This is a genomic window from Hylemonella sp. W303a (assembly GCF_046452315.1).
GTDB lineage: Bacteria > Pseudomonadota > Gammaproteobacteria > Burkholderiales > Burkholderiaceae_C > Hylemonella.
This window is the reverse complement of record NZ_JBKFDG010000005.1, coordinates 164,953-221,842: the sequence shown is the minus strand read 5'-3', so window position 1 is coordinate 221,842 and position 56,890 is coordinate 164,953. Positions and strand designations below refer to the sequence as shown.

At 63.4% G+C, this 56,890-nt stretch carries 52 protein-coding genes and 2 tRNA genes (2 of these 54 running past the window's edge); 19 read left to right on the top strand and 35 right to left on the bottom strand.

Translation table 11 applies throughout. The features are described from left to right. The 5 genes from ACLBKS_RS11555 to hrcA all read right to left on the bottom strand — a co-directional run. A protein-coding gene (locus ACLBKS_RS11555) for a PepSY-associated TM helix domain-containing protein (RefSeq protein ID WP_410192949.1) crosses the window boundary here: on the bottom strand, positions 1–787 show its 5' portion. The gene continues 368 nt to the left of window position 1, outside the view; only the first 787 of its 1,155 coding nucleotides appear in the window; the start codon lies at positions 785–787; its stop codon lies beyond the left edge, outside the window. 67 nt (positions 788–854) lie between these two features. Then, complete coding sequence (locus ACLBKS_RS11550; RefSeq protein WP_410192948.1) at positions 855–3,077, bottom strand: TonB-dependent siderophore receptor; 2,223 nt, start codon at positions 3,075–3,077, stop codon at positions 855–857. A 243-nt stretch (positions 3,078–3,320) separates the two neighbouring features. Then, positions 3,321–4,337 (bottom strand): diguanylate cyclase domain-containing protein, encoded by a 1,017-nt coding sequence (locus ACLBKS_RS11545; RefSeq protein WP_410192947.1) that lies wholly within the window; start codon positions 4,335–4,337, stop codon positions 3,321–3,323. A gap of 59 nt (positions 4,338–4,396) precedes the next feature. After that, positions 4,397–4,473: transfer RNA gene (locus ACLBKS_RS11540), tRNA-Ile, on the bottom strand. An 86-nt stretch (positions 4,474–4,559) separates the two neighbouring features. After that, entirely contained in the window at positions 4,560–5,579 is a 1,020-nt protein-coding gene (gene hrcA / locus ACLBKS_RS11535; RefSeq protein WP_410192946.1) for a heat-inducible transcriptional repressor HrcA, read from the bottom strand. A 121-nt stretch (positions 5,580–5,700) separates the two neighbouring features. Between hrcA and ACLBKS_RS11530 the strand changes: the two genes are divergently transcribed. Genes ACLBKS_RS11530 through rapZ form a run of 3 tightly spaced genes read left to right on the top strand, consistent with a single transcriptional unit; the run spans position 5,701 to position 9,321 of the window. Beyond that, the gene (locus ACLBKS_RS11530) at positions 5,701–6,633 is read left to right on the top strand and encodes an NAD kinase (protein WP_410192945.1); all 933 of its coding nucleotides are present in this window, start codon (positions 5,701–5,703) and stop codon (positions 6,631–6,633) included. 23 nt (positions 6,634–6,656) lie between these two features. Continuing rightward, on the top strand, positions 6,657–8,345 hold the full coding sequence (gene recN, locus ACLBKS_RS11525; protein ID WP_410192944.1) for a DNA repair protein RecN: 1,689 nt from the start codon (positions 6,657–6,659) through the stop codon (positions 8,343–8,345). Positions 8,346–8,379: 34 nt separating this feature from the next. After that, entirely contained in the window at positions 8,380–9,321 is a 942-nt protein-coding gene (gene rapZ / locus ACLBKS_RS11520) for an RNase adapter RapZ (RefSeq protein ID WP_410192943.1), read from the top strand. Here rapZ and mutY read toward each other — a convergent pair. Together mutY and mutM are read right to left on the bottom strand one after the other, a co-directional pair. Then, entirely contained in the window at positions 9,318–10,409 is a 1,092-nt protein-coding gene (gene mutY, locus ACLBKS_RS11515) for an A/G-specific adenine glycosylase (protein WP_410192942.1), read from the bottom strand. The genes rapZ and mutY overlap by 4 nt on opposite strands. A gap of 30 nt (positions 10,410–10,439) precedes the next feature. Next, positions 10,440–11,267, bottom strand: coding sequence for a bifunctional DNA-formamidopyrimidine glycosylase/DNA-(apurinic or apyrimidinic site) lyase (gene mutM, locus ACLBKS_RS11510; RefSeq protein ID WP_410192941.1), 828 nt, complete (start codon positions 11,265–11,267; stop codon positions 10,440–10,442). 98 nt (positions 11,268–11,365) lie between these two features. Between mutM and ACLBKS_RS11505 the strand changes: the two genes are divergently transcribed. The 6 genes from ACLBKS_RS11505 (at position 11,366) to pth (ending at position 17,271) form a co-directional block, all read left to right on the top strand. Continuing rightward, positions 11,366–13,309 (top strand): tetratricopeptide repeat protein, encoded by a 1,944-nt coding sequence (locus tag ACLBKS_RS11505; protein WP_410192940.1) that lies wholly within the window; start codon positions 11,366–11,368, stop codon positions 13,307–13,309. Between the two features lie 107 nt (positions 13,310–13,416). After that, a complete protein-coding gene (gene ispE, locus ACLBKS_RS11500) occupies positions 13,417–14,412 on the top strand; it encodes a 4-(cytidine 5'-diphospho)-2-C-methyl-D-erythritol kinase (protein ID WP_410192939.1) in 996 nt (331 codons plus the stop codon). 103 nt (positions 14,413–14,515) lie between these two features. Then, a tRNA-Gln gene (locus ACLBKS_RS11495) sits at positions 14,516–14,592 on the top strand. A gap of 92 nt (positions 14,593–14,684) precedes the next feature. After that, the gene (locus ACLBKS_RS11490; protein ID WP_039852037.1) at positions 14,685–15,662 is read left to right on the top strand and encodes a ribose-phosphate pyrophosphokinase; all 978 of its coding nucleotides are present in this window, start codon (positions 14,685–14,687) and stop codon (positions 15,660–15,662) included. Positions 15,663–15,797: 135 nt separating this feature from the next. Further along, on the top strand, positions 15,798–16,454 hold the full coding sequence (locus ACLBKS_RS11485) for a 50S ribosomal protein L25/general stress protein Ctc (RefSeq protein ID WP_410192938.1): 657 nt from the start codon (positions 15,798–15,800) through the stop codon (positions 16,452–16,454). A gap of 133 nt (positions 16,455–16,587) precedes the next feature. Then, positions 16,588–17,271, top strand: coding sequence for an aminoacyl-tRNA hydrolase (gene pth, locus ACLBKS_RS11480; protein ID WP_410192937.1), 684 nt, complete (start codon positions 16,588–16,590; stop codon positions 17,269–17,271). A 3-nt stretch (positions 17,272–17,274) separates the two neighbouring features. Here the strand turns inward: pth and ACLBKS_RS11475 are convergent, their stop codons facing one another. From ACLBKS_RS11475 to ACLBKS_RS11440, 8 genes are all read right to left on the bottom strand, one after another. Next, the gene (locus ACLBKS_RS11475) at positions 17,275–17,541 is read right to left on the bottom strand and encodes a YfhL family 4Fe-4S dicluster ferredoxin (RefSeq protein ID WP_410192936.1); all 267 of its coding nucleotides are present in this window, start codon (positions 17,539–17,541) and stop codon (positions 17,275–17,277) included. 5 nt (positions 17,542–17,546) lie between these two features. Beyond that, positions 17,547–18,047: a pantetheine-phosphate adenylyltransferase gene (coaD, locus tag ACLBKS_RS11470; RefSeq protein ID WP_410192935.1), complete on the bottom strand. Its 501-nt coding sequence runs from the start codon at positions 18,045–18,047 to the stop codon at positions 17,547–17,549. Between the two features lie 105 nt (positions 18,048–18,152). Next, positions 18,153–19,274 carry a quinolinate synthase NadA gene (gene nadA, locus ACLBKS_RS11465; RefSeq protein WP_410192934.1) on the bottom strand — a complete coding sequence of 374 codons (1,122 nt, stop codon included), beginning with the start codon at positions 19,272–19,274 and terminating at the stop codon, positions 18,153–18,155. Between the two features lie 26 nt (positions 19,275–19,300). Beyond that, on the bottom strand, positions 19,301–20,206 hold the full coding sequence (gene nadC / locus ACLBKS_RS11460) for a carboxylating nicotinate-nucleotide diphosphorylase (RefSeq protein WP_410192933.1): 906 nt from the start codon (positions 20,204–20,206) through the stop codon (positions 19,301–19,303). A gap of 10 nt (positions 20,207–20,216) precedes the next feature. Further along, positions 20,217–21,251, bottom strand: coding sequence for an NAD(P)H-dependent glycerol-3-phosphate dehydrogenase (locus tag ACLBKS_RS11455; RefSeq protein ID WP_410192932.1), 1,035 nt, complete (start codon positions 21,249–21,251; stop codon positions 20,217–20,219). Between the two features lie 21 nt (positions 21,252–21,272). Further along, positions 21,273–21,737, bottom strand: a complete 465-nt coding sequence (secB, locus tag ACLBKS_RS11450) for a protein-export chaperone SecB (RefSeq protein ID WP_410192931.1) — start codon at positions 21,735–21,737, stop codon at positions 21,273–21,275. 98 nt (positions 21,738–21,835) lie between these two features. Next, complete coding sequence (gene grxC, locus ACLBKS_RS11445) at positions 21,836–22,102, bottom strand: glutaredoxin 3 (protein WP_410192930.1); 267 nt, start codon at positions 22,100–22,102, stop codon at positions 21,836–21,838. 3 nt (positions 22,103–22,105) lie between these two features. After that, the gene (locus ACLBKS_RS11440) at positions 22,106–22,540 is read right to left on the bottom strand and encodes a rhodanese-like domain-containing protein (protein WP_410192929.1); all 435 of its coding nucleotides are present in this window, start codon (positions 22,538–22,540) and stop codon (positions 22,106–22,108) included. Between the two features lie 93 nt (positions 22,541–22,633). Between ACLBKS_RS11440 and gpmA the strand changes: the two genes are divergently transcribed. From gpmA to ACLBKS_RS11420, 4 genes are all read left to right on the top strand, one after another. Beyond that, positions 22,634–23,374, top strand: a complete 741-nt coding sequence (gene gpmA / locus ACLBKS_RS11435) for a 2,3-diphosphoglycerate-dependent phosphoglycerate mutase (RefSeq protein WP_410192928.1) — start codon at positions 22,634–22,636, stop codon at positions 23,372–23,374. Between the two features lie 174 nt (positions 23,375–23,548). Beyond that, positions 23,549–24,991: a S41 family peptidase gene (locus ACLBKS_RS11430; RefSeq protein WP_410192927.1), complete on the top strand. Its 1,443-nt coding sequence runs from the start codon at positions 23,549–23,551 to the stop codon at positions 24,989–24,991. A gap of 13 nt (positions 24,992–25,004) precedes the next feature. Further along, complete coding sequence (locus ACLBKS_RS11425; RefSeq protein WP_410192926.1) at positions 25,005–25,796, top strand: HesA/MoeB/ThiF family protein; 792 nt, start codon at positions 25,005–25,007, stop codon at positions 25,794–25,796. Positions 25,797–25,971: 175 nt separating this feature from the next. Continuing rightward, the gene (locus ACLBKS_RS11420; RefSeq protein WP_410192925.1) at positions 25,972–26,865 is read left to right on the top strand and encodes a MinD/ParA family protein; all 894 of its coding nucleotides are present in this window, start codon (positions 25,972–25,974) and stop codon (positions 26,863–26,865) included. Between the two features lie 75 nt (positions 26,866–26,940). On the opposite strand, the gene ACLBKS_RS11415 is transcribed toward ACLBKS_RS11420, so the two are convergent. The 16 genes from ACLBKS_RS11415 to ACLBKS_RS11340 all read right to left on the bottom strand — a co-directional run bounded on the left by ACLBKS_RS11415 (position 26,941) and on the right by ACLBKS_RS11340 (position 47,674). Further along, positions 26,941–28,119, bottom strand: coding sequence for a hypothetical protein (locus tag ACLBKS_RS11415; protein WP_410192924.1), 1,179 nt, complete (start codon positions 28,117–28,119; stop codon positions 26,941–26,943). Positions 28,120–28,148: 29 nt separating this feature from the next. Then, positions 28,149–28,883: a GTP cyclohydrolase I gene (gene folE, locus ACLBKS_RS11410; RefSeq protein WP_410192923.1), complete on the bottom strand. Its 735-nt coding sequence runs from the start codon at positions 28,881–28,883 to the stop codon at positions 28,149–28,151. 20 nt (positions 28,884–28,903) lie between these two features. Next, positions 28,904–30,256, bottom strand: coding sequence for a cardiolipin synthase ClsB (clsB, locus tag ACLBKS_RS11405; protein WP_410192922.1), 1,353 nt, complete (start codon positions 30,254–30,256; stop codon positions 28,904–28,906). Between the two features lie 22 nt (positions 30,257–30,278). Continuing rightward, entirely contained in the window at positions 30,279–31,061 is a 783-nt protein-coding gene (locus ACLBKS_RS11400) for an endonuclease/exonuclease/phosphatase family protein (RefSeq protein WP_410192921.1), read from the bottom strand. Between the two features lie 13 nt (positions 31,062–31,074). Further along, entirely contained in the window at positions 31,075–31,581 is a 507-nt protein-coding gene (nudB, locus tag ACLBKS_RS11395; RefSeq protein ID WP_410193046.1) for a dihydroneopterin triphosphate diphosphatase, read from the bottom strand. Positions 31,582–31,624: 43 nt separating this feature from the next. Further along, a complete protein-coding gene (locus ACLBKS_RS11390; RefSeq protein WP_410192920.1) occupies positions 31,625–34,408 on the bottom strand; it encodes a cache domain-containing protein in 2,784 nt (927 codons plus the stop codon). Between the two features lie 335 nt (positions 34,409–34,743). Next, positions 34,744–36,537, bottom strand: coding sequence for an aspartate--tRNA ligase (aspS, locus tag ACLBKS_RS11385; protein ID WP_410192919.1), 1,794 nt, complete (start codon positions 36,535–36,537; stop codon positions 34,744–34,746). A gap of 74 nt (positions 36,538–36,611) precedes the next feature. Next, positions 36,612–37,241 carry a DUF502 domain-containing protein gene (locus ACLBKS_RS11380; RefSeq protein WP_410192918.1) on the bottom strand — a complete coding sequence of 210 codons (630 nt, stop codon included), beginning with the start codon at positions 37,239–37,241 and terminating at the stop codon, positions 36,612–36,614. Positions 37,242–37,307: 66 nt separating this feature from the next. Continuing rightward, the gene (locus tag ACLBKS_RS11375) at positions 37,308–37,655 is read right to left on the bottom strand and encodes an FmdB family zinc ribbon protein (protein ID WP_410192917.1); all 348 of its coding nucleotides are present in this window, start codon (positions 37,653–37,655) and stop codon (positions 37,308–37,310) included. Between the two features lie 46 nt (positions 37,656–37,701). Further along, positions 37,702–38,835 (bottom strand): polyamine ABC transporter substrate-binding protein, encoded by a 1,134-nt coding sequence (locus tag ACLBKS_RS11370; protein WP_410192916.1) that lies wholly within the window; start codon positions 38,833–38,835, stop codon positions 37,702–37,704. A 100-nt stretch (positions 38,836–38,935) separates the two neighbouring features. Beyond that, on the bottom strand, positions 38,936–40,567 hold the full coding sequence (ubiB, locus tag ACLBKS_RS11365) for a ubiquinone biosynthesis regulatory protein kinase UbiB (RefSeq protein ID WP_410193045.1): 1,632 nt from the start codon (positions 40,565–40,567) through the stop codon (positions 38,936–38,938). Then, positions 40,564–41,190, bottom strand: a complete 627-nt coding sequence (locus ACLBKS_RS11360; protein ID WP_410192915.1) for a hypothetical protein — start codon at positions 41,188–41,190, stop codon at positions 40,564–40,566. Before ACLBKS_RS11360 ends, ubiB begins: the two co-directional genes overlap by 4 nt. Before the next feature lie 226 nt (positions 41,191–41,416). Further along, on the bottom strand, positions 41,417–42,484 hold the full coding sequence (locus tag ACLBKS_RS11355) for a Tim44 domain-containing protein (protein ID WP_410192914.1): 1,068 nt from the start codon (positions 42,482–42,484) through the stop codon (positions 41,417–41,419). Positions 42,485–42,533: 49 nt separating this feature from the next. Next, a complete protein-coding gene (gene ubiE / locus ACLBKS_RS11350; RefSeq protein ID WP_410192913.1) occupies positions 42,534–43,265 on the bottom strand; it encodes a bifunctional demethylmenaquinone methyltransferase/2-methoxy-6-polyprenyl-1,4-benzoquinol methylase UbiE in 732 nt (243 codons plus the stop codon). A gap of 13 nt (positions 43,266–43,278) precedes the next feature. Continuing rightward, positions 43,279–43,710, bottom strand: a complete 432-nt coding sequence (locus tag ACLBKS_RS11345) for a gamma-butyrobetaine hydroxylase-like domain-containing protein (RefSeq protein WP_410192912.1) — start codon at positions 43,708–43,710, stop codon at positions 43,279–43,281. Between the two features lie 25 nt (positions 43,711–43,735). Further along, the gene (locus ACLBKS_RS11340) at positions 43,736–47,674 is read right to left on the bottom strand and encodes a DUF3683 domain-containing protein (RefSeq protein WP_410192911.1); all 3,939 of its coding nucleotides are present in this window, start codon (positions 47,672–47,674) and stop codon (positions 43,736–43,738) included. Between the two features lie 248 nt (positions 47,675–47,922). Between ACLBKS_RS11340 and ugpB the strand changes: the two genes are divergently transcribed. From ugpB to ugpQ, 6 genes are all read left to right on the top strand, one after another. Continuing rightward, a complete protein-coding gene (ugpB, locus tag ACLBKS_RS11335; protein ID WP_410192910.1) occupies positions 47,923–49,275 on the top strand; it encodes a sn-glycerol-3-phosphate ABC transporter substrate-binding protein UgpB in 1,353 nt (450 codons plus the stop codon). Positions 49,276–49,348: 73 nt separating this feature from the next. Beyond that, positions 49,349–50,812 (top strand): cryptochrome/photolyase family protein, encoded by a 1,464-nt coding sequence (locus tag ACLBKS_RS11330; protein WP_410192909.1) that lies wholly within the window; start codon positions 49,349–49,351, stop codon positions 50,810–50,812. Between the two features lie 82 nt (positions 50,813–50,894). Next, on the top strand, positions 50,895–51,776 hold the full coding sequence (gene ugpA, locus ACLBKS_RS11325; RefSeq protein ID WP_410192908.1) for a sn-glycerol-3-phosphate ABC transporter permease UgpA: 882 nt from the start codon (positions 50,895–50,897) through the stop codon (positions 51,774–51,776). A 1-nt stretch (position 51,777) separates the two neighbouring features. Continuing rightward, a complete protein-coding gene (gene ugpE / locus ACLBKS_RS11320) occupies positions 51,778–52,629 on the top strand; it encodes a sn-glycerol-3-phosphate ABC transporter permease UgpE (RefSeq protein WP_410192907.1) in 852 nt (283 codons plus the stop codon). Positions 52,630–52,631: 2 nt separating this feature from the next. Beyond that, the gene (locus tag ACLBKS_RS11315) at positions 52,632–53,660 is read left to right on the top strand and encodes a sn-glycerol-3-phosphate import ATP-binding protein UgpC (protein ID WP_410192906.1); all 1,029 of its coding nucleotides are present in this window, start codon (positions 52,632–52,634) and stop codon (positions 53,658–53,660) included. A gap of 29 nt (positions 53,661–53,689) precedes the next feature. Continuing rightward, on the top strand, positions 53,690–54,493 hold the full coding sequence (gene ugpQ, locus ACLBKS_RS11310) for a glycerophosphodiester phosphodiesterase (protein ID WP_410192905.1): 804 nt from the start codon (positions 53,690–53,692) through the stop codon (positions 54,491–54,493). Between the two features lie 64 nt (positions 54,494–54,557). Here the strand turns inward: ugpQ and ACLBKS_RS11305 are convergent, their stop codons facing one another. From ACLBKS_RS11305 to ACLBKS_RS11290, 4 genes are all read right to left on the bottom strand, one after another. Beyond that, positions 54,558–55,847 carry an RNA polymerase sigma factor gene (locus ACLBKS_RS11305; RefSeq protein ID WP_410192904.1) on the bottom strand — a complete coding sequence of 430 codons (1,290 nt, stop codon included), beginning with the start codon at positions 55,845–55,847 and terminating at the stop codon, positions 54,558–54,560. A 7-nt stretch (positions 55,848–55,854) separates the two neighbouring features. Continuing rightward, entirely contained in the window at positions 55,855–56,271 is a 417-nt protein-coding gene (locus tag ACLBKS_RS11300; protein ID WP_410192903.1) for a VOC family protein, read from the bottom strand. 23 nt (positions 56,272–56,294) lie between these two features. After that, the gene (locus ACLBKS_RS11295; protein WP_410192902.1) at positions 56,295–56,717 is read right to left on the bottom strand and encodes a YciI family protein; all 423 of its coding nucleotides are present in this window, start codon (positions 56,715–56,717) and stop codon (positions 56,295–56,297) included. 85 nt (positions 56,718–56,802) lie between these two features. Then, positions 56,803–56,890 carry the final stretch of an SRPBCC family protein gene (locus tag ACLBKS_RS11290; protein WP_410192901.1) on the bottom strand. The gene runs 467 nt beyond the window's last position, so the window shows 88 of its 555 coding nt (coding positions 468–555); its start codon lies beyond the right edge, outside the window — the gene reads right to left on this strand; it ends in the stop codon at positions 56,803–56,805.

Genomic DNA, 56,890 nt, shown 5'->3' with positions numbered 1-56,890 from the left:
TGCCCGGCACCTGCCGCAAAGCTGCGTCCAGGGAGCCCTGCACCGAGGCGCGCTCGGCCTCGGGCACAGGCGGCTTACCTTGGTAAGGCTGCAAAACGGCGCTGAGCTGGTCGTACTGCCAATACTTGATCAGCGGGTCCGCCAGGGTGTTGATGACACCCGTGGCTCCCACCACGAACAACCAGACCAGGGTCACGATGCCCAGCAGGTTGTGCAAGTCCAGCCATTTAATGCGCGGACTGTTTTCACGACGCACCTCGCCGAACTCCAACTTGCGCATGAAAGGGCTGTAGAGCACCACGCCACTGACGATGGCCACGAGCAGCAGCAAGCCCATGAAGCCCAGGAAGAGCATGCCCGGCAGACCTGCAAACAGGTCCACGTGCAACTTGAACATCACCCACATGAATCCTTCGTCGAACCGAGGCTGCGCCAGCACCGCACCCGTGCGGGCGTCGATGGCCACCGTGCGGAAATCATCCGTCGGTGCGGGGGTAGGCGTCATGGTCGCGAACCAGACGTTCGCGTCGTCCTCGTCGGGGAACAGGAACTGCACCACCCGATCCGGATGCTGCGCCTTCGCCACCGCCATCACCTTGTCCACGCTGACACGCGGCGTGTCTGCAGGCATCTCCGGCGACTCGACTTCGGTCCCCAGCAGATGCCCGATCTCGTGGTGAAAGATCAGCGGCAATCCCGTCAGGCACAGCAGCAGCATGAAGACCGTGCAGATCAAGCTGCTCCATTTGTGCAGCCAGGACCAGGTTTTGATGGTTTTGTTTTGCATGGTGTGAATGGAGAAGACGCCCGGAGGCGTCTTCTGTTTCAGAGAGTCAGTTTTCGTCCAATTTCGATCAGAACTGATGATTCAGAGAAATCTGATAGTTGCGCGGTTCGCCATAGTGACCGCTGTAGCGCAAGGTATTGATGTACTTCTCGTCGGTGAGGTTCTTGACGTTGAAGCGCAAGGTGGTGCTGGACATAATCCGCCATGCGGCGAACGCATTGAGCACCGCATAACTGTCCTGGCGTACGGTGTAGCCATTCGACTCGACGTTGGAAATCTCGCTCTGCCAACGGCCACCAGCACCGAGTGTCACAGCGGTGTAGCTCGGCAAGCGGGTGCTGACGATCAAGTTGGCGGTGCGACGCGGGACCCACGAGTATGTATCGTCACCGTCCTCGCCATCCAACTTCAATGCGGTGTACCCGAAGGTCAGATCGAGAAAGTTGTTGAGCTTACCGACGGCCTCAAACTCGACGCCCGTGGACTCGACGTCAACACCCTTGTAGTAGTACTCGTTGTTGGCGTTGTAGCCCGCACCGGTCGCCAAACCATCCTGCTCCGCCCTGAACAAGGCCACGGTGGTCAGCAAGCGCTTGTCCAGCCAATCCGCTTTCACACCAATTTCATAGTTCACTCCCTTGGTCGGATCCAGGTAGCGGCCGCTTGCGTCAGACTGATCTTGCGGCTGGTAAATGTCCGAATAGCTGACATAGCCCAACAAGCGATCGGTGAAGTCATAGGTCAAGCCGGCATAGGGACTGATACTTGCTTCGGTCTGGTTGAAATCCACCGTATAGCTCACACCCTCACGGTGGTATTCGGTGTAGTTGGCACCAAGCACCGCCTTGAGTCGATCAGCCAACACGACCCGGGTTGCACCATAGGCACGCGTCATGCGCTGCTTGTTGACGCGATAGGTCGAAAGACTACCCCAGATTGGCTCAGGAATGACGTTCCCGGCCCAAGGGAATCCTGGCATCTCGATGTACCCATCGTCATAACCATCGTTGTTGAGGTCTCCAGCGCTGGCATAGGTAGCGGCATACTGGTCGTAGGTTCCCTTGCTCTTGGACAAACTCACGCCGAACATGGCTTCGTGCTGACGGCCGAACAGATCGTAGCGACCGTTGATGGTGACCGCCCCCATGTCCTCGGTCAGCTCGTCCTTACCCCACCAGGGATAACCGTACAAGCCCTCACCGGTGACCGGGTCCATGCCATTGCCTAAGTAGTCGGTTGCGTAGAACAACTTGGAGTCGTTGCTGACGATGCGGCGGTTGTAGGTCAACTTCAACTGCCAGTCCCCGCTCAATTGGTGTGCGTATTCAATGAACGCGTTCTGGGTCTTGGTGTCCCAGTGGGTCCAATCCTGCGTTGTCGATGCGTTGCGCTTCCACTCATTCTGAGTGCCATCGCTGTTCATGAAAGACAGCGCTCCCCACGAGTTACCGGTGCTGTCGGATTGCTGGTGCGAATAACCCAATGTGAGTATGCCGTTGTCACCGATCTGTCCATCAACCACGCCATAGAGGAAGGTTCGCTCCTTTTCATAACTGCGAAGATAAGAGCCGCCCTCCTCGCGCGCTGCGACCACGCGGCCCGCCCAGCGGCCATCTTCGGTGAGCGGCGTCGAATAGTCTGCTTCGATGCGCTTGGTATTCCACGAGCCATAGCTGACGCCCACCGAACCCTGCCGCTCATTGGTGGGGCGCTTGCGTACATAGTTGATGGTTCCCGAAGAATTGCCCACGCCGGTCAACAAGCCGTTCGCACCGCGGATGAGTTCGATCTTTTCATAGCCAAAGGAATCCATCGCGCCGGTCACAATGCCCCAATCATTGGGCATGCCAACCCCGTCAACCTGGGTGTTCTTGACGTCGAAACCGCGCGCGGTGTATTGGGTTCGGTTGGTCTCCGTCTCCTCGACCTGAAGGCCCGTAGTCAGACGCAGCGCATCGTTCAGATTGGTGACGCCGAAATCCTGCATCTGCTCCGCCGTCACCACGCTGATGGACTGCGGCGTTTCCTTGATGTCCAGATTCAGGCCGGTCGCGCCTGTGCTCACGCGTGCTTCACGTTGACTGACGATCGTCACGGCCTCCAAGGTTTTGACGCCGGAGGCATCGGAGACAGCAGTGTCAGACTGCGCCACAGCGGGCATCACACAAGCTGCTCCCAGGAGGACCACCAGGACCGCCCGGGCAACCGGATTTCTGTCAAATCCAAAATCAAAGTTTGTGTTCGCTGCTTGAATTTTTGTGCGTGCTTTTCTCATTTTCTTTTTGCTCATCCAAATCACTGTTCAGGAGGCCAACGCCCGATTGCTCAACTCAAATTCACCTTGAACAAAGCAAAGGCAACTGGCAATGATAATTACTTCTATTAATAAAACAACATTTCCTCGCCCCAACGTGGTGCAAATCCAACAAGAGAACCTCGTTAACGCAGAGGCATCCGTGCGGTCACGGCGATATAGATCTTCAGAATGCAGTAAAAGCGAGCTGCATTAGTGAAGCAGCTACTCACTCTGAAATCAGGGCCCCCGCTGGCCGCGTCTTGCTGCCTTGACCTGGTACATCAGCAGGTCCGCACCCTGAAGCACTTGTTCCGGATCATGCTGACCCGGTTCGACGGCCAACACCCCCACGCTGGCGCCTGGATAGTCCATCCTGATGTCACCTAAATGGATAGGGCCGGTGGTGACGCCTGACACGCGGGCCTGGAGCGCGTGTTTGGCCTCCTCAACTGTGTGGGCGTTGGCAGGCCCCTGCCCCACCACGACGAATTCGTCGCCTCCTAGTCGCGCAGCGAAATCGCCGGCACGCAGTTCGGCCTTCAAGCGGTTTGCGATTTCAACGAGGAAATGGTCCCCCACGCCGTGGCCATGTTGGTCATTGATCGCCTTGAATCCATCGAGATCGATGAAGGCCACCAGCACCCAGAATTTTTGACGCTGTCCTTGAGCCAGTTGCCTTGCCAACTCCTGTAGCAAGGCACGACGGTTGGGCAGGGTCGTCAGCGGGTCCGTGGTGGCATAAGCGGTCAGCCGCGCATTGGCTTGCAGCAATTGGGCCACCAACTGTTCGCGTTCAATCTGGTGGGCGATCAGAGCAGCAAACAATTCCAACAAACGCTGCGCCTGGGGAGGTTGAGCGTGTCGGTCTGCGCTCGCTGCACACAAAGTTCCGTACATCGCCCCATCGCCCAGGTAGACGGGCGTGGTCATGTAGGTACGCACCCCAAGGCTGCGCGCGGCACCGGCTTGCGCCCAGCGCACATCCACGTCGTCAGCGAATAAAGTACCGGACTCCAGGGCCCGCTTGCACAAGGTGTCATCCCAGGGCACGGCCAGGCCTTCAGGCATGTGGAGCCGGCTGGTGTTCTTGGAATACAGGATGTTCTGCACACCTTGCTGCAGATCCACCCGAGTGAGGTAGGTGGACTCCAAGCCGGTGGCGGCTTGCAACAGCTCCAGCAAGGGGCGTGTGAGCTCCTCGACGGATTGGGCCGTGGCAACGGTTGTGGCGAGGCGGTCGAGGATGGGGTCCATCGCCGCATTGTGCAGGCGACCTGGGCTTGCAACTCTCCGCCGGCCTGCTGACGATGGGGTGGTAGGGCGTGCTGGGCTCGAACCAGCGACCAAGGGATTATGAGTCCCCTGCTCTAACCAACTGAGCTAACGCCCCCCACGCAAGCACCGCGATCGCTTTGCCCGCGAAGTGGGGGATTGTAAGTGGCGACTCCGCCCAACTGCAGGGGCAGGAAACTTGACTTATTTGCCGTGGCTGAGCGCGTTGCCCAGCAGCTTGGAGGTGACGTCGACAATCTGGATCATGCGGTCATAGGCCATGCGCGTGGGACCAATGACACCCAGAGTGCCCACGATCTGGCCGTCCACCTCGTAAGGCGCGCTGACCACGGAGAGCTCCTCATAGGGCACGACCTGGCTTTCGCCGCCGATGAAGATGCGCACGCCTTCGGCCTGGCCCGCGCTGTCGAGCAGTCGCATCAGTTGAGCCTTCTGCTCGAAAAGATCGAAGGCACGACGCAGATGGCTCATGTCGCTGGAGAAATCGCTGACCGCCAGCAGATTGCGTTCGCCCGCGATCACCACCTCTTCCTGCGGCTGACTCATGGCCTCGGTGCCGACTGTGACGGCCGCCTGCATCAAGGCAGCAATCTCGCCGCGCAGTTTCTCGACCTCGCCCTGAAGACGCTCCTTCACCTGCTCCAGCGTGAGGCCGAGGTAATGGGCGTTGAGGTAGTTGGCAGCCTCGGTGAGCTGGGAGGTGGAGTAATCGGCCCCGGTGAAGATCACGCGGTTCTGCACGTCACCCTCAGGCGAAACCAGGATGACCAGAATGCGCCGCTCGCCCAGACGAAGGAATTCAATGTGTCGAAACACCGAGGAACGACGGGGTGCCACGACCACCCCGACGAACTGCGACAGGGAAGACAACAGATTGGCCGCATTGCTGATGACCTTCTGGGGCTGGTCAGGCACGAGCTGATGGGGCGCGAACTCCGACGCAGCCATCTGCTCACGCTGCACGGTCAGCATGGTGTCCACGAAAAGACGATAGCCGCGAGCCGTGGGCACCCGTCCGGCGCTGGTGTGGGGACTGGCGATCAGGCCCAATTCCTCCAGGTCGGACATCACGTTGCGGATGGTCGCGGGCGACAGCTCCAGCCCCGAGGCGCGCGATAGCGTGCGCGAGCCGACCGGCTGCCCGTCGGCGATGTAACGCTCCACAAGCGTCTTCAAAAGCAACTTGGCACGGTCATCCAGCATGGAAAATCATTCTAACGACGAGCCCCGCGCACACCCGAACCATTCTTGCAAATCAAGTCGCTGGAAGGATTGAAAGCCGGCGCCAATACTGTATATTGATACATACCCACAGCTTCCCGCCATGAACCTCCGATTCCACCAAGTTGCCCTGATCGGCCGCTACCCACTCGCCCCGCAACCCGGCGGCACCCCGGGAACGGCCAGTACGCGGGCACGCCCGGCGCTGGGAGGCATCGCGGCCCTGCTCCAAGCACAAGGTTGCGCCGTGATGGTGGAAGCACAAACAGCCCTGGCCGCCGACGGCTTGGATGGCCTGCCGACGCTGGGCCTGGACGACATCGCGTCCCGCTGCGACCTCGCCTTGGTGGTAGGTGGCGACGGCACCATGCTGGGCGCCAGCCGCGTGCTCTTTCACCCCGACACGGGCCAAGGCGTGCCACTGATCGGCATCAACAGCGGGCGGCTCGGTTTCATCACCGACATCTCTCTGGAGAGTTACGCCAGCGTGCTGCCACCCATGCTGCATGGCGAATATGAAGCGGAAGAACGCGCGCTGATGCAGGCGCGGGTGATCCGTCCCGGGCCAGACGGTGATCACTGTGTCTTCGACGCCCTGGCCATGAATGACGTGGTGGTGCATCGCGGCAATTCCTCGGGCATGGTGGAACTGCACGTGGAAGTGGATGGCCGTTTCGTGGCCAACCACCGGGCCGATGGCCTGATCCTCGCCACGCCCACCGGCTCCACCGCCTACTCGCTCTCGGCCGGCGGCCCCATCCTCCACCCCGCCATCGCGGGCTGGGTGCTTGCGCCGATCGCGCCACATTCATTGTCGAACCGGCCTGTTGTCCTGCCCTCGGATTCGGAGGTCTCCCTGCAAATCGTCTCCGAGCGCGAGGCCATGGTCAATTTCGACATGCAGACCCTGACTGCGCTGCAGCAAGGTGACCGCATCCTGGTCCGTCGTTCGGCGCGCACCGCGCGTTTCCTGCACCCGCGCGGCTGGAGCTATTTCGACACCCTGCGCAAGAAATTGCATTGGAATGAGACTTGACTCTCTGAAGGAGTTCTGACGCCATGGCTCTGAAACGCATCGTCCTGCGGGACTTCGTCATCATCAGCGAGCTCGACCTCGAATTCGCTCCCGGCTTCACCGTGTTGACCGGCGAAACCGGCGCCGGCAAGTCCATCCTGATTGACGCTTTGCAGCTCGTCACCGGCGCGCGGGCCGACACAGGCCTGATCCGCGAGGGTGCGTCGCGCACCGACGTGAGCGTCGAATTCGATCAGTGCCAGCTCTACAACGGCTGGCTGGAGGCCGCCGGCTTCGACACCGGTTTCGACCCCGGCGCGACGCTGCTGCTGCGCCGCACCGTGGACACCCAAGGCAAGAGCCGCGCATGGATCAACGGGAGCCCTGCCACCGCGACGCAGTTGCGCGAGTTGGGTGAGCAGCTTTTCGACATTCACGGCCAGCACGCTTGGCAAAGCCTGACCCGCACCGAGGCCGTGCGCGGTCTGCTCGACGCCTACGGCCGCATTGACACCGAGGCGCTGACCGGTGCCTGGACGCATTGGCGGCAAACCGTCAGGACCTTGGAAGAAGCCCGCTCAGCGCAAGACAAACTGCAAAGCGAGCGCGAGCGCCTGAGCTGGCAGATTGGCGAAGTGGAGAAACTCAATCCCCAGCTTGGTGAGTGGGAAACGCTCAACACCGACCACAGCCGACTGGCCCACGCCCAAGCGCTGCTGGACGCCGCCCAAATTGCGCTGAACGCCCTCGATGGCGGGGACGAAGGCGCCGACGGCAGCGCCCGACATGCCCTGGGCACCGCACGCCTGTCGCTACAAAATCAGGAGCATCTGGAGCCCGAGTTCAAATCCCTGGCCGAGATTCTGGCTTCCAGCCTGGCCCAGGTGGAAGACAGCGCGCACAGCCTGCGCTCGTACCTTCGTCGCACCGACCTGGACCCAGAACGCTTGGCTGAACTCGATGCGCGGCTGACGCAATGGATGACCCTGGCACGCCGCTACAAGCGCGCGCCGGAGGAGCTGGCCTTGGCGCTGGTGAGCTGGCGTGAAGAGCTGGCGCGCTTGGACGCCGCAGCCGATCTGGAGATGCTACAAAAAGCAGAGCAGGACGCACGCACCCACTACATGCAGGCAGCGCAGGCTGTTTCGCGATGCCGCGCTGCCGCCGCGCCGCGGCTGGCCCAGGCCATCACCCAAGCCATGCAGGGATTGGGCATGGAGGGTGGCCGCTTCGATGTCGCGCTGCAGGTGATGGATCAGCCGCAGGCTCACGGATTGGAAGAGGTGCAGTTCCTCGTGGCTGGGCATGCGGGCAGCACGCCGAGGCCCATCGGCAAGGTGGCATCGGGCGGCGAGCTGTCGCGCATCGCGTTGGCCATCGCCGTCACTACCAGCCAACTGGGCGCGGCGCAAACGCTGATCTTTGACGAAGTGGATTCGGGCGTGGGCGGCGCGGTGGCCGAGACTGTGGGACGGCTGATGCAACGCCTGGGCCACGACCGCCAAGTGCTGGCTGTCACGCACCTGCCGCAGGTCGCGTCCTGCGCGGACAACCACCTGCAAGTCTCCAAGCAGCGCGAAGGCAGCGCCACGCTGAGCAATGTCGCGCGCGTGCAGGGCGAGGCAAGGGTGCAGGAGATCGCGCGCATGCTGGGCGGGGAACGTCTGACCGGGGCGACCCTGGCTCATGCCAAGGAAATGCTGCAAGATCAGGGGCAACCCGGCCTGATCTGAGCCGAAGCAGCTCCGGTCACGCAGAATTCCAGCCATGGAAATCATCCTCATCACCGGCATGTCCGGCTCAGGCAAGTCAGTCGCGCTGCATGCGCTCGAAGACGCGGGCTATTACTGCGTGGACAACCTGCCGCCCGAGCTGCTGGAGCCTTTTGTCGCGCTGGAGCAAAAGCAGCGCGCACGGCACGTCGCGATTGCCGTGGATGTGCGCAGCGCTACCTCCTTGCCTCAACTACCTGCCCTGCTGAACACGCTGCGGGAGCAAGGCCACGCGATCAAGTCCCTCTTCTTGGACGCCTCGACCGACACCTTGGTGCGCAGGTACTCCGAGACACGGCGCAAGCATCCGCTCTCCAGCACGCCTGCGGGCATCTCGCTCACGGGCAACCCCATCTCGGGGGCAGCGGACAAAAAAAATGCGCCTCAGGCTGACAAGGATGGCCATGCGGGAGAAGCCACGGATCCCAACCGCGCCCTGATCGAGGCCATCGAACTGGAACGCGAGCTGTTGGCCGACCTGCGCGACCAAGCTCAGGTCATCGACACCAGCGTGCTGCGTGCGGCGCAGCTTCAAAGCTACATCAAGGAGGCCATTCGCCTGCCCGGCAACTCGCTCACCCTGGTGTTCGAGTCCTTCGCTTTCAAGCGGGGCATTCCCGTGGACGCGGACTACGTGTTCGACGTGCGGATGCTGCCCAACCCGCATTACGAACCGGCCTTGAAGGACCTCACCGGGCGCGACCAACCCGTGATCGACTACCTCCGCGCCCAGCCGGAAGTCGACCTGATGCGCCAGCACATCGAGCGCTTCCTGAACCAATGGCTCGCCGCGCTACTGCACAACCATCGCAGTTATGTCACGGTCGCCATCGGCTGCACGGGCGGGCAGCATCGCTCGGTGTACCTGGTCGAGGAGCTGACCCAGCGCTTCGCGACGCGATGGGCCACACTCAAGCGGCACCGTGAAATCGGCTAGACCTGCTGTTCCAGCAGTTTTCTGATCGGCGCGGGCAGGCCCAAAGCGGGCCAAGCGTCTGCCGCATGCCAATGGCCTTGCTCGGAAAGCTTCAGGGAAGCAGGCAATGCCACATGGACGGGATGCAGATGCAGATCCTTGTGCGTCAACACATGCTTGAAAACCGGCAGTTCTTGCAAACCTTCATGCCACCTGGCTGGAACGGCCGCCTGCACCGACTCGAAACTGTCGAACAGTTCCAGGCAATGCAAACCCGCCCAGACGCTTTTCAAGGCATCGTCAGCACCGCCTGACGCGGGTCGCTGGCGCAACCAGACCGCGCCGTCTCGCGTCTGCGCCCACAAGAGCCACAGGGATTGCGCCGTGCGCTTGAGCTTGCGGGTCTTGACGGGATAAGCCTCGGGCCGGCCTTCGCCGCACGCCACGCAGAGGTCAGCCACCGGACACATTAGGCAGCTTGGCTTGCGAGGCAGGCAGACGGTGGCCCCCATGTCCATCACCGCCTGGGTGTAACGCGGCATGTTCTGGTTCAAATCGTCGCGAGGTAAGAGTTCCTGCGCCAACTTCCACAAAGCCCTTTCCTGGGCCACCTGGGCCAAATCACCGTCAAAGCCCAGCGCACGCGTCAACACCCGCTTGACGTTGCCATCCAGGATGGCCACGCGTTCGCCAAAGCAGATGGAGGCAATGGCGGCTGCCGTCGAGCGGCCAATGCCCGGCAATTCCTGCAGGGTCGCGGCGTCACGCGGAAAAGCGCCGCCGTGCAGCACCATCACCTTTTGCGCGCAGGCGTGCAGATTGCGTGCCCGGCTGTAGTAACCCAGGCCGCTCCAGAGGGCGAGCACGTCGTCCAGCGGCGCCGCCGCCAAGGTCGCTACATCGGGAAAGCGCTGCAGGAACCGGGCGTAATACTCACGCACCGTCGTGACCTGGGTCTGCTGCAACATGATCTCCGAGAGCCAAACCCTGTAGGGATCGCGGGTGTTCTGCCACGGCAGGTCATGGCGGCCATGCACAAGCTGCCAGCGCAGCAACCGATCTGACCATTGCGCCACCTCCACGGCCTGCGACGATTTGGCAGACGCCATGGTCTTCGGGTCACGCTCTTTCACGCCTGCTCACGCTTTCTGGCAATCGGCGCAGTAATAAGTCGCCCGTTGGCCTTGCCGCATCAACTTGATAGGGTGACCACACACCGTGCATGGCAAGCCGTCGCGGCCATAGACCTTGGCCTCGAACTGGAAGTTGCCGCGTTCGCCCACCGCGTTGCTGTAGTTGCGCAGCGTGGTGCCACCCGCGGCCAGAGCCCGCCCCAGCACGTCACGTATTGCGGCGTGGAGCCTCGCAGCGCGTGGTTTGCTGATGCGCGCTGCCGACAGCGTGGGCCGGATGCCGGCGATGAACAGCGCCTCGGACGCATAGATATTGCCCACGCCCACCACCACATCGCCGGCAAGCAACACCTGCTTGATGGCGCTTCTGCGTTTTCTCAGCGCGGCGTGGAAGTTGTCTGCCACAAAACCGGCATCCAACGGCTCCACACCCAGGCCATCCAGCAGCTTGCGCGCGATGGGCGCGTGCGCGCTTGCAGCCCAGACCACAGCACCGAAACGGCGGGGGTCATTCAGGCGCAGCAGGCCCCGGTCGGTCTGCAGGTCGAAATGGTCATGCTTGTCCCGTGGTCGTGGGCCTTGGGCTGCGACATCGGTGAAGCTGAGGCTGCCGGACATGCCCAAGTGCAACAGCAGCAGGCCTTCATCCAAATCTAGTAAGAGGTACTTACCGCGACGCCGCACACCTCGCACCTGCCGCCCGACAAGTTGCGCGGGGGCGATACCCAAAGGCCAGCGCAAGGGCAACCCTTGCCAAACAGACACGATGCGCGCTTCGGTGATGCGGTCCGCGAAGCTCAGGCGGGTGGCTTCGACTTCGGGCAACTCAGGCATGAAACAGTGAAAAGTCGCTGCAAAAACGGACATTATGGAGAGGAAATTGAGGCGAGTACGCCTTGGCTTATCATGGCCCGCCCCGATTCGGATCGCCTATGTCAGCTCTACGCCCGCGCCTGCCCGCCCTGATCTTGCCTGCCCTGCTGGCGCTTCTTCCTACCACGCAGGCCGCGCCGGCAACGCCGTCCAAGGGACCGACCGCAGTCGCTGACTTGGAAGCACCCACGCCCGTTGAGAACTCCATGCTGAATGGTGAGCTCTTCTACCAATTGCTGCTGGGTGAATTGAGCGTGCAACAGGGCGAAACAGGGGCCGCTTATTCCTTGCTGCTGAACGCCGCGCGCAAGACGAACGATGGACGGCTCTACCAGCGTGCCATCGACATCGCCTTGCGTGCGCGGGCCGGCGAATCCGCCCTGCTGGCCGCGCGGGACTGGACCAAGGCGCAGCCCGAATCCGCCGAGGCCAATCGCTATGTGCTGCAGATCCTGCTCGGTCTGAACCGGTTGGACGACACCGTGGGGCCACTACAGCGCGCCCTCGCGCTGTCGGCGCCTGCGGAACGCCCTCTGCTGATCGCCACATTGCCCCTCTACTTCTCCCGCAGCAGCGACAAGGCGTTGGCGGCGTCCGTGCTGGAACAGGCCTTGCAATCTCAGTTGCTGGATCCCGCGCAGCTCACCGCCCAAGCGACACCCATCGACAAGACAACAAGCGCCGCCGCATGGAGCGCGGTAGGTCGCATGCGTCTTGCAGCAGACAACCCTGCGGGCGTTCTGGAGGCCGCGCGGCGCGGCGTGGCGCTTGACCCGCGCGCACCGGAGCCCCTGCTGCTGGCCATGGCGCTGTTGTCGCCTCAGTTGCCCGCGCGTTATGCGCCGCAACGCGAGGAGGCGCAAGAACTTCTGGCGCGCCATTTCGCCTCGACCTCCTCGGCGACGCCGAATTTGCGCTTGTATTACGCGCGTGCTTTGGTCGATATTCAGCGTTATGCCGAAGCTCAAGCTCAACTGAAGACCATTCTCCAGGCCCAGCCCGATCTCACGGACGCATGGCTGCTGCAAGGCATGCTGGAACTGCAAGACAAGCGTCTGTCGAACGCGGAAAAATCACTGAAGCGCTTCATTGAACTGATCGAAGCACAACGCAAACAAGCCATCGCCTCGACGGGCACAGAAGAGGATGACGACGACGAGGCCGACGATGCCCAGGACGGCAGCCCAGTCATCCGGCGCCAGGACGGTCAGCAGGCCATCCAGCGCGCAATGACACAAGCCTACCTTGGGCTCGCTCAAATCGCCGAGCAGCGCAAGGACTACAAGGCAGCGGAAGCCTGGCTTGCGCGCATCAACACCGGTGGCAACGCGGCCGAGCAACTGCGTGTGCAGAAGCAACGCGCGAGCTTGTTGGCCCGGCAAAACCGCATGGACGACGCACTCGCCCTGATTCGCGGCCTGCCTGACAACACGCCCGAAGGCGCGCGCGACAAGTTCTACGCCGAGTTGCAGTTGCTGCGAGACAACAAGCGCTACGCCCAAGCCTATGCGCTGCTGGAGGGTGCGACGCGAAACAATCCGCAGGACTATGACCTGCTGTATGAGCAGTCCATGATGGCCGAAAAGCTGGGCCGCGCGGAAGAGATGGAGCGTCTACTGCGCCGGATCATGGCGGAAAAGCCTGACTATCACCACGCCTACAACGCACTGGGGTACTTCTTCGCTGACCGCAACATGCGTTTGGCCGAGGCCCGGGCACTCATTCAGAAAGCCCTGGACGCAGCGCCTGGGGACCCATTTATCACCGACAGCTTGGCTTGGGTGACCTTCCGAGAAGGCAACAAGGAGGAAGCGCTACGCCTCTTGACGCAGGCCTACACCGACCGCCCAGACGCCGAGATCGCCGCCCATCTGGGCGAGGTACTCTGGAGCCTCGGTCAGCGCGACGAGGCCCGCAAGATCTGGCGCGAAGGGCTGGAACTGAATGCCAGCAATGAAACGCTGCTGGAAACGCTGCAGCGTCTGGGCGTTAAAAAGCCCTGACCGCGTCCATGTCCACGCAGCATGCGCCGGCCACGGGTCGTGATGACGCGGATGGCGAATACAGGAGCGCTGCGGGATAGCGCTGAAGAACGCTACACTCGCGCGCCATGCCGCACTCACTGCATGATGTCTCCGCGCCAGCGAAGCTGAATCTCTTTCTGCATGTCACGGGTCGGCGCGCTGACGGGTACCACCTGCTGCAGTCGGTTTTCACCCTGATCGATTGGGTTGACACCCTGCATTTCGAAACGCGTGCGCATCGGCAGCACGACGGGGGGCTGAGCCGCGAGGATTTGACGACGCCCTTGCCCGCGGACGATCTGGTCTTGCGGGCCGCTCGTGCCTTGCAGACCGCTACCGGCCATGCAGGGGGCGCTCATATCGCGATCGCCAAACACATCCCGGCCCAAGCAGGACTCGGCGGAGGCTCCTCCGACGCTGCATCCACCCTGCTGGCGCTCAATCGGCTGTGGAAGCTCAAGCTCAGCCTGGAGCAGCTGGCCACAATCGGTCTTACGCTCGGCGCGGACGTGCCGTATTTCTTGCACGCCGCGCATGCCAAGCAAGCGACGGCCTGGGTAGAAGGCGTTGGTGAACACTTCATTCCTTTGCCAGCAGATTTGGAACCGACTCAGTTGCTGCCCGGCCATGCCCTGCTGGTCGTCAAGCCTGAAGCAGGCCTGGAAACCGCCGCGATTTTCCGTGACCCAGCTTTGAAACGGGACAGTTTTGCTGCTACAATCACAGGCTTTGCTGCTGACCCCAGCGTGGACTCAGCGAGCTTGGAAAATCCGGATCGTCTTGAACGCCAAGAGAGCGCGCAAAGACGGAATTTCAGGAAATTCCTGCTTGAGGATTCACGCAACGACTTGCAGCCCGTCGCCCAGCGGCTTTGCCCTGGTGTCACGCGAGCCCTGGAATGGTTAAGTTCCTTGGGCTTATCGGGGCGGATGACGGGCTCGGGCAGCGCGGTTTTTGCATGGGTTCCACCTGACATGCATGTGCGTGCCAGGTTTTCTAGCGCGGCGATCGCCGTGCCTGACCAGATGCAAAGCCGCTGGTGTCGCAGTCTGGATGTCCATCCGCTCGCCCATTGGGCTTAGCTGAAGGACGGCCAGCGTAAGAAAACGTCAGGGAGTTCGGACTCAGTCCGAAGTGAACGAGTTTTGAGGTGGGCGGTTGTGGTGACTGACCGTCGACCTGTGTAGGGGAGTCGCCAAGTTGGTTAAGGCACCGGATTTTGATTCCGGCATGCGAGGGTTCGAGTCCTTCCTCCCCTGCCAAATTCCTGCATTCGTACCAGTCACCCACGCTTCAAACAAGCGCGTTGCCACCTTCCACCTCCGACGTCTCCACGCTGGGCTCTTCCATGCAGATCGCAGCCTCTTCCCCGGATTTCATGCTCTTCACGGGCAATGCCAACCCCACTCTGGCGGCGGACATTGCCAAACATCTGGGCATCAGTCTTGGCGCGGCAACCGTCGGCCGTTTCTCCGATGGCGAAGTCACGGTTGAGATCAACCAAAACGTGCGTGCCCGCGACGTGTTCGTGGTCCAGTCCACCTGCGCGCCGACCAATGACTCGCTCATGGAGCTGCTGATCATGGTCGACGCCCTCAAGCGCGCGTCGGCTGAACGCATCAGTGCCGTCATTCCCTATTTCGGTTACGCCCGCCAGGATCGTCGCCCACGCTCCAGCCGTGTGCCCATCTCGGCCAAAGTCGTCGCCAACCTGCTGCAGACCGTGGGGGTTTCCAGCGTGTTGACCATGGACCTGCACGCCGATCAGATCCAGGGGTTCTTCAACATCCCGGTGGACAATATCTACGCCTCGCCAGTCCTGCTCGGCGACCTGCGTCAGCAAAATTACGAAGACCTGATCGTCGTCAGCCCGGACGTGGGCGGCGTGGTGCGCGCCCGCGCGCTGGCCAAGCAGCTCAACTGCGATCTGGCCATCATCGACAAGCGCCGTCCCAAGGCCAACGTCAGCGAAGTGATGAACGTGATCGGCGACATCGAAGGCCGCAACTGCGTGATCATGGACGACATGATTGACACCGCCGGCACGTTGGTGAAAGCCGCCGAGGTGCTCAAGGAACGCGGCGCGAAAAGCGTCTACGCCTATTGCACGCACCCCATTCTGTCCGGCCCCGCCATCGAGCGCATTTCCAAGAGCACCGCGCTTGACGAAGTGGTGGTGACCAACACCATCCCGCTGGCCGAGTTGGCCCGCGCGTGCGACAAGATCCGCCAATTGTCCGTGGCCCCGCTGTTCGCGGAGACCATCCACCGCATCGCCCGGGGCGAGTCGGTCCTGAGTTTGTTCTCGGAGCAGGACGCGCCGCTGCTGTGAGCAGCCGCTGCCTTGCTGCGAGACCAAAAGCCGCCCGCGTCGGAAGATGCGGGCATTGTTGAAACCGGAACCACACTGGTCGCGGTGGGTTCCGACGGAAGCGTTGCTCAGTCAATCTTCCACAAGGAGTGAACCATGAAATTCGTCGCTTTTGAGCGCGCCAAGCAAGGTACGGGTGCGAGCCGCCGCCTGCGTCACACGGGCCGCACGCCCGGTATCGTCTACGGTGGCACTGTCGAGCCCTCGCTGATCGAGCTGGACCACAACGCCCTGTGGCATGCCCTGAAGAAGGAAGCCTTCCACTCGTCCATCCTGGACATGGAACTGAACGGCAAGAGCAGCCAAGTGTTGCTGCGCGACGTGCAGATGCACCCCTACAAGCCCCTGGTGCTGCACATTGACTTCCAGCGTGTCGACGCCAACACCAAGCTGCACATGAAGGTGCCGCTGCATTACAGCGGCGAAGAAAATTCGCCTGCCATCAAGGACAAGGCCCTGGTGAACCACATCGTCACCGAGCTGGAAATCTCCTGCCTGCCCAAGGATCTGCCTGAGTTCATCGCCGTGGATCTGAGCAAGCTGACCAAGGGCGCTTCGTTGCACCTCAAGGACATCACCCTGCCCAAGGGCGTGACGGCCGTGACCCACGGCAAGACCAACCCGGTGCTGGTGGCCGCGGTGGCTCCCGCTGGCGAAGAAGAGGCAGCCCCCGCCGCCGAAGCTGCACCCGCCGCCGATGCCAAGGCCGCCCCGGCCAAAGCGGCTCCGGCCAAGGCTCCCGCCAAGAAGTAAGCGCATCTTGCGTTGCCAGGCACCGGGTGCGACGGCCCGGAAGACCTGGTCTCGGCCCAACGGCCCGCCTCGGCGGGCCGTTTTCCTTTCTGGTTGGCCCCGGCTTGAACGGGCGGCCATCGATAATCCCGGCATGCTCAAACTACTCGTCGGCCTGGGCAACCCCGGCCCTGAATACGAAGCCACGCGGCACAACGCCGGTTTCTGGTGGATTGATGCCGTGGCCCGGGAACTCAAGACCAGTCTGAGCCTGGAAAAAAGCTACAACGGCCTGATGGCGCGCACCACCTACAAAGGGCAAACGCTCTGGCTGCTGGAGCCCATGACGTTCATGAACGAATCTGGCAGGTCCGTCGCCGCGCTGGCGCGCTTCTTCAAGATCCAGCCCGAGGAAATCCTGGTCGCCCATGACGAGATGGACATCGTGCCCGGTGAAGTCAAGCTCAAGCGTGGCGGTGGTCATGCCGGACACAACGGGCTTCGCAGCCTGCACGCCCAGCTGGGCAGCGACGACTACTGGCGGCTGCGCATCGGCGTGGGCCATCCCGGCGTGAAGTCCGAGGTGGTCAGCTGGGTGCTCAAGAAACCGTCACCCGACCACCGCGCCGCGATCGAGGACGCGATGATCCGCACCCTTCAGGCCCTGCCGGATCTATTGAGTGGGGCCATGGACAAAGCCACGATGCACATCCACACCAGCAAGCCACCACGACCCAAACCACCCAAGCAGCCCCGGCCCGAGGTCCAGCCCGCGCAAGCAGGCCCGACGACGGTGGACCACCGCGTTGGGATGGCGGACCGCAAACCCGCCGCGTGATCCTCAGGCGGCCGAGGCCGGTTTTTCCGCCTGAAGTCGCAGGTACTTCTGCATCAAGGTCTCCCGGCTCTCCACGTGCTGCGGATTGACCGGGATGCAAGCCACAGGGCAGAGCTGCACGCACTGGGGCTGCTCATGGTGTCCTACGCATTCGGTGCAACGCGCGGGGTCGATCTCGTAGATCTGTGGCCCCAGGTAGATCGCGTTGTTGGGACACTCCGGCTCGCAGACATCGCAATTGATGCACTCGTCGGTGATCATCAAGGCCATGGCGCCTACCCTCCCATCGACCGACGAACCTTGTCCGCCAAGCGCCGCGCAACGGCAGGATCGACGAACTTCTCCGCCTCCCCTCCCAGGGCCGCGATCTCGCGCACCAGGGTGCTAGAGATGAACTGGTAATTCAGGCCGGGTGTCAGGAACACGGTTTCGACCTCGGGCATCAACGTGCGATTCATGCCAGCCAGTTGGAACTCGTAGTCAAAATCGGTCACGGCGCGCAAGCCGCGAATCACCACTTTGCCACCGCGCTCGACGACGAAATCACGCAATAGGCCCGTGAAGCTCTCGACCGACACGTTGGACTGGTCGTGCAACACCTCACGCACCAGGTCCATGCGCTCGTCCAGCGTGAACAAGGTTTTCTTGTGGTGAGCGGCCGCCACGCCGACGATCACCTGGTCGAACAGCTGCGCAGCACGGCGCACCACGTCGCTGTGGCCCAGGGTCAGTGGGTCGAAGGTGCCGGGGTAGATGGCAATCACGGGGCGGGACATGGCGGCAACGTCTCCAGACTCAGAGGCTCAGATGCGTCCCAGATGGGCGGACGGCAATTATGAAGTGATTGCGCGAAACACCCCGTAACCCAGCCCTCCACACGCTCAGGCCGCGCCGAGGTGGGGCACCAGGCCTGCGAGCGGCTGGCCCGCCTTCTGCGCGGCCGTGAAAGCCAACATGCGGTCAATCGGCAAGCGCGCACGGGGAATCAACGCGGGGTCGACGTGGACCTGGTTCAGGCCGGTTTCGAGCACATGGGCGACGCCCGCCAAGCCGTTCATGGCCATCCAGGGGCAATGCGCGCAGCTTTTGCAGGTGGCGCTGTTGCCCGATGTCGGCGCTTCGATGAAGGTCTTTCCGGGGTTGAGCGTGCGCAGCTTGTGCATCATGCCCTTGTCGGTGGCGACGATGAACTCGTGTGCATCAAGCTCCTTCGCGGCCTTCAGGATGCCCGAGGTCGAGCCCACGGCGTCCGCCAGCGCCACCACGCCACGCGGGGATTCGGGGTGGACGAGCACCTTGGCCTTCGGGTGTTCTTTCTTAAGCTCCTCCAGCTCGAAGGCCTTGAATTCGTCGTGCACGATGCAGGCACCGTTCCACATCAGCATGTCGGCGCCGGTTTCGCGCTCTATGTAGGCGCCCAGATGACGGTCGGGCGCCCAGAGGATCTTGTGCCCCTGGTCCTTCAGGGCACGCACGATGTCCAGCGCGCAACTGGAGGTGACCAGCCAGTCCGCCCGCGCTTTCACGGCCGCGCTGGTATTGGCGTAGACCACCACGGTGCGGTCGGGGTGCGAATCACAGAAAGCGCTGAATTCGTCCACGGGGCAGCCCAGGTCCAGCGAGCAGGTCGCGTCCAGGTCGGGCATCAGGATGGTCTTCTCGGGGCTGAGAATCTTGGCTGTCTCGCCCATGAAACGCACGCCGGACACCACCAAGGTTTGCGCCTTGTGGTCGCGCCCGAAGCGGGCCATTTCCAGCGAGTCGCTGACGATGCCGCCAGTCTCCTCCGCCAGGTCCTGCAGGTCCGGGTGCACGTAGTAGTGCGACACCATGACCGCGTTTTTCTCCTTGAGCAGGCGGCGAATCTTGTCCTTGAGCGCGGCGCGCTCGGTGGGCGCGGGTTCGGCCGGCACCCGGGCCCAAGCGTGGTGCGTGGAACAGGCCGCGCCCGCGCTCAGGCTTTCGGGTTGCTCGTATTCGACATCGATGACTGCGCTGCCCATGATTGCTCCAACACTCCAATCGACTGTCAAAGGTCCATGAAGCGCATCGAAAAGTCGATGGCCTTCACGTCTTTCGTCAAGGCGCCGATCGAGATGCGGTCCACGCCCGTGGCCGCGATCTCGCGCACCGTCCCCATGTTCACGCCACCGGAGACCTCGAGGATCGCCCGACCCGCGTTGAGGCGCACGGCCTCACGCAGCGTCGGCAAGTCCATATTGTCCAGCAGCACCATGGTCGCGCCGGCCTGTAGGGCCTCTTCAAGCTGCGCCAGTGTCTCGACCTCAATCTCGACGAATTGGGCCACGCCAGCAATGGATGGGGTGGCCCGCACCTGGGCCAGGACCTCGGTCACGCCACCCGCCGCGGCAATGTGGTTTTCTTTGATGAGCACGGCGTCGTACAGGCCGATGCGGTGGTTCCAGCCCCCGCCGCAGTGCACCGCGTATTTCTGCGCCAAGCGCAGACCGGGCAGGGTCTTGCGGGTGTCGACGATGCGGCCACGCACGTTGGCATGGGAGCCAGACGCTTCGGAGATCGCGGCAACATAGTCTGCGGTCCGGGTGGCGACGGCACTGAGCAACTGCAAGAAATTGAGCACGGTGCGCTCCGCCGTGAGCAGGCCACGCGCCGGCCCTGTCAGTTCCAGCACCGTCTGGTCGGGCTGGCAACGCTGGCCCTCGGCCACGCGCCAGTTCCATTGCGCACTCGGTGCTGCCTGCCGCAATGCGGCCTCGGCCCAAGGGCCACCGCAAATGATTGCAGCTTCGCGCGCCAGGATGCGGGCACGTGCAATCTTGCTCGCCGGTACCAAGGCCGCAGTCAGGTCACCGGTGCCCACATCTTCCGCCAGCGCGCGTGCCACGTCGGCCTGTGCCAAGTTCCGAAGCATGTCGGTGGTGTATTCGAGCACGGGAGAGGTCGTCACGGACATGGCATCCCCATCAACGAATTTCAGAACTGGGCTCGCGCTCCATCAGGGCCTGCACGGCCTGCTGCGGCTGCATCTCGCCATCCAGCAGGGCCACGACGGCTTCCGTGATGGGCATGTCCACGCCCAAATGGCGTGCTCGTTGCGCAACCGTGCGAGCACAGTAGACGCCTTCGGCCACATGGCCGAGTGAAGTCACGGCCTCGTCCAAGGTTTTGCCTTGGGCCAGCAACAGCCCCACCTTGCGGTTGCGGCTGAGATCGCCGGTGGCGGTCAGCACCAGGTCTCCCAGACCGGACAGGCCCATGAAGGTTTCCGCGCGCGCCCCCAAAGCAAGGCCAAAACGCATCATCTCGGCGAGACCGCGAGTGATGAGCGCGGCGCGGGCATTCAAGCCCAGGTTGAGGCCGTCACACAGACCCGTGGCGATGGCCAAGATGTTCTTGACAGCCCCGCCCACCTCCACGCCGACCAGATCGTCGTTCTCGTAGACGCGCAGGCGGGGACTATGGAAGGCCTGCACCAGGCGTTCACGCACCAAGGCGTGGGCGCTGGCCGCGACCAGGGCGGTGGGTTGGCCCAGGGCAACCTCTTGCGCGAAGCTCGGGCCACTCAGGACACCGGACTGCAACTGAGGAGCCACCTCAGCCTGGACCTCATGCGCCATCAATCCCACGGACTGCGCTGACTCTGTCTCACCTGCATCGATCCGGCTGCGCTCCAACCCCTTGCAGATCCAGGCCACCGGCACGCGGCAATCGCCCAGCTCTTGCAGCAATCCCCGCAGGCCGGCCATCGGGGCGCCCAGGATGACCAAGTCCTGACCCGCGCAAAAGCTGGCGACATCCACGCCGTCCACGACGCGCAAATCCTTCGGCAACCGCAGGCCCGGCAGATAACGCGCGTTGACGTGGTCGGCGCGCATGGCGCGTGCCTGCGCTGCGTCGCGCGCCCACAGGGTGACCTGGTGCGCCTGACGCGAGTTCGCGCTGGCGCTGACCGCCAGTGCCGTGCCCCACGCCCCCGCTCCCAGGACCAAGATGTTCATGCCAAAAGGCTCCAGCCAGCCTTACTGGATTTGCTGCCCCGCAGCGCCGTTCGGAGCGCCGCTGGCAGACGCCTGCTGCTGTTCATACAGAGCCTGGAAATTGATCTCTTGCAAGTGCACTGGCGGAAAGCCCGCGCGCTGCACCAAATCCGCGACGTTGCCACGCAGGTAAGGAAAGACGATTTGCGGGCAAACGACGCCCAAGACGGGGCCCATTTGGGTCGCGGGAACGTTGCGGATCTCAAAGATGCCAGCCTGCTTGGCCTCCACCAGAAACACGGTCTTGTCCGCGATCTTGGTGGTCACGGTGGCCGTCACGCTGACTTCAAACACGCCGTCGGCCACGGGCTCGCCCGCGACGTTGAGTTGGATGTCCACCGAGGGCTGTTCATTCTGCAGAAAGATGGCCGGGGAATTGGGTTGTTCCAACGACGCTTCCTTGAGGTAGACGCGCTGAATCTGGAAGACGGGCTGTGGTTCGGCCATGGTGGGGTCTCTGTTGTCTGGAGTTGGAATGGAGGCTCGGGCCGCCCAACGTCATTCGCCGGGGGCATGAACGCATCGCGCAAGATGCTGCGGATGCGTCAGGCCGGAGTATGACCGAGCAAGGGCAGCAAACCGCCTTGGGCATCCAAGGCCATCAGATCATCGCAGCCACCGACGTGGGTCTCACCAATGAAAATCTGCGGCACCGTGCGGCGACCGGTGATCGCCATCATCTGCTCACGCTGGGCCGGATCGGCATCGATGCGAATTTCTTCGATCTGATCGACGCCACGGGCCTTGAGCAATTGCTTGGCGCGGATGCAATAGGGGCAGACCGCCGTGGTGTACATCTTGACGGGCTGCATGGCTCAAGCCTTCGCGGATTTGCTGTCCTGGGACTTGCTCGACGAGGCCACAGGCAGGTTGGCGGCACGCCAGCCCTTCAATCCGCCCGCCAAGGCCAGGGCGCGGTTGTACCCCAGACCCTTGGCCATGCGCGCCGCGGTGGCAGCGCGCGAACCGCTGGCGCACATGAAGATCACGGGCACGGCCTTGTTCTTTACGGCCTGAGGCAGTTGCTCCTTCAGTTGCGCAAGGGGCACGCTTTTCGCGCCATTGGCGTGCGCAAGGGCGTACTCGTCCTCCGAGCTGACGTCGACCAACACCGCTTTTTCGCGATTGATGAGTTGCACGGCCGCGGCGGGCGCCAGTGCACCTGCACCGCTCAGGGCGGGACGCAAGAGCAGCAAGCCGGAAACGAGGACCACCAGAATCAGGGCCCAGTTATGAAGAATGAAATCCACGGAAATCCTTGCAGCGGTTCTAGAAAGAATGGGATTTTAAAATGGCGGGCTTTCCCCCGCGCAAAACTCCCTTCTTACCCATATTCAAGCCCCATGTACAAACTTGTGCTCATCCGCCACGGTGAATCGACCTGGAACCTGGAAAACCGCTTCACCGGCTGGACGGATGTGGATCTCACCCCCACCGGCGTGGCCCAGGCCATGGCCGCCGGCCAGCTGCTGAAAGCCGAAGGCTATGACTTCGACGTTGCTTACACCAGTGTGCTCAAGCGTGCCATTCACACCCTCTGGCACGTGCTGGACGGCATGGACCGTGCCTGGCTGCCCGTGGTGAAACACTGGCGTCTGAATGAGCGCCATTACGGGGCGCTCCAAGGGCTGAACAAGGCCGACATGACCCGTCAGTACGGCGAAGCCCAGGTCCTGGTTTGGCGTCGCAGCTACGACACGCCGCCGCCAGCGCTGGACGCCACCGACCCGCGCAGCGAGCGCGGAGATCGCCGCTACGCCCAACTGCCCCCGGCCGACGTTCCGCTCACCGAATGCCTCAAGGACACGGTGGCGCGGGTGATACCGTTCTGGAACGACAGCATGGCCCCGGCCATCAAGGCGGGCAAGCGCCTGGTCGTGGCGGCACATGGCAATTCCATCCGAGCCTTGCTCAAGCATCTGGACGGGATTTCAGACACCGATATCGTGGGCCTGAATATCCCCAACGGCATCCCACTGGTCTACGAACTGGATGCCAACCTCCGGCCTATCCGCCACTACTACCTGGGAGACGCTGAGGCTGCCGCCAAGGCCGCCGCCGCCGTGGCACGACAGGGAGCCTGAGCCACGCTCGTATCCCTTTCGCAGCGCAGCAAATCGCCGCGCCCATGCCCTTGGCTGGCCCCACGAAAGCCGCAAGCGTGTATATTGGCTACAGATTCCGCCCGCCTCGCGCGGGCGGCAAAAACAACACTTAGGCCTCCTCATTCGAGCCTCCTTATTCCTCGGGCACCTACCATGGGGCAAAAACTGAAAATCGCAGGCTGGGTTTCGTTGGGCGTGCTCGCGGGCGCGCTCACCACGGTGTCGCTGCAAACCGTCGCGCGCAACGCTGCAGCCCCACTGCCGCTGGAAGAGCTGCAGCAGCTGGCAGCTGTCTTCAGTCTGATCAAGACCGATTACGTCGAACCCGTTGACGAGAAGAAGCTCATCACCGACGCAATCTCGGGCATGGTGTCCAGCCTGGACCCGCATTCCCAGTATTTCGACAAGAAGAGCTACAAGGAATTCCGCGAAGGCACATCGGGCCGTTTCGTGGGGGTGGGTATCGAGATCACGCAAGAGGATGGACTGGTCAAGATCGTTTCTCCCATCGAAGGTTCGCCAGCCGATCGCGCGGGCCTCAAGACCAACGACCTGATCACCCGCATTGACGACACCGCCGTGAAGGGTTTGACGCTGAACGAAGCTGTCAAGCGCATGCGCGGCGAGCCCAACACGAAGGTCATCCTGACCATCTTCCGCAAGGACGAAAACCGGTCCTTCCCCGTGACCATCGTGCGCGAGGAGATCAAGACCCAGTCCGTCAAGGGCAAGGTGATCGAGCCGGGGTACGCGTGGGTGCGCTTGTCGCAGTTCCAGGAGCGCACCGTCGAGGATTTCGTCAAGAAGATTGGCGACATTTACAAGCAAGAGCCCAATCTGAAGGGCCTGGTGCTGGACCTGCGCAACGATCCGGGTGGATTGCTGGACGCGGCCGTGGCGATTTCCGCCGCTTTTCTGCCAGAGAACGTGACCGTGGTGTCGACGGACGGGCAGTTGGCGGAGAGCAAGTACACCTTCAAGGCCTCGCCCGAGCATTACCTGCGCCGCAGCGGCGCAGATCCGCTCAAGCGCCTTCCCGAGGCCCTCAAGAAGGTGCCGCTTGTGGTGCTGGTCAACGAAGGGTCCGCTTCGGCCAGCGAGATCGTGGCCGGCGCCCTGCAGGACCACAAACGCGCCACGCTCATGGGCAGCCAAACCTTCGGTAAGGGTTCGGTCCAGACCGTGCGCCCGCTGGGACCCGATACCGGGTTGAAGATCACCACCGCCCGCTACTACACGCCTTCGGGTCGCTCCATCCAGGCCAAGGGCATCCTGCCGGACGTGCTGGTGGATGAAACACCCGAAGGGGATCTTTTTGCCGCCCTGCGCACCCGCGAGGCAGATCTGGACAAGCACCTGTCCAACGGGGACGGCAAGGAAGAGAAACGCCAGCAGGACGAACGCGCCAAGGCGCGCGATGCGGCTTTGAAGCGCCTTGAAGAAGAAGCCAAGAAGCCGCCGGCCGAGCGCAAACTGCCGGAATACGGCAGCGCGGAAGACTTCCAACTCATGCAGGCGCTTAACCAGCTCAAGGGCCGCCCGGTGATGGTCAGCAAGACGCTGGCCGAACGCAAGGACGAGCCCAAAGAAAACTGATTCGGCTCAGTTCATGACCGATGACGAGCTGCTGCGGTATTCGCGGCATATCCTGCTGGACGAAATCGGCGTCGAGGGCCAGGAACGCATCCTGAGCGGCAAAGCCGTGCTGATTGGCGCAGGCGGCCTGGGATCTCCCGCCGCGCTGTATTTGGCGGCTGCGGGCGTCGGCGCCGGCACTGGGCACATCACGCTGGTAGACCCCGACGAGGTGGATCTCACCAATCTGCAGCGGCAGATCGCCCACAGCTCCGAGCGCGTGGGGTCCCCGAAGGTGACTTCCGCCGCCGCCGCCATGGCACTCCTCAATCCAGGTGTGCATGTGCGCACCGTGGCACGGCGCGCTGATCCCGAGCTGCTCGCAGCGCTGGTGGCCGAGGCGGACGTGGTCTTGGATTGCAGTGACAACTACGCTACCCGGCAGGCCGTGAACGCCGCTTGCGTGCGCGCCCGTAAACCCCTGGTTTCAGGTGCAGTCATACGTTTCGACGGACAGATCGCGGTCTTTGACCCTCGCCAAACGGACGCGCCTTGTTATGCCTGCCTCTTTGACCCCCGCGAGGCATTCGAGGAAGTGTTGTGCTCCACCCTGGGTGTCTTCGCGCCCCTCGTGGGTGTCATCGGCGCCATGCAGGCCGCAGAAGCTTTGCGACTGCTCATGGCTACGTCGACCGCCGCGCATTCGCAAACGCCCTCCCCATTGACCGGCCGCTTGCTGATGCTGGATGGCCTGCGCATGCGCTGGAACGAGGTGCAAGTGCCTCGCAACCCCGCTTGCCCGGTCTGTGGGCTGCCGCACGCTTGAAGAACGCGACACGGTCCACGCTCAAACCCTACTTTTCAGCTTTTGGGAGCGCGAGCGGCATCTGAAAGCCTGATTTACAGGCTTTCCTCCTCGGTATTTTCCGGCCCAGCATCTCTGTGGGGTCGATAGACTTTACCGTTCCTTACATTACCCCAACCCTGTCCAATCCTTGCCGGTGTCTACAACTCGCGCGCCTGCGGCACCCACCGCTTCGTCCACCAAGCCGCTGTCACGGGCCTTACCGACCCACGGACAGGGGCATGGCAGGGTGTTGGCCGTGACCAGCGGCAAGGGTGGCGTGGGTAAGACCTTTGTCTCCGCCAATTTGGCGGCCGCCCTCGCGCGGCGCGGCCTGCGGGTGCTGGTGCTGGACGCCGACCTGGGACTGGCGAACCTCGACGTGGTGCTGAACCTCTACGCTCGCACTACCCTGCATGATGTGCTCACTGGCAAGGCTAAGCTGGAACAGGCCATCGTGCCGGCGCCTGGCGGTTTCTCGGTGCTCATGGGCGGCTCGGGCATGGCTGAATACGCCCGCCTGACACCCGATATGCGCGAGAAGTTCACCCAGGTACTGAACTCTCTGACACCACGGTATGACGTGGTACTGCTGGATACCGGCGCGGGCATTTCCGACGCGGTGTTGTTCGCGGTCTCGCTAGCCTCCGAAGTGGTGCTGGTCGCCACTCCAGAGCCGACCTCGCTGACCGACGCCTACGCGACCATCAAGGTGTTGGTCAATCAGCAACGTCGACCCCGCATCCACATGATCGTCAACCAAGCCAGCCGCCCTGGCGATGGCCGCGCCATCACCATGCAGCTGCAACAGGTGGTGGAGCGCTTCGTGGTGCAGGAAGGTGCCGAGGGGACGGAGGGCTCCGCTGCGGGATCGGAGGCCGGCCGCCTGATCCATCTGGGCGACATTCCCAGTGACCCGGCCGTGCGACAGGCGGTGATGCGTCGGCAATTGCTGATGCAAGCCATGCCTGGCGCCCCGGCCGCGCTGGCCATGGTCCAAGTGGCCAGCAAGCTGCAAGACACAGCCTTGCGCCCTGGCTCAGGGGATTGAGCACACCACGGATCTTGCAAGCCCCCGCCAAGTGCGGGCCTCGTTCGCATGCCCGCGGCATGGATCTCATGGATCTCACCAGGGCGAATCTTCGCCACCCGCGTCTTCGGTTTCCGCAGTTCCACTCGGGATGGCCGCATTCATCGCCTTCACATGCCCCCCGGAGGCAAACCATCGGTAGAGGGCGGGACGTGCTCGCAACAGCGCCTTGGGATCGGCATGGAACAGAGCAAAAGATTCGGCGAAGGATTCCTGCACGGATTCACGGCCGTAGTCCGTCGGCGGGGGTAAACCCGCCAGCGCTTGCAGATAGGCCGTGATGACCGGGCCCGGGTTGCGCAGACGTTCGGCGTCGGCAATCAGTTCATCGTAGCGGCGGGCCAAATCATCGTGCCGGCGGATGAGCATGTTGTAGCGCGCAGGCTGATCCCGCAGCCGCCAGGCGTCACTGCGGTACTTTTCAGCCGCGATCCGAAGGCTTTCCGCCGCGCACAGGGTGTGCCGCGCGGGGGCGCGTTCAACCGCATGACCAATCTCGTGAAGCAAGGGGAACAGCACGGCGTCACGCGGCGCGGTAATGTCGCCCACGAACACAAAGCGGTTGAAACCGGCGCCCGCGGGATAGAGGGTGATCCGTGCTTGGCAGCCATCCAGCTCGTACCGCGCGGCCTTGTCGCGTCCCAAATCGCGCTGGCTGCGCTCGAAGCGCACCGTGCGCAGAACGGACAACTCCTCCGGCAGCAGCAAGGCAAGTGATTCGGTCAGTGACTGGCGTTCAGTCTCACTCCACTCGCCTCGAAAGCTCTTTTGCAAGCCGAAGCGTTCACGGATTCTCGCTTCCGTCAAAGCCACCTCTCGAGGCGCGTCCCCCCTTGAAGAAAGAATGCGCAGGCTGTCGTTTCCACCGATCAGCACGGAGACAGGCGCCGCCCCCTTGCCCGCGACGTGGATGCGCATGTCGTATTCACCACCGGTACGGCCCAGCAACACGGCGGCCCACAAAGCGCCCAGCTCGGCCGTGGGCAGCATCTGCAGAGTTGCCGAATTCAGCGGTGTTTCCTTGCCGTCGACATCCACCCAGACAGCGCGGCGTCCATCAAGGCGACGCAGAATCTCCTCGGGAAGTTCGCGCACCTGCTTTTCTGGCAAGGGCTCGTGGCGCAGCTCGGTTCTGTCGTAGAAAAGCTGGGGCGTGCCGCAACCTGCCAGCAGCAGAGCGATGACCAGGAGCGCAACCTGCGCTGGGAATTTCAAGGCAGCCCCGGTTCGAACCGCCTCCCCGCCTACTTCTGGCGGGGAATCAAGGACAGAAACTCCTGTCGCAAGACAGCGTCCTTCAGGAAGACGCCGCGCATCACGGAATTCAGCATCTTGCTGTCCATGTCACGCACGCCACGCCACGACATGCAGTAGTGATTGGCTTCCATCACCAGGGCCAGTCCATCGGGCCGGGTCTTCTTCATGATCAGGTCGGCGAGTTGCACCACGGCCTCTTCCTGAATCTGAGGCCGGCTCATCACCCACTCGGCCAGGCGCGCGTATTTCGACAAACCAATGACGTTGGTGGATTGGTTCGGCATGACACCGATCCAGAGTCGGCCAATGACCGGCACAAAATGGTGGCTACAGGCACTGCGCACCGTGATCGGCCCAACGATCATGAGCTCGTTCAGATGCTCCGCGTTGGGAAATTCGGTGATGCGCGGCGACGGCAAGTAGCGCCCCTTGAAGACCTCGTTCAGGTACATCTTGGCAACGCGGCGCGCCGTGCTCTCGGTGTTGTGATCATTGACCGTGTCGATCACCAGGCTGTCGAGCACGCCTTGCATCTTGGCTTCCACCTCGTCCAGCAATGCCTCCAACTCACCGGGCTGGATGAATTCAGCAATGTTGTCGTTGGCATGAAAACGATGGTTGGCGGCCTTCACGCGCTCGCGAATCTTGACGGAAACCGGCACGCCCTCGTCGGTGCTGGGGCGGGTCGTGGACAAGGCTGCGGTGATGAGGGAGGAAGTCATGCGACTATCCTATCAGGGGCTCAATACTTCTGCCCGAGTAGGAACAAAGCCACACGAACCGCCCCCAGCGCCAATCGGTCGAGGAAGCGCTGACGCCATGGCCGGCGCGCAAAGTCGTCGGTCACAACCCCACGCCCACCGCTGCGCATGGCCTCCAGGAGACGCTCTCGCAGTTCCGTGGCGAAGGCTGCATCCTCCACCACCACATTCGCCTCGCGCGCCAGCAGCAGGCTCAGTGGGTCCAAATTGGACGATCCCACGGTAGCCCAGGGAGTCACGCCCGGTTGACGACAGGTCGCGTCGATGACTGCCACCTTGGCATGCAGAAAACTCGCCGAATACTCGTGGATTTCCACACCCGCCGCCAGCAGCGAGCCGTAGACAGTGCGCACGGCGTGGTACTGCATGAAGTATTCATACCGCCCCTGCAAGAGCAAACGCACGCGCACCCCGCGCCGGGCCGCCTCGATCAGCGCTTGCCGCAGCTTGCGCCCGGGCAGGAAGTAGGCATTGGCGATGATGATCTCCTCCCGCGCTGCACGTATCGCACGGCGGTAGGCATGCTCAATGTGCCTGCGGTGCAAGAGGTTGTCGCGCAGCAGCAGCGCCGCGCGCGCCGAGCCCGGCGCCTCGACAGGACGGGGCGCGCTTGTCGCACGTTGCGCGGTGGCCTTCGCACCCGACTCCAAACGCCTCGTCAAATGCCGGTGGCCGCGCTCATCGCGCAACCAGTCTTCTGGCTGCCAGCGCCGCCAGATCTGCATCATGGCCTCGCGTGCCACGCTCACCAGGGGCCCCTGCACACGCACGGCAAAGTCAAAACGCGGCGCCTCGAGAGGGCCGTGATTGGGGTCCATACGATCGTCAAGGATGTTGATCCCACCGCAGAACGCAATTTCCCCGTCGATCAGACAAAGTTTGCGATGAAGCCGCCGCCAGCGGCTCGGGCGAAGCAAGGACAGCCAGCGCAACCAAGGTCCACCAGGCTTGTACAAGCGCCAACGCACTCCCGCGACGCTCAAGCGGCTCGCCCAGACTGCGGGCAGTTGGGGGGTGCCGACGCCATCGGCCAGCAGCGAGACCGACACGCCGCGTTCTGCGGCACGCACCAAGGCATCCACGATCAGGCGTGCAGCATCGTCTTGCCAAAAAATGTAGGTTTCCAGCCGGACTTCGCGCTGGGCGCCGTCCATGGCCTCGACCATGGCGGGAAACAGTTCCGCCCCGCCTTGCAACAAATGCACCCGATGACCTGGACGAGTGGTGACCAGACGGGCCGCGCGGCGCACCAGACGACGCAAGGCACGTTGGGTTGCGCGTCGGCGGATGGCCCATTCGCGCAGCGGACTCAGGCCCCGCCTGGATTGCGTCACGGGCGACACGGCTGCGACCTCATTACGGCAGGGAGAATTCGGCGATCAGCGGCAGATGGTCGGACATGCGCCACCAGGCGCGTCCCCTCGGCACCATCACGCGCAAGGGCGTCAGCCCCCGCACATAGACGTAATCCAACTGCACCAGAGGCAGCCGCGCGGGAAAAGTGGGGTGCGCCGCCGGTTCGCAGGTCTGCAAGCCCATGCGTTCAAAATGCCGATGGACACGCTCGCCCCAGTCGTTGAAGTCTCCTGCCACGATCAGCGGCGCTTCGTGGGGAATCTCGCGGCGGATGTATTGGTCCAGTTGCGCGGCTTGACGCACGCGGCTGGCCCGAATCAGCCCCAGATGCACGACCAGCACATGCACGCTCAGTCCCCGCACGGACACCACCCCATGCAGCAAGCCACGCTGCTCGAAACGGTGGTCCGACATGTCCTCGTGCCCCGCGCTCAGCACCGGCCAACGTGACAGCATGGCGTTGCCATGCTCACCATGTCGGGTGTAGGCATTGGTGCGGTAGAGGGCCTCATACCCCTCGGGCGCGAGGTAATCAGCCTGCGGCAACTCAGGCCAGCGGCTGAAATGGGCGGCCTCGCGGTGGTTGAGCTTGCGGACTTCTTGGAGGCAGACAATGTCCGCGTCGAGCTGTTCAACGGCCAGGCTCAGGTTGTGGATTTCCAGGCGGCGCCGCGGGCCCAAGCCCAGCACCCCTTTGTGGATGTTGTAAGTGGCCACCCGCAAGGTCATGGCCTGGAGACCGGCAGTGGGCTCGGCAGAATTTGGGCGGACGGCGGGCGGCATGGCCCGCATTTTTTCACGACTTCTGCCCGAGGCCGCCGACGGACTGCGCGAAGCGTGGCAAAAGCAGGCAAGCCTCGGCATTGCTGGGTGAAGCGCAAACCTGGGCCGCTTCTCGCCAGGGCAGCCATTGGTAGGCCCGATGTTCGCGGGGTGAGAGCCTGACCGGCGTTCCGGCAGGCACACACAGGCTGAACAGGCGTTCCGTGTTGTGCGTCACATCCGGTGCGTAACGCTTGCGCCACCACGGATAGATTTCGTACACGTTCTCCAGTTCCCAGTCCCTCAGCCCCTGCGGCCACTGATAGGCATCGATCCCTGTTTCCTCCTGCACCTCGCGCCAGGCGGTCACGGCGTAGGGCTCGTCCACATGGTCCTTGGAGCCCGTGACCGATTGCCAATACTCCGGCCAAGCGTCGGGCGTATCCGCGCGTTGGATCAGCAGCACCTCAAGCGCCGGGGTATGGATGACCACCAGCACGGACTGTGGAATCTTGAAACTTCTGCCATAGGCTGGGTCCATGATCGTGCGGCCCTGGTGCAAGCGGAGTGAGCGTCGCCGTCCGTCAGCTCACCGACAGTTTCAAACCTGAGCGTGCCGGCGCCGAGTGCCCCTTCAGCAAGGCGTCCAGGTCTTGGGGCTGAGCGGATGGCTCCAGCGCACCTGCCGCGCACTGCTGGAGCCAAGTGGACGACAGGCGGCACAGCATGCCAGAAGGCCTCGAACCGCCCTGGGAGGCCGTCACCGGCACGCCGATGACCGCGTCGATCAGCGCGGTCTGCCCACCAAAGCCAACTGGCTGGAATTGACGCCGGTCGAGGTCAAGCATCGGGCCCAGCGCGTCAACGCGCAGCGCCAACTCGCGCTCCCCGCCGTCATCCAATATCACCTTCACGATGATCAATTGCCGGTCCGGATCGGCTTCCCTTTGCATCTGCAAGGCTCGGCCCTGCAGTGCTTCCGATGCGTCAGCGACTTGCTCGGGATCGGCGCGCGAGCCATGGGGCGATGCCAGCGCGGCATCGTTGCGCACGATGGAGCGCAGATCCAACAGGGGACACACGCGATGGCCGATGGGCGCGAGGCCCAGGAAAGGCGGGCGCGCTGGCCCTGCACCGCGAGCGGTCACATCGGGCGCGGCAGCGACGACTTGTGCCGCGTCTATGCCCAGCCAGTACGTGCCCAGCATGAAGGTCGCCATTTGCACCCTCTGCGCCGTGTCCACGCGCGCGCCCTGGGTCTGGACCATGGGCACCGTCGCACGTGCCGGCCGGCGCTCACACAGGTGTCGCAAAGCGAGACAGCTCAGGCCATGGTCATAGCCGTCCTGGGCGCGGAATTCGCGGTAGCCCGCGCCCCGCGCCACCCCCACGCCATGCAAATGCCCCGCCAGACTGACCATGCGTCCGCCCGTGCGGCAGGATTCGATCGCGCCATCGCCTTGCAACAAGGCCTGGACATCCGGGTGCCCCTGCGCCAGCACCAGCTGATCACGGCTGTCAATGAACGCCAGGAGGTCACGTTCGCCGCCGCCCTCGGCGCAGTCCTGGAGGATCGACTGCAGTTGCTGCGCAGCGTCCCAGACAATGGCTATGCCGCCTAGATTCATGCCCGCATTGTGGCCGCTGGTGGCCTTGACGTCACGCACGGCCGCCGCATAGATGAAGGTGGGGCCAAGGTCGTAGAAGCGGCTGGGAGCGAAAGCGCTGACCACATACTCTTGCGCGCTGGACAGGCGCAGGCAACGCGTCACCCACTCCTCGTCCAAGACGGTGCCGATCAGGGCCTGTTGTGCGGGGTTGGACACCGCCATGACGCGCCCCTGTCGATCGAACAGCACCAGGCTGCTGTACACGGTGTAGAGCGCGTTGATGTCGCTCAGCACCCGGGTGGCTTGCTCGCAACCGACCCGCCCAGCAGCCAAGGTCTCACTGAATTGCGGGGTCAGCGCCCACCAGCGGCAATCGTTCGCGCGCTCGTACAGGTTGCGATCCAGGATCTGCATGGCCAGATCAGCGCGGCTCTGGCCGTCGCGCAGGATCGATCGGGTCACCACGCCGTACAGATCCTCCAGCGCGCCGGAAAACGCCCGCGCGGTCTTGCGGGCCGTGGCACCGATCTCCGACAGCAAGGTTTTGGCGAACAACAAGTCACGAGGCGCGGCCGCCTCGGTGCGACCCGCCCCCTCCTGCATCTGGTTGAGTTCCAGCAACCCGTTCCACACCGAGCGCTCCAGCGCCGACTGGATGGCCACCGAGCGCCGGGGAATCTCACGCAGCTCGGCGGACAGGAAATCCGCGTTGCCAGCCAACTCCTGGGTCAGCGCGCTGTGTTCAGAAGCGGCGGCATCGTCAAACGCAACGTCCAGAGGCAGCATGGCCAGGCCGCGCCAGCCGGGACCGGCGTAGCCTTGGAAACTGCGCGCCTCACGCACGACGGCGAGGTACCTGCGGCTGAAATGCTGCAGCATGAATGCGCCTGACGCCTGCCCAGGCGGCAGTTCCCAGCGCACGGGCCAGCCCAAGGGCAGTTGGTGCGTGTCACTGGAAGCCAGCACGCTTGCGTGCCCATCCACCAAGGCAAGCACCACATCCCCGCCATGTTCACGGTCGTTGCCCTGGATGGACTGGAATAGGGCTGGCATTTCATCCGACATCTTGAAGACCAGCACGACAACGCCGACCACGCGCCCTTGGGACTCCACCCGATGGGCGTAGGTCAGGGCAGGATGGCGCAAGCCGGTATAGGCGCGAACGGCATAGTCTTCGGTGTGGGGCGCATCGCTGACCATGACCTGCCGCAGGAAGTCCGCATCGTCGCCCCCCGCCTCCTCGCCAAGGGACAGGCCCTCCCCCTCACGCAGGACCGCCGCGAGCCGGCACTGCGCATCGAAGAGGTAGATGTTGTCGTACACGGTGTACTTGCTGGCGTACTGCCGCAGGCGGCTGGCGATCACCTCCGGCTGGCGCTGCGGCGCGGGCGTGCAAAGGAAGTCCGCCAGGACGACGTCGGTCGAGAAAAAGCCGATGTCCGCGGTCCGCTCAAAGAGGTTGCGCACCAGCACATCGATGCAAATCTGAGCCCTGCTGTTGAGGTCGTCGACGCAGTTGTGCACGGCCTCGGCAGCGAGCCCATGCATCAATTCGATGGAGAGCGAGGAAAAGTCCTGCCGTGCGCGCGCCAGATCGCCGCCGGACGACGCATTCGATGACAGCAGCGACAGGGAAGACAGCAAGGACAGATGATCCCAAGCGTTCTCGACGAGGCGCAACTCCTGACGCTGGCGCTCGACGCTCGGCATGTAGCGCAACCATTGCTCCGGTGCGGGCAAGGTGTGGGTGGATGACATGAAACCCCTCCCTGGGTTTTCTTAAGTGATTCAGCATGCTAATAGTGATGGGGGGCATCGGTCCAATTCCTTGAACTTGCAAGTAAATCCCAGCCGACTTGGCAGGGGCGCACTTGCATCCATTCCGACTCCCTCCTTCGAGACGCCATGCATGCACAAGGCATGCCCACTCAGGCGATGCCGGCGCACCAAGAAAAAAGGCGTCCGAAGACGCCTTTTGCCATGCATTTGTCACTTTTACGTGCCAACACCGTTCTGCTCATGCCCTCATCACCTCATGGGAAGGGCGATCGGGACCGGCCAACGCCCAAGCAGGGCGATGATTTGGAAGGGGTTCAGGCCGCCTGCGGATTGCGCAGGCGGATATGGAGTTCCCGCAGCTGTTTTTCGTCCACCGGACTCGGCGCTTGGGTCAACAGACACTGTGCACGCTGGGTTTTGGGGAAGGCGATCACGTCGCGGATGGATTCGGCGCCGGTCATCAAGGTGACGATCCGGTCCAAGCCAAAGGCCAAGCCACCGTGCGGAGGCGCACCATATTGGAGCGCGTCCAGCAAGAACCCGAACTTCAGACGCTGCTCATCGGGGCCGATCTTGAGCGCATCGAACACCTTGGCCTGCACGTCAGCGCGATGGATACGCACCGAGCCGCCGCCGATTTCCCAGCCGTTGAGCACCATGTCGTAGCCCTTGGCGATGCACTTCTCGGGGTCGGTGACCATCCAATCCTCGTGACCGTCCTTGGGCGCGGTGAACGGGTGGTGCACGGCGCTCCAGCGCTGCTCGTCCTCGTCGTACTCGAACATGGGGAAGTCCACCACCCACATCGGCGCCCAACGGGCCTCGAACAAGCCACTCTTCTTGCCAAACTCGCTGTGGCCGATCTTGATGCGCAGCGCGCCGATGCTGTCGTTGACGATCTTGGCTTTGTCCGCGCCGAAGAAAATCAGGTCCCCATCCTTCGCGCCCGTGCGCTTGAGGATCTCGGCGATCGCGGTGTCATGCAGGTTCTTGACGATGGGCGATTGCAGACCATCGCGGCCCTTGGCCACCTCGTTGACCTTGATCCAGGCCAGCCCCTTGGCACCATAGATCTTGACAAACTCGGTGTAGCCGTCGATTTCGCCGCGGCTCATCTCACCGCCGCCTGGCACGCGCAGGGCAACCACGCGACCACCCTTGGTCTGCGCTGGCGTGGAGAACACCTTGAAGTCCACGTCCTTCATCACGTCCGTCAGCTCGGTGAATTCGAGCTTGACGCGCAGGTCAGGCTTGTCGGAGCCGAAACGGTGCATCGCCTCGGAATACGCCATGACCGGGAACTCGCCCAGGTCGATGCCCAGCACGTTCTGGAACACCGTCTTGATCATGCCCTGGAACATGTCGCGGATGTCCTGCTCGGTCAGGAAGGAGGTCTCGATATCGATCTGCGTGAACTCGGGCTGACGATCGGCGCGCAGGTCCTCATCGCGGAAACACTTGGTGATCTGATAGTAGCGGTCGAAGCCCGCCACCATCAGCAATTGCTTGAAGAGCTGAGGCGATTGCGGCAAGGCGAAGAACATGCCGTCGTGCACGCGGCTGGGCACCAGGTAGTCGCGCGCGCCCTCGGGCGTGCTCTTGGTCAGCATCGGCGTCTCGACGTCGATGAAGCCATTGGCGTCGAGGAATTTGCGCACTTCCATCGCCACGCGGTAGCGCAGCATCAGGTTGTTCTGCATGTAGGGGCGGCGCAGATCCAGCACGCGGTGGGTGAGGCGCGTGGTCTCGGACAGGTTCTCGTCGTCCAGCTGGAACGGCGGTGTCACCGAGGGGTTGAGCACGGTCAACTCGTGGCACAGCACCTCGATCTTGCCGCTCTTGAGACCGTCATTGGTCGTGCCCGCCGGACGCGCGCGCACCAGACCCTTGACTTGCACGCAGAACTCGTTGCGCAAATCCTCGGCGGCCTTGAACATCTCGGGGCGATCCGGGTCGCAGACCACCTGGACATAACCTTCACGGTCGCGCAGGTCCACGAAGATCACGCCGCCATGGTCACGCCTACGGTTGACCCAGCCACACAAGGTGACGGTCTGACCCAACAAGGCTTCGGTCACCAGACCGCAGTAATGGGAGCGCATGGACATGGAGTATTTCTCTTTCTGGCTTGTTCTGATGGGGAATGGATCGGGGATCGATAGGCCGCGCGCGCAGGCTAGGCTCAGGCGGGATCGGAAGATCCGATCTGCACCTTGGAACCGGGCGCGATCACGCCCATGGAAATCACGTAGGTCAACGCCGCGTCGACGCTCATGTCGAGAACAACGCAGTCACTGGCCTTGAGCATGACGAAGTAACCACCCGTCGGGTTCGGGGTTGTGGGGACAAAAACACTCAGGTAGTCGCCTTGCAAGTGGTTCACCAGCTCGCCTCCGGGTGTGCCAGTGACAAAGCCGATCGTCCACATTCCAGGACGTGGCCATTGCACCAGCACGGCTTGCCGGAAGGCATTGCCTTTCTCGGAAAACAAGGTGTCCGATACCTGCTTGACGCCGGAATAAATCGAGCGCACCACGGGAATGCGCTGCAGCAGCGCATTGCCCCAGGCCAGGAGTTGGTTGCCAATGATGTTGGAGGCCAGCGCACCGATCGCGAGCACGACCACCACGGCGAAGATCACTCCCAGCCCGGGGATATGGAAACCCAGCAGGTTATCCGGATGCCAGGCCCTGGGCAGGATGCGCAGGGTCTGGTCCAGCGTGCCGATGACCCAGTTCAACACCCACAGGGTGATGATGAGCGGCACCAGGACCAGCAGGCCCGCGAGCAGCCATTTGCGGAATTTCGCCATCACGGAAGCACTCCTGCCATTTTCAATGTTTTGGGTCATCTCACCTGCCGACGCGCGTCAACAGGCTCAGGCGCAACCGCACCCCGTTCCGCAGCTGTGTCCCGAGGCCGCCGCTGCCGTGGTCGCGCCGCCACCGTCTGATGAGCCAGAGCCAGATCCGCCACCGCCTCCCGAGTCACCGGATGCACCTCCAGAGCCGCTGCCGGAGGATTCAGAACCTCCACCCCCCGAACCACCTCGGAAGTCAGTGACATACCAGCCACTGCCCTTGAGCTGAAAACCCGCCGCGGTCACCTGCTTGCTGAAACTGGCCTTGCCGCAGTTTGGGCAAATCGTCAGTGGTTGATCGGAAATTTTTTGCAGCACGTCCTTGGCAAGGCCGCAGGCGCTGCACTTGTAGGCGTAGATGGGCATGGTGTGATGTGAACTGGAGTGGTGACGAGGGAATCGGAACTGACGATCAGCGGTCCACCTTGAAATTGGTGAAGGTGCGAGTGATCAGACGCATGGTGGCCGCGTCGGGGGTGTCCGGCGCGATCATCGAGGCCAGTCCGGCAGCGTCCGGAAACACCGCCGGGTCCTTGGCCAGCAAGGGATTGACGAACTTCATGCTCGCCTTGTTCGGGTTGGCGTAGAAGACGGCGTTGGTCAGGGAGGCATGCACTTCCGGACGCAAGATGTAGTTGATGAACTTGTGGGCGTTCTCCGGGTGCTTGGCGTCCTTGGGAATCGCCATCGTGTCGAAGAACAGCAGGCCGCCCATCTTGGGCAACATCACTTGCAGGTTTTGGGGCTTGCCTGCTTCGTTGGCCTTGTCCTTGGCGATCATGATGTCGCCCGACCAGCCGACCACGGCGCACAGCTGGCCGCTGGCCATCTGGTCAATGTAGTCAGAGCCCGAACCGGCGAAGCGGCCCACATAGGGACGGACCGCCTTGAGCATCTTGCCAGCCTCTGCGTAGTCCGCTGCGTTCTTGCTGCGCGGGTCCTTGCCGATGTACTTGAGCGCGATGGGCAAGACTTCCGAAGCGGTGTCCAGGAAGGAAATGCCGCATTTCTGCAGCTTGGAAGCGTACTCAGGCTTGAACACCAAATCCCAGGCGTTGGCTGGCATCGGCATGCCACCCAGGGCTTTCTTGACCTGGTCAGCGTTGATGCCCACGGTGGTGTAGCCCCAGAGCCAATCGACCAGGTGTTCGTTGCCCGGGTCGACCTTGGCCAACTGGGCCTGGATCGCGGGGTCCAGGTTCTTCAGATTGGGGATCTTGGACTTGTCCAGCTTCATCAGCAGGCCGCCCTGTATCTGCAGCTTGGCGAAGTGCGACCCCGGCACCACGATGTCGTAGCCCGACATGCCGGCCATCAGCTTGGCGTGCAGGGCCTCGTTGCTGTCGAAGTTGTCGTAATTGACCTTGATGCCAGTTTCCTTCTGGAAATTGGCGATCGTGTCCTCGGCGATGTAGTCAGCCCAGTTGTAGATGTTGAGCACCGGCTCCTCGGCAGCCTCCACGCTGGAGACCACGCCAGTGAAACCGGTGACTGCCAGTGCCATGGCCGCGACGAATCCGCGCAACCGAGGGGTCAAAGTCTTCATGTCCATCAATCCTTTCGAGGAACGAGCAGGCGGTGAAATTACAGAATGCTGAAAACAGCGAGCGGTTTCAGGTCAAACCCCGGGATTATCCGGTGAAAACCTAGCGACCTTGGAAAAAACCGCTGAAGGCATCGGCCAAGGCGGGCCAGTTCCAGAGGACCTGCATCAGCAGCACCCCTGTTGCAAAACCGATGCCCGCCGCAAACAGGATCTGCAGCAGTCGGCGAGTCGCACGCTGCTCGGCGAGCAAGGCCTCCAGGGTGCGCCGTCCGCTTCCCGTCGCGGCCGAACCCTGACGCTCCCGCAGGAAGTCGTGCAACAGACGCGGCAGCTCCGGCAGCAACTTCGCGTAACGCGGTGCCTGGTTTTTCAGCTCGGCCCACAGGCGCTTGGGGCCGATCTGATCGGCCATCCATTTCTCCAGGAAGGGTTTGGCCGTGCTCCAAAGGTCCAGGTCCGGATCCAGATCACGCCCCAGACCTTCGATGTTGAGCAGGGTTTTCTGCAGCAGCACCAGCTGAGGCTGGATTTCGACGTTGAAACGGCGGGAAGTCTGGAACAGGCGCAGCAGCACCATGCCCAGTGAGATTTCCTTCAGCGGGCGGTCGAAATACGGCTCGCAGACGGAGCGCACCGCCGCCTCCAACTCGTTGACCCGGGTCTCGGGCGGCACCCACCCGCTCTCGATGTGCAGTTCGGCCACGCGCTTGTAATCCCGCCGGAAAAAGGCCGTGAAGTTTTGCGCCAGGTATTCCTTGTCGAATTCGGTCAGGGTGCCGACGATGCCGAAATCCAGCGAGATGTAGCGACCGAACGTGGCCGGGTCCGTGCTCACGAAGATGTTGCCGGGGTGCATGTCCGCGTGGAAAAAGCCGTCACGGAACACCTGGGTGAAAAAGATCGTCACCCCATCGCGGGCCAGCTTCTTGAGATCCACTCCGGCCTCGCGCAGTCGCTGCGTCTGGCTGATCGGGATGCCCTGCATGCGCTCCATCACGATCACGTCGCTGTGGCAGTAATCCCAGAACATCTCGGGAATCAACACCAGGTTCAGCCCGGCCATGTTGCGCCTCAGCTGGGCGGCGCTCGCGGCCTCGCGCACCAGATCCAACTCGTCGTGCAGGTAGCTGTCGAACTCGGCGACCACCTCCCGGGGCTTGAGGCGACGGCCATCGGCGGACAGGTTCTCGACCCAAGCGGCCATCCAGCGCATCAGCGCCAGGTCCTTCTCGATGATCGGCAACATTCCCGGGCGCAACACCTTGACGGCCACCTCGCGCCCGACATGCCGACCATCCTTGCCGCGCAGGCGGGCGAAATGCACCTGGGCAATCGAGGCACTGGCCACGGGCTCTCGCTGGAACTCACTGAAGATGCTGTCCAGCGGCTGACGGAAAGAGCGCTCGATGGTCGCCACCGCCACCTCCGAGCTGAAGGGTGGCACGCGATCCTGCAGCTTGGCCAGCTCTTCGGCGATATCGGGCGGCAGCAGATCACGCCGTGTGGACAGCACTTGCCCGAATTTGACGAAGATCGGCCCCAGACGCTCCAGGGCCTCACGCAGGCGGACGCCGCGCGGCTTGTTCAGGGGCCGACCAAAAGCGACGATGCGTGCGGCCACCCGCAGCCAGGGTTTGCGAAAGCTGGAGAGCACCAGCTCGTCCAGGCCATAACGCAACACGATCCAGACGATGTAGGCGCCGCGCAGAAAACGGCTGGCCACCCCGGTCATGCCGGTGCTCCAGGCCCAGCGGAAACCCCGGAAGAGCCAGACCGGGCAGGTAGCCACGCGCGCAAGGCCTGTCCCGCACGCCGCGCGACCTGGATCAGGCTGTGGGCAGGGGCGTCACCGATCAGACGAGCCAAATCCTCTTCGATGTCCCAGCGCAAATGCTCAGCCAGCCAGTTCAGCTCGGAGGCCAAAGCCACATGCCCTTCAATGCGCACGGGGGGCTGCCCCCCCGCGAGCAAGGTCTGCGCCACGGTCACCGGTGACGCCTCCGTGACCGTCAGCGTCAAGTCCGGCGCTTGGGTGTCCTCGGTCGGATCAGGGCCCGCCAGATCAAACAGCCCCGCAGGCGTGCAGCGAAGCATGAAACTGAGATCGCGCCACTGGAACAACACCGATCGCCCTTGCTGGCGCGCGAGGCGAACCATGGCCTCGGGTTCCTGCATCAGAACGTGGTTGAGCAGCAGCACGACCCTGCGCTGCACCTCCCGCACTGCCCAAGCAGGGGGCTGAGGCAATCCATCCAATGAAGGAACGGACAGTGGCGAGGGGAAAGGTGGCTTGGGCAAGACGCCGAGCAACTTTTGCGCAACGCCTTCAAGCATGGACAAAGGAGAGGACTGCATAAACCTTCGATTATTCCCGGTTCTGTCCTCTATCCGACCAAGCCAATCACAAATCAGGCAAGGGCCCCATGGCACCCACCTCAGGGCTCTGTCGAGGGCTGCCGTGGGGCGAAGAACGCCGGCGAGCAGCCACGCCGCTCAACTTGCTAAAGCCACCAAGGCTGGCGGCCACCCAGACCACAAAACACAGCGATCGATGGCCAAGAGACCGTGAAGCAGGGCGAGATCACTGCAGGGCCTGCACGCCCGCGACCAACCAGCCGCGGCTGCCATCGCGCGGCTTGGTCATGTTCCAAACCTCGCGGAAGGGACTCGGCCCGCTGTGACGGTCTTCGCGCACCATGCCAGAAAACTCAACGCTGGCCATGTACTCGCCGCCGAGGTCCTCGATGCCCAGCAACTGGGCCTGCAGCATCTGCACTTCGGTCAGGTTCGGTTCGCCGCCAGACAGGCGCTCGCGCTCTGCCAATTGGGCGCTGATTTCTGCCAGCATCTCGTCGGTCATCATGGAGCGCAGCGTGACCATGTCGGCCTTGTCCCAAGCCGCCTGGAGATGAATGAAATTGCTCTTGGCGACCTTGAGGAAGCTCTCGACATCAAAGCCAGCGGGCACGCTCCAATCCCCCGCCTTGCCATTCAAAGCCGATCCAATCACCACGCCCTGCGGGTTACTTGCAGCCGCAGCACCCGCGCCTTGCTCCCAGGGCCGTGCGGAGGCATCGTTGCCGACGTTCTCTGGAAAATAGGCCGATGGAATGGTGGCCACGCCGGAGCCTCCCGCACCCTGAAAGGCGTAACTGTTGCGCGGGGCCGACGCGGTGGCCCGGGGACGGAGCAGCCAGCGAACCAACACAACGGCGAGCAACACAAACAGGGCGATCAGCAAGAACTGACCAAACGCGGCGCCCAGGCCTAAGCTGCTTGCCAACCAGGCCAGGCCCAGACCCGCGGCCAAACCTCCCAACAAGGCCATGCCGGTGCGGCGGGCAGGCGCGGAAGCCGCGCCTGCAGCAGCGGTAGACGCTGCCGGTGCAGCTGCAGTGGCGGGGGTCGCGGGGCTACCGCCAGCGGCCGCGCCATTTTGCGTGGACGAAGGAGATGAGGCTGGGGTCGAAGCAGGAGGCTGGGCCGGCGCGTCGCGTCGCATCACATTGCCAGACTGCTTGCCAACGGAAGAACCGCCGGCCAGACGGCGAGCCTCGGCCTCGGTTGAACCCAGCACCATCACCAGCCCCAATGCCGCAGAGAGGACCAGCGCCCCGCCCTGCTTCAGCCCATACAACCCGCGCTTCATGCACCGACTCCCAAACAAAACGAACGTGAATGACGAATGACGAAAAGTATCAGGTCTTGATTCCAACATGCAAGGCGACCACACCACCCGTCAGGTTATGGAAGTCCACATGACCGAATCCGGCTTTGAGCATCAAGGCCTTCAGCTCCTCCTGACCCGGGTGCATGCGGATGGACTCGGCCAGATACAGATAGCTGTCCGCGTCGCCCGCGACGAACTTGCCCAGCAGGGGCAATACCTTGAAGGAGTACCAGTCATAGGCTTTCTCCAGGGGAGGTGCGACCTTGGAGAACTCCAGCACCAGCAAGCGGCCACCGGGCTTGAGCACCCGACGCATCTCGGTCAGGGCGATGTCCTTGTGAGTCATGTTGCGCAGGCCGAAGGCCACGCTGACGAGGTCGAAATGTCCCTCGGGGAAAGGCAACTTTTCCGCGTCACAGACCACCGTGGGCAACACCACGCCCGCATCCAGCAAGCGGTCACGGCCCACGCGCAGCATGGCTTGGTTGATGTCGGTGTGCACCACTTGCCCCGTCTTGCCCACCTCGCGCGCGAAGGCAAGCGCGAGGTCCCCGGTCCCTCCCGCGATGTCGAGCGCGCGCTGGCCTTCCTTGAGGTTGGCCACCATGACGGTGTAACGCTTCCAGAGCCGGTGCAAGCCACCGGACATCAAATCGTTCATCACGTCGTACTTGGAGGCGACGGAATCGAACACGCCACGCACACGCCGTGCTTTTTCGGTCTCATCGACCGTTTCGAAACCAAAATGGGTCTGACTCATGGATGGCCCTGTCTCAATGGTGGTGGCCGCAGGCGTGACCGCCCTGGCCGTGACCCGCGCTCGCGGGCATGGGCGCGTCGCGGTTCAACCCCGCAGCCTGCAGCTTGGCTTCGTACTCAGCCCAGAGTCGCGACTCCTGGGAGCCGAGAAGGTACAGGTAGTCCCAGGTGTAGAGGCCGCTGCTGTGCCCGTCGCTGAAAGCGGGCTGCACGGCGTAGTTGCCCACGGGCTCCAAGCCGACCAGTTCCACCTCGCGCTTGCCAGTCTGCAGGACTTCCTGCCCCGGGCCATGCCCCTGCACCTCGGCCGAAGGCGAGTAGACCCGCATCAGTTCGAAGGGGATGCGAAAAATCTTGCCATCCGTGAACGCCACCTCCAACACGCGCGATTTGCCGTGCACCGTCATGTTCAGCGGCTTGGGCGAGCCGGCTTTCAAACCTGCCATGGGGTCTCCTCCTAACTTGCGTGCGTCAGACCAGCACGCGTTCGATGCCGCCCGCGTTGGCCGCGGCGACGTACTTGGGCATCCAGTCCTCGCCGAGGATCTTGCGCGCCATCTCGACCACGATGTAGTCGGCTTCCAGCAAGCCGTTGTGCAGGTCGTTGCCATAGCGGTTCAGGCCTTGCAGGCAGCTCGGGCAGCTCGTCAGGATCTTCAGATCATCCGTGGCGCCCACCAAGCCCGTCTCGCGCAGCGCGGCCTCGCCCTTCTTGATTTCTTCTTCCTTGCGGAAGCGCACTTGGGTCGAAATGTCAGGCCGAGTGACGCCAAAGGTTCCGCTCTCCCCGCAGCAGCGCTCGCTCTTGACCACGTTCGCGCCGACCAGGGCCTTGACGGTCTTCATCGGTTCCTGCTGCTTGAGCGGCGTGTGGCAGGGGTCGTGGTACAGGTAAGCGCCATCGCCCTCAAGCTTGAGCCCCTTTTCGAGCAGGAACTCATGGATGTCGATGATGCGGCATCCGGGGAAGATGTCCTCGAACTTGTAGCCCTGGAGCTGGTCGTAGCAGGTGCCGCAGCTCACGACCACGGTCTTGATGTCCAGGTAGTTCAGGGTGTTGGCCACGCGGTGGAAGAGCACGCGGTTGTCCGTGATCATCTTCTCGGCCTTGTCGAACTGCCCGCTGCCGCGCTGCGGGTAGCCGCAGCAGAGGTAGCCTGGGGGCAGCACCGTCTGCACGCCAGCGTGCCACAGCATGGCCTGCGTCGCCAAGCCCACCTGGGAAAACAGCCGTTCCGAGCCGCAGCCCGGGAAATAGAACACGGCCTCGGTCTCCGCCGTCGTCCTGGCGGCGTCGCGGATGATGGGCACGTAGTTTTTGTCTTCGATGTCCAGCAGCGCGCGCGCGGTCTTCTTGGGCAGGCCGCCCGGCAGCTTCTTGTTGATGAAGTGGATCACCTGCTCCTTGACCGGCGGCATGCCCACCGTGGCGGCAGGCTTGGCGGTTTGCGCGCGGGTGAGCCGACGTAGCAGGTCGTTGGCCAGACGCTGGGCCTTGAAGCCCACGCCGACCATGGCGCTGCGCATCAGCTTGATGGTGTCCGGATTGGTCGCGTTCAGGAAGAACATGGCCGCCGCATTGCCGGGGCGGAAACGCTTCTTGCCCATCTTGCGCAGCAGGTTGCGCATGTTCATGGTCACGTCGCCGAAGTCGATCTTGACCGGGCAGGGCGACTCGCACTTGTGGCAGACCGTGCAATGGTCGGCCACGTCCTCGAACTCCTGCCAGTGCTTGATGCTGACGCCGCGGCGGGTCTGTTCTTCGTAGAGGAAGGCCTCGACCAGCAACGAGGTGGCGAGGATCTTGTTGCGCGGCGAGTACAGCAGGTTGGCGCGCGGCACATGGGTCGCGCAGACCGGCTTGCACTTGCCGCAGCGCAGGCAGTCCTTGATGCTGTCACTGATGGCGCCGATATCGCTCTGCTGCATGATCAGCGATTCATGCCCCATCAGGCCGAAGCTGGGCGTGTAGGCCTGGCTCAGGTCGGCGGCATGCATGTCTTCGTCATCCTGCGCGACCGGCAGATGCCGCAGCAGCTTGCCCTTGTTGAAACGCCCCTGCGGATCGACCCGGGCCTTGTAATCGGCGAAAGGCTGCAGTTCCTCGTCGCTGAGGAATTCGAGCTTGGTGATGCCGATGCCGTGTTCGCCCGAGATCACGCCGTCCAGGCTGCGCGCCAGCTTCATGATGCGCGCCACGGCCTCGTGCGCGGTCTGCAGCATCTCGTAGTCGTCGCTGTTGACGGGAATGTTGGTGTGCACATTGCCGTCGCCTGCGTGCATGTGCAACGCCACCCAGACCCGGCCCTTGAGCACGCGCTTGTGAATGGCATTGCATTCGTCCAAAAGCGGCTGAAAGACCCCGCCTGTGAAAATAGCCTGCAAGGGCACTCGAACCTGCGTCTTCCAGCTGGCACGCAGTTCGTGGCTTTGCAGTTGCGGGAACAGGGTATCGATGCGCTGCAGCCAGTCCTGCCATTGCGCGCGCACGGAACGCACCAACGCCAGCGCCTGGCTGGCACGCTCGGGCAGCAGCTCCGCCGCCGAGACTTCGCTGCCATCGTCCGCGGCCTGCTTGCCAGCCTTGAGCAGGGTGGTCAGGTCGGGGCGCTGGAAAAAGGCGTCCAGTTCGTCGGCCAGCTTGAGCTTGTTGCGCAAGCTCAGCTCGATGTTGATGCGCTCGATGCCGTCGGTGTACTCGGCCATGCGCGGCAGCGGAATCACCACGTCCTCGTTGATCTTGAAGGCGTTGGTGTGCTTGCTGATCGCCGCCGTGCGCTTGCGGTCGGCCCAGAACTTCTTGCGGGCCTCGGGACTGATGGCGGTGAAGCCCTCCCCGCTGCGCGAATTGGCCATGCGCACGACCTCGCTGGCAGCGCGCGCCACCTGGTCGGGGTCGTCGCCGACGATGTCACCGATCAGCACCATCTTGGGCAGCCCCCCGCGCTTGCTCTTGGTGGCGTAACCCACGGCCTTCAGGTAGCGGTCGTCCAGGTGCTCCAGGCCAGCGAGCAGGGTGCCGCTGCGCTTCTGTTCGGCGAACATGAAGTCCTTGATCTCGACGATGCTGGGCACCGCGTCCTTGGCATGACCGAAGAACTCCAGGCAAACGGTACGGGTGTGCTCGGGCATGCGGTGCACCACCCAGCGCGCGCTGGTGATCAGACCGTCACATCCTTCCTTCTGCACGCCCGGCAGGCCGCTCAGGAATTTGTCCGTCACGTCCTTGCCCAGGCCTTCCTTGCGGAAACGCGGGCCCGGGATGTCCAGCCGCTCGGTGCGGCGCAGCTTCTTGCCCGAGGCGTCGAAATACTTCAATTCGAAGCTGGCCACGTCGGCGTCGTGGATCTTGCCCAGGTTGTGGCCAACGCGCGTCACCTCCAGCCACTCGGCCTCGGGCGTGACCATGCGCCAGCTCGCCAGGTTGTCCAGCGCCGTGCCCCAGAGCACGGCCTTCTTGCCACCCGCGTTCATGGCGATGTTGCCGCCCACGCAGGAAGCTTCGGCACTGGTCGGGTCCACTGCGAAGACAAAACCGCCGCGTTCGGCCGCGTCAGCCACGCGCTGCGTCACCACGCCCGCCTCGGTCCAGACGGTCGGGACTGGTTGGTCCAGCCCCGGCAGCAAAACCATCTCAACCTCGGTCATCGCCTCGAGCTTCTCGGTGTTGATGACCGCGCTCTTCCAAGTCAGCGGGATGGCGCCACCGGTGTAGCCCGTGCCGCCGCCACGCGGCACGATGGTCAGGCCCAGCTCGATGCAGCCGCGCACCAGGCCAGCCATCTCTTCCTCGCTGTCCGGCGTGAGCACGACAAAGGGATATTCCACGCGCCAGTCGGTCGCGTCGGTCACGTGCGACACGCGGGACAGCCCGTCGAACTTCACGTTGTCGCGGGCCGTCAAGCGGCACAGCACACGCTGCGCCTTGCGACGCAGGCTCTCGACCTCGCGGAAACTCTGATCAAAGGCTTCCACCGCGGCGCGCGCGGCGTTCAGCAGCTCGCCCACCAGGGCATCCCGTTTGGCGTCGAAGACGGGTGCGCTTGCGTCTTGCGTCGCCGTGGCAGTCACCGACCGGCGGCGCTTTTCCACCTCGCCCAGCCGGTGGTGCAAGGCCTCGACCAACTGGGCACGCCGCTTGGGGTTGTCCAGCAGGTCATCCTGCAAATAGGGGTTGCGCTGCACCACCCAAATGTCGCCCAGCACTTCGTACAGCATGCGGGCGGATCGACCCGTGCGGCGCTCTTCGCGCAGCTGGTTCAACACCTCCCAAGCCCGCGCGCCGAGCAGACGCTGGACAATCTCGCGGTCGGAGTAGGAGGTGTAGTTGTACGGAATTTCGCGGATGCGCTCGTGATCGTGCGCGCGGACAGCGTCCGCTACGGCGTTTGGCAAGGTCGGTGCGTTCATGGAAACCTGAAATTTCAGCCCGAAGTTTGCCTGGGAGCAGGTACCAACACGTAAGGCCAACACCGGCTGAAACTGGATGTTACCCCAGCGCCCCTCGACGAGCCTGGACTTGGGCTGAACGACCCTGGGCGCATCCACCCTATGGAAATCCCGGAGCGCGAGGGCGCCGTCATGCAGGCTTAATCCGTTTGTCACAATTGCGTTTTACGCTGCGCGACTTACGCAACCCTTCCTAGGATTGATCCCACATGAAAACAAACTCGTTTGCTCACACCCTGGCTCGCCGCCCGCTCAGCACGTTGGCGCTGACCGTCGTCTCCGCGCTTTCGGCCCTGAGTTTCGCGCCCGCGGCCAAGGCCCAGACCGAAATCCAGTGGTGGCACTCGATGACGGCCGTCAACAACGAATGGGTCAATGACCTGGCCAAGCAGTTCAACGAAAGCCAGAAGGAGTACAAGATCACTCCGGTCTTCAAGGGCACCTACGACGAGTCCATGACCGCCGCGATCGCCGCCTTCCGCGCCGGCAACGCGCCGCACATCCTGCAGGTGTTCGAGGTGGGCACCGCGACCATGATGGCCAGCAAGGGCGCCGTGGTGCCCGTGGGCAAGGTGATGGCCGACGCGGGCTTCAAGTTCGACCCCAGCGCCTACGTTCCCGCCGTGGCCGGTTATTACACGGCCCCCAACGGCCAGATGCTGAGCTTCCCCTTCAACAGCTCGACGACCATCTTCTATTACAACAAGGACGCCTTCAAGGCCGCTGGCCTGAACCCGGACAAGGCCCCGACCACCTGGCCGGAAGTCGTGGCTGCCGCCACCAAGCTCAAAGACAGCGGCCACAAGTGCGCCTTCACGCCGGCATGGCAGGGCTGGACCCAGCTCGAGAGCTTCTCGGCCTGGCACAACGTGGAGTTCGCAACCCAGCAAAACGGCCTGGGCGGCCTGGACGCCCGCATGAAGATCAACTCGCCGCTGCATGTGCGCCACATCGAGACCCTGGCCAAGATGGCCAAGGACGGCAGCATGGCGTACAAGGGTCGTGGCAACAAGGCGGAGGCGAGCTTCGTCTCTGGCGAGTGCGCGATGATCACCACGTCCTCGGGCTTCTACGGCAACGTGTCCAAGAACGCCAAGTTCGCCTACGGTCTGAGCACCCTGCCCTACTACCCGGACGTCCAGGGCGCGCCGCAAAATACCGTGATCGGTGGCGCCAGCCTGTGGGTCATGAGTGGCAAGAAGGCCGAGGAATACAAGGGCGTGGCCACGTTCTTCAACTTCATCTCGACGCCTGAAGTGCAATCCGCCAGCCACAAGCGCACTGGCTACCTGCCCGTCACGACGGCCGCCTACAAGCTGACCGAAGCCTCGGGCTTCTACAAGCAGAACCCTGGCACCGACGTGGCCGTGACGCAGATGATCCGCAAGGTGACCGACAAGAGCCGCGGCATCCGCCTGGGCAACTACGTTCAGATCCGCACCATCGAGGACGAAGAACTCGAACAAGTCTGGGCTGGCACCAAGACCCCCAAGGACGCGCTGGACAGCATCGTTGCCCGTGGCAACGAACTGCTGGAGCGCTTCGAGAAGGCGAACAAGTAAACCTCGCCCTCCCTCAGCGATCACCGCCATCCCGCCTTGGGATGGCGGTTTTTCTTTACAGTTCCTCCCCACCATGACGGCTCTGGTCTGGCTGCGCAACGATCTGCGGCTGCATGACAACCCAGCCCTGCACGCCGCCGCCGAATTGCGGCAAGGCGTGGTCGCGGTTTATGTGCATTGCGATGCCTATGTGACGCGCTTTCCCATCGCGCCGGCGCGGCTGGATTTCGCGCGCCGCCACTTGCACCTACTGACGTCGGAACTGCCACGCCATCACATCGCCCTTCGGGTCTTGGGCGTGGCGCGGGCGAGCGAGATCGCCCCGGCCCTGGCCCGTCTGGCGCAGGAGCATGGCATCAGCCATTGCTTCTTCAACGCCGAATACCCGCTTGACGAGTTGAACCGCGATCAGCAGGTGAACCAGTTGCTGCGCGCGCAAGGCGTGACGGTCAAGCGTTGCCACGACCGGGTGGTCATCCCCCCAGGCAAGGTGCGCAACGAAGCGGGCTCGCCCTACAAGGTCTTCACACCCTACAAGCGCAAATGGCTGCAACTCGCCAGCCTGCTCCAACTGCGTCCGCTGGAGGCACCCGCGCATCAAGCGGCGCTGCCCTGCCCGTCCGCCAGCGCGCAAGACATCGACCGCTTGTTCGGCGGCCACGACTTGCGAAACCTTGAGGCGCTCTGGCCTGCCGGTGAAGCCGTGGCAAATGCTCGGCTGCAACGCTTCATCGCACAGGATCTCGACAGCTACCAGACACAACGCGACCTGCCCGCCGTGGCGGGCACCTCCGGCCTGTCGCCCTACCTGGCCATTGGCGCGCTGTCGCCGCGACAGGCCCTCGCGGCGGTGCTGGCGCGCACCGGCGGGGACTGGAATGCCAACGCGGGCGTGAGCACCTGGATCAGCGAACTGATCTGGCGTGAGTTCTACCAACACTTGGTGGTGGACTATCCCCAGGTCTGCATGCACCGCGCCATGCAGGTCCACACCGAGGCCTTCCCGTGGCGTCATGACGCCAATGACTTCGCGCGCTGGTGCGAAGGCCGCACCGGCATCCCCATCATCGACGCCGCCATGCGCCAATTGAACGCCACGGGCTGGATGCACAACCGCCTGCGCATGCTGGTGGCCATGTTCCTCACCAAAAACCTGCAAATCGACTGGCGCTGGGGCGAGCGGTATTTCATGGAGAACCTGATCGACGGGGACTTCGCAGCCAACAACGGCGGCTGGCAATGGAGCGCGTCCACGGGTACCGATGCGGCGCCCTATTTCCGCATCTTCAACCCGATCACCCAATCACAGCGTTTCGACCCGCAAGGCCGGTTCATCCGTGAGTGGGTGCCGGAGCTGGCGGGCTTGAGCGACAAGGCCATCCATGCGCCCCACCTCGCGGCGTCCGGCCCGCCCCCCGGTTATCCGGCACCGATGGTGGACCTGGGTGCCAGCCGCAAGGCCACCATTGCCCTGTTCGCCAGTCTGGGACGGACATCAACAGGCGAGCCGGACGAGGCAGACGACGCCCCCCGCTGACCAGCGGCCCGCCCCCCACCATCCCGGTTAGACTCCAGCCCCTATTCCCGCCGCACGCCGCGGCGGCTACACAGATCAACGCATGGAAAAACGCGTCCTCTTCCGCTCTCGCTGGTTACCTTGGGCCTTGCTGCTGCCGCAGTTGCTCATCATCAGCGTGTTCTTCTTCTGGCCCGCCGCCCAGGCCCTGTTGCAATCGTTCCAACAGCAGGACACCTTCGGCATGTCCACCGAATGGGTCGGACTTGAAAACTTCGAACGGCTGTTCAACGATCCGGGCTACCTGGCCTCGTTCAAGACCACGGCCTACTTCTCGGTGCTGGTCGCCGTGATTGGCTTGTCGCTGGCGCTGCTGATGGCCGTGTTCGCGGACCGGATCGTGCGCGGCGTGATGGTCTACCGCACCCTGCTCATCATGCCTTACGCCGTCGCGCCAGCCGTGGCTGCGGTGATGTGGGTCTTCATGTTCTCGCCCTCGATTGGCCCCGTGGCCTGGGCGCTGGAGCAGATCGGCATTCCTTGGAACCACTTGCTCAAAGGTGAGCACGCCATGGCGCTGATCGTGGCCGCGGCGATCTGGAAGCAGTTTTCCTACAACTTCCTCTTCTTCGTCGCTGGCTTGCAAAGCATCCCGAAATCGCTGATCGAGGCGGCCGCCATCGACGGCGCTGGCCCCTGGCGACGTTTCTGGACCATTCAGTTCCCGCTGCTGTCGCCGACCACCTTCTTCCTGCTGGTGATGAACGTGGTCTACGCCTTCTTCGACACCTTCGCCATCGTCGACGCCGCCACCAACGGCGGTCCGGGCAAGGAAACCTCCATCCTGGTCTACAAGGTCTATTACGACGGCTTCAAGGCCATGGACCTGGGCAGCTCCGCCGCGCAGTCGGTGGTGCTCATGGGCATCGTGATCGCGCTCACGGTGATCCAGTTCCGTTATGTCGAGCGCAAGGTGAATTACTGACATGGTTGAACGCCGTCTCACCCTGGGCATCCTGGCGCACGTGGTCTTGTGCCTGGGCGTCGTCTTGATCGTCTTTCCGGTCTACCTGGCCTTCGTGGCCTCCACCCACACCTCGCAAGAGATCGTGCAGGCGCCCATGCCCATCCTGCCGGGCGACAACTTCTGGGCCAGCTACAAGGCCGCTCTGCTGGGCGAAGGCGCCGGTGGCGGCTCGCAAGCGGCCGTAGGCCGCATGATGTGGGTCAGCCTGATGAGCGCCCTCATCATCACCATCGGCAAGATCGCGATCTCTCTGCTGTCGGCCTTCGCCATCGTGTACTTCCGCTTTCCCTTCAAGATGGCCTGCTTCTGGGCCATCTTCATCACGCTGATGTTGCCGGTGGAAGTGCGCATCGGTCCGACCTACCAAGTGGTGGCCGACCTGAACTTGCTCAACGGCTACGCGGGTCTCACGGTTCCGCTGATCGCCTCGGCGACCGCGACCTTCCTGTTCCGGCAGTTCTTCCTGACCGTGCCTGATGAATTGGTGGAAGCCGCGCGCATGGACGGCGCCGGGCCCATGCGCTTCTTCAAGGACGTGCTGGTGCCGCTGTCGGCCACCAGCATCGCGGCCCTGTTCGTGATCCAGTTCATCTACGGCTGGAACCAGTACCTCTGGCCGCTGCTGGTCACGACCAAGGAAGACATGTACCCGGTGGTCATCGGCATCAAGCGCATGCTCGCGGGCGGCGACGCGGCCAATGACTGGAACGTGGTCATGGCCACGGCCATCCTGGCGATGCTGCCGCCGGTGCTGGTGGTCATATTGATGCAGAAATGGTTCGTCAAGGGCCTTGTGGATACGGAGAAATGAACATGGCGGCCATCTCGCTGCGCAACCTCGTCAAACGCTACCCCTCGACCGTGAAGGGCCAGAAGGGCAACCAGGTCATCCACGGCGTCAACGCCGAGATCACCGACGGTGAATTCATCGTGATCGTCGGCCCCTCGGGCTGCGGCAAGTCCACGCTGCTGCGCATGGTCGCGGGCCTGGAAGAAATTTCCGATGGCACCATTTCCATCGGCGAACGTGTCGTGAACAATCTGGAGCCCGCCGAACGCGACATCGCCATGGTGTTCCAGAACTACGCGCTTTACCCGCACATGAGCGTGTACGACAACATGGCCTACGGCCTGAAGATCGCTAAAGTGCCCAAGGACGAGATCAAGGTCCGCGTGGACAAGGCCGCGGCCATTCTGGAACTGGGCCATCTGCTGGACCGCAAACCCCGCCAGCTTTCGGGCGGCCAGCGCCAGCGCGTGGCCATGGGGCGCGCCATCGTGCGCCAACCCCAGGTCTTCCTGTTCGACGAGCCGCTGTCCAACCTGGACGCCAAGCTGCGCGCCCAGACCCGCCTGGAGATCCAAAAGCTACACCGCGAGCTGGGCATCACCAGCCTCTTCGTGACGCACGACCAGGTCGAGGCCATGACGCTCGCCCAACGCATGATCGTGATGAACGCGGGCGTGATGGAACAGTTCGGCACGCCCCAAGAGGTCTACCATCGCCCGGCCTCGACCTTCGTCGCCAGCTTCATCGGCTCGCCGCCCATGAACCTGTTGAAGAGCGCACCGGGCGTGAAGGTCGGCACCATCCTCGGCGTGCGCCCCGAACATCTGCGCATCGCCAGCGGTGGTGAAGGTTGGTCGGCGCGGCTCGAAACCCAGGAATTGCTCGGCGCGGAACGCCTGCTCTACACCCGCGTGGGCGAGGAACAGGTCATCGTGCGCGTCGACGAAAGCCAGGTCACACCCACGCCGTACACCAACGGCGCGACCGTGCACCTGACCTTCGCGCCCGAGCACGTCCACCAGTTCGACGCTACCAGCGGCAAGCGCCTCTGATCGATCACGGACTCACGCACGACAACGCCATGTCCACCTCCTCCGGCAACACCCAAGCCTGGCCCTACCCGCGCTGGATCGCCCACCGAGGCGCCGGCAAGCTGGCGCCTGAGAACACCCTGGCCGCCTTCCGCCTCGGCGCGTCGCACGGCTACCGCATGTTCGAGTGCGACGTGAAGCTTTCGGCCGACGGCGTGCCCTTCCTGATGCACGACGCGACCCTCGAGCGCACGACCGACGGGCCGATCAAGCTGCGCGCAAGCGCTGACGGGCGATCGGGCGACAGCGTGAGCATGGTGGGCGGCGAACACCCTTGGAGCGCGCTGTCGCGCCTGGATGCCGGCCGCTGGCACAGCCCGGCCTACGCAGGCGAGCCCTTGCCCAGCTTCGAGGCCATCGCCAGCTACTGTCTGACCAATCAGTTCTTCCTGAACATCGAGATCAAGCCCACTCCCGACACCGAGGAAGAAACTGGCCGGGTCGTGGCCGAACATGCGGCGCGCTTGTGGCAAGGTCAGAAGGTGCCGCCTTTCCTGACCTCCTTCCGTCCCGAAGCACTCGCCGCCGCCAAGGCCGCGCGCCCCGAACTGCCGCGCGGTCTGCTGATCGACACGCTGTGGGACGGCTGGCTCGCCACCGCCCAGGCCCTGGGCTGCGCGGCCGTGGTCTGCAACCACAAGCTGGCCGACGCGTCCTACATGGATCAGTTGCGGCAGGCTGGACTTCGCGCCCTGTGCTACACGGTGAACGACGAAGCCCAGGTGCAACGTTTGCTGGCCCTGGGCATGGACGGCATCATCACGGACCGGGTTGATCTGTTCAAACCGAGCTGAGCGGCTGGCTGCGGTCGCTGGCGCAGCCTGAACCACTCACGCACGGCACACGACACTTAGACCGTCACTGCGCCTCGGTCGGCAGGGCCGCCACGCGTTCCAGCAGCAGCTCTCGTTCGCGTGCGTTGCCCGTCAGGGCCACGGCCCGCATCAGTTCGGCACGCGCCTCGGCGTACCGCCCCAGCTTCATCAGCAGGTCGGCGCGCACGCTGGGCAACCACTGGTAGTGGCGCAAGGCGGGCGCATCCAACAAGGCATCGACGATGTCCAGCCCCGCCTGCGGTCCTTGGGCCATGCCCACGGCCACCGCGCGGTTGAGTTCCACGACAGGTGACGGCCGCACCTGGGCGAGCAAGGCGTACAGCTCCGCGATGCGCACCCAATCGGTGGCTTGCGGCGTGGCCGCGCGCGCATGACAGGCCGCGATGGCCGCCTGCAAGACATAGGGGCCGGGCCAGGCGGCACCTTCATTCAAGGCCTCCGCACGGGCCAAGGCCGCCAGGCCACGTCGTATCAGCAGGTGGTCCCAACGCGCTCGGTCCTGGTCCTGCAAAAGAATGGGGCGCCCCTCGCGATCAGTGCGTGCCGCGAGCCTGGACGACTGCAGTTCCAGCAGCGCGGCCAGCCCCTGTGCTTCCGGCTCGCGCGGCACCAGCTCGGCCAGCATGCGGGCCAGCCGCAAGGCCTCTTGCGTCAACGCGGGCCGCATCCAATCTTCGCCCGCGGTGGCGGTGTAGCCCTCGTTGAACACGAGGTAGATCACCTCCAGCACCGAGGCCAGCCGGGGCGCCAGCTCGGCGCCACGCGGCACTTCGTAGGGCACCCGGGCATCCGCCAAGGTTCGCTTGGCGCGCACGATGCGCTGGGCAATGGTGGGTTCGGTTGCGAGGAAGGCCCGGGCGATCTCGTGCGTCGTCAATCCGCCCAGCAGCCGCAGCGTGAGCGCGACCCGAGCCTCAGCCGACAGAACCGGATGGCAGGCCGTGAAGATCAAGCGCAGCAAGTCGTCGCCGATGTCGTCCTGCCGCGCGGCGTCCAAGGCATCCACGAAGTCGGGCACGACCAGGGCCTCCTGGGCCTCCAGGTCGGCCCCCAGCTGCTGCAGCTTGTCATCGCGCATCTTGCCGTGGCGCAGATGGTCGAGCGCCCGGCGCTTGGCCGTCGTGGTCAGCCAAGCACCCGGCTTGTCCGGGATGCCCTCGCGCGGCCAATGCTCCAGCGCGGCGACCAAGGCGTCCTGAGCCAGTTCCTCGGCCACCCCGAGGTCACGCACCAGACGCGCGACCACGGCGACGATTCGGGCCGACTCGATGCGCCAGACCGCGGCGATCGCCTGATGGGTGGCCGAATGCATCCGTGCTTCAGTTGGGTGGACCGTCCACCGCCGCAGGGTCCATCCATACCGGCTCCCAGATGTGGCCATCCGGGTCGCAGAAGGCATGCGCGTACATGAAGCCATGGTCTTCCGGATCGCGCGCGCTGCGGCCACCGTGGGCCAGGGCCTTGCGCACCAGTTCGTCCACTTCGGCCCGGCTCTCGCAGGACAAGGCCACCAACACCTCGGTGCTCTGACGGGCATCGGCGATGGTGGTGCCACGCAGGAAGCTTTGGAAGAAGGGCTTGACCAGCAACATCACGAAGATGTCCTCGGACACCACCATGCAGGCGCCCTGCTCGTTGGTGAATTGCGGGTTGAAGTCGAACCCCAGGGCTCGGAAGAAGGCCTGGGAGCGGGCCATGTCTTCGATCGGCAGATTGACAAATATCTTGCGGCTCATGGTGGTGCTCCTGGTGATTTTCGTCACATGTCGATCTTGCGGAACCGCTCGGCCGTGGTCTCGGACAACAGGCCGTCGAAGTCTTCCATCTCGAAGAGCTGGCGCACCTCGACATGGCAGGGCACGCCCTCGTTGATCGGGTTGGGGAAGCGGCGGGTCCATTCCAGCGCCTCCTCGCGGCTGCGGGTTTGGATCAGCGTGTAGCCCGCGATCAGTTCCTTGCTCTCGGTGAAGGGGCCATCGACCACGGTCCGCTTGCCGTCGGCGCCGTAGTGAACTCGCCAGCCCTTGCTGCTGGGCTGTAGACCGGACCCGTCGAGCAGCACACCGGCCTGGGCCAGTTCCTCGTGGTAGGCCGCCATGGCGGCGAAGACGGGTTCGGGATTGTCGGGAAAACGACCCGCCTCGGAATCGGCGGTGGCCTTGACGATGATCATGAAACGCATGGGAAGCTCCTTTCTTGACGGTTCATTCCAACGACGAAAGACGCGGAACGAAATCGACAGCGGGTGCAAAAAACATGCGCCGGATTCAGGAACGTTCGGCCAGCGTCTTCAGATCAGCCAGCCCGGTCTCGAAATCGGCGCCCACCATCCGGTCCATGTCGATGAAGACATGC

Bases quoted from the DNA above. Each gene is read 5' to 3' on its own strand.
- ACLBKS_RS11345 (WP_410192912.1), bottom strand. From the start codon at position 43,710: ATGGCAGGTTTGAAAGCCGGCTCGCCCAAGCCGCTGAACATGACGGTG.
- ubiE (WP_410192913.1), bottom strand. From the start codon at position 43,265: ATGAGTCAGACCCATTTTGGTTTCGAAACGGTCGATGAGACCGAAAAA.
- ACLBKS_RS11305 (WP_410192904.1), bottom strand. From the start codon at position 55,847: ATGCATTCGGCCACCCATCAGGCGATCGCCGCGGTCTGGCGCATCGAG.
- ACLBKS_RS11455 (WP_410192932.1), bottom strand. From the start codon at position 21,251: ATGAACATCTTGGTCCTGGGAGCGGGGGCGTGGGGCACGGCACTGGCG.
- secB (WP_410192931.1), bottom strand. From the start codon at position 21,737: ATGGCCGAACCACAGCCCGTCTTCCAGATTCAGCGCGTCTACCTCAAG.
- ACLBKS_RS11295 (WP_410192902.1), bottom strand. From the start codon at position 56,717: ATGCGTTTCATGATCATCGTCAAGGCCACCGCCGATTCCGAGGCGGGT.
- ACLBKS_RS11370 (WP_410192916.1), bottom strand. From the start codon at position 38,835: ATGAAGACTTTGACCCCTCGGTTGCGCGGATTCGTCGCGGCCATGGCA.
- ACLBKS_RS11375 (WP_410192917.1), bottom strand. From the start codon at position 37,655: ATGCCCATCTACGCCTACAAGTGCAGCGCCTGCGGCCTTGCCAAGGAC.
- ACLBKS_RS11390 (WP_410192920.1), bottom strand. From the start codon at position 34,408: ATGTCATCCACCCACACCTTGCCCGCACCGGAGCAATGGTTGCGCTAC.
- ACLBKS_RS11505 (WP_410192940.1), top strand. From the start codon at position 11,366: ATGTCAGCTCTACGCCCGCGCCTGCCCGCCCTGATCTTGCCTGCCCTG.
- recN (WP_410192944.1), top strand. From the start codon at position 6,657: ATGGCTCTGAAACGCATCGTCCTGCGGGACTTCGTCATCATCAGCGAG.
- mutM (WP_410192941.1), bottom strand. From the start codon at position 11,267: ATGCCTGAGTTGCCCGAAGTCGAAGCCACCCGCCTGAGCTTCGCGGAC.
- coaD (WP_410192935.1), bottom strand. From the start codon at position 18,047: ATGTCCCGCCCCGTGATTGCCATCTACCCCGGCACCTTCGACCCACTG.
- ugpQ (WP_410192905.1), top strand. From the start codon at position 53,690: ATGTCCACCTCCTCCGGCAACACCCAAGCCTGGCCCTACCCGCGCTGG.
- hrcA (WP_410192946.1), bottom strand. From the start codon at position 5,579: ATGCTGGATGACCGTGCCAAGTTGCTTTTGAAGACGCTTGTGGAGCGT.
- aspS (WP_410192919.1), bottom strand. From the start codon at position 36,537: ATGTCCATGCGCTCCCATTACTGCGGTCTGGTGACCGAAGCCTTGTTG.
- pth (WP_410192937.1), top strand. From the start codon at position 16,588: ATGCTCAAACTACTCGTCGGCCTGGGCAACCCCGGCCCTGAATACGAA.
- ispE (WP_410192939.1), top strand. From the start codon at position 13,417: ATGCCGCACTCACTGCATGATGTCTCCGCGCCAGCGAAGCTGAATCTC.
- ACLBKS_RS11300 (WP_410192903.1), bottom strand. From the start codon at position 56,271: ATGAGCCGCAAGATATTTGTCAATCTGCCGATCGAAGACATGGCCCGC.
- ugpE (WP_410192907.1), top strand. From the start codon at position 51,778: ATGGTTGAACGCCGTCTCACCCTGGGCATCCTGGCGCACGTGGTCTTG.
- ACLBKS_RS11545 (WP_410192947.1), bottom strand. From the start codon at position 4,337: ATGGACCCCATCCTCGACCGCCTCGCCACAACCGTTGCCACGGCCCAA.
- ACLBKS_RS11360 (WP_410192915.1), bottom strand. From the start codon at position 41,190: ATGCAGTCCTCTCCTTTGTCCATGCTTGAAGGCGTTGCGCAAAAGTTG.
- ACLBKS_RS11530 (WP_410192945.1), top strand. From the start codon at position 5,701: ATGAACCTCCGATTCCACCAAGTTGCCCTGATCGGCCGCTACCCACTC.
- ACLBKS_RS11380 (WP_410192918.1), bottom strand. From the start codon at position 37,241: ATGGCGAAATTCCGCAAATGGCTGCTCGCGGGCCTGCTGGTCCTGGTG.
- nudB (WP_410193046.1), bottom strand. From the start codon at position 31,581: ATGGACCCAGCCTATGGCAGAAGTTTCAAGATTCCACAGTCCGTGCTG.
- ACLBKS_RS11400 (WP_410192921.1), bottom strand. From the start codon at position 31,061: ATGCCGCCCGCCGTCCGCCCAAATTCTGCCGAGCCCACTGCCGGTCTC.
- ubiB (WP_410193045.1), bottom strand. From the start codon at position 40,567: ATGACCGGGGTGGCCAGCCGTTTTCTGCGCGGCGCCTACATCGTCTGG.
- rapZ (WP_410192943.1), top strand. From the start codon at position 8,380: ATGGAAATCATCCTCATCACCGGCATGTCCGGCTCAGGCAAGTCAGTC.
- grxC (WP_410192930.1), bottom strand. From the start codon at position 22,102: ATGCAGCCCGTCAAGATGTACACCACGGCGGTCTGCCCCTATTGCATC.
- nadA (WP_410192934.1), bottom strand. From the start codon at position 19,274: ATGGGCAGCGCAGTCATCGATGTCGAATACGAGCAACCCGAAAGCCTG.
- ACLBKS_RS11485 (WP_410192938.1), top strand. From the start codon at position 15,798: ATGAAATTCGTCGCTTTTGAGCGCGCCAAGCAAGGTACGGGTGCGAGC.
- gpmA (WP_410192928.1), top strand. From the start codon at position 22,634: ATGTACAAACTTGTGCTCATCCGCCACGGTGAATCGACCTGGAACCTG.
- ugpA (WP_410192908.1), top strand. From the start codon at position 50,895: ATGGAAAAACGCGTCCTCTTCCGCTCTCGCTGGTTACCTTGGGCCTTG.
- ACLBKS_RS11430 (WP_410192927.1), top strand. From the start codon at position 23,549: ATGGGGCAAAAACTGAAAATCGCAGGCTGGGTTTCGTTGGGCGTGCTC.
- ACLBKS_RS11340 (WP_410192911.1), bottom strand. From the start codon at position 47,674: ATGAACGCACCGACCTTGCCAAACGCCGTAGCGGACGCTGTCCGCGCG.
- nadC (WP_410192933.1), bottom strand. From the start codon at position 20,206: ATGTCCGTGACGACCTCTCCCGTGCTCGAATACACCACCGACATGCTT.
- ACLBKS_RS11355 (WP_410192914.1), bottom strand. From the start codon at position 42,484: ATGAAGCGCGGGTTGTATGGGCTGAAGCAGGGCGGGGCGCTGGTCCTC.
- ACLBKS_RS11315 (WP_410192906.1), top strand. From the start codon at position 52,632: ATGGCGGCCATCTCGCTGCGCAACCTCGTCAAACGCTACCCCTCGACC.
- ACLBKS_RS11550 (WP_410192948.1), bottom strand. From the start codon at position 3,077: ATGAGCAAAAAGAAAATGAGAAAAGCACGCACAAAAATTCAAGCAGCG.
- ugpB (WP_410192910.1), top strand. From the start codon at position 47,923: ATGAAAACAAACTCGTTTGCTCACACCCTGGCTCGCCGCCCGCTCAGC.
- mutY (WP_410192942.1), bottom strand. From the start codon at position 10,409: ATGGCGTCTGCCAAATCGTCGCAGGCCGTGGAGGTGGCGCAATGGTCA.
- ACLBKS_RS11425 (WP_410192926.1), top strand. From the start codon at position 25,005: ATGACCGATGACGAGCTGCTGCGGTATTCGCGGCATATCCTGCTGGAC.
- folE (WP_410192923.1), bottom strand. From the start codon at position 28,883: ATGACTTCCTCCCTCATCACCGCAGCCTTGTCCACGACCCGCCCCAGC.
- ACLBKS_RS11475 (WP_410192936.1), bottom strand. From the start codon at position 17,541: ATGGCCTTGATGATCACCGACGAGTGCATCAATTGCGATGTCTGCGAG.
- ACLBKS_RS11330 (WP_410192909.1), top strand. From the start codon at position 49,349: ATGACGGCTCTGGTCTGGCTGCGCAACGATCTGCGGCTGCATGACAAC.